The 57,396-nt window shown below is 53.7% G+C and carries 53 protein-coding genes, 2 tRNA genes and 2 pseudogenes (1 of these 57 only partly in view); 41 read left to right on the top strand and 16 right to left on the bottom strand.

Going from position 1 to position 57,396, the window contains the following annotated elements; genetic code table 11:
- The 7 genes from JMJ04_RS45925 to JMJ04_RS45955 form a co-directional block, all read left to right on the top strand.
- On the top strand, positions 1-558 hold a 558-nt coding region (locus JMJ04_RS45925; RefSeq protein WP_201377037.1), incomplete at its 5' end, for a glycogen synthase.
- 286 nt (positions 559-844) lie between these two features.
- Positions 845-2,473, top strand: coding sequence for a choice-of-anchor D domain-containing protein (locus JMJ04_RS45930; RefSeq protein WP_201377038.1), 1,629 nt, complete (start codon positions 845-847; stop codon positions 2,471-2,473).
- A gap of 273 nt (positions 2,474-2,746) precedes the next feature.
- On the top strand, positions 2,747-3,583 hold the full coding sequence (locus tag JMJ04_RS45935) for an RNA polymerase sigma factor (protein WP_236039203.1): 837 nt from the start codon (positions 2,747-2,749) through the stop codon (positions 3,581-3,583).
- Positions 3,573-4,199 (top strand): hypothetical protein, encoded by a 627-nt coding sequence (locus JMJ04_RS45940; protein WP_201377040.1) that lies wholly within the window; start codon positions 3,573-3,575, stop codon positions 4,197-4,199. The genes JMJ04_RS45935 and JMJ04_RS45940 overlap by 11 nt, the downstream gene beginning before the upstream one ends.
- 23 nt (positions 4,200-4,222) lie before the next feature.
- Positions 4,223-5,464: a nickel pincer cofactor biosynthesis protein LarC2 gene (gene larC2 / locus JMJ04_RS45945; protein WP_201377041.1), complete on the top strand. Its 1,242-nt coding sequence runs from the start codon at positions 4,223-4,225 to the stop codon at positions 5,462-5,464.
- Positions 5,465-5,527: 63 nt separating this feature from the next.
- Positions 5,528-6,085 carry a DnaJ family domain-containing protein gene (locus JMJ04_RS45950; protein ID WP_201377042.1) on the top strand — a complete coding sequence of 186 codons (558 nt, stop codon included), beginning with the start codon at positions 5,528-5,530 and terminating at the stop codon, positions 6,083-6,085.
- Positions 6,086-6,902: 817 nt separating this feature from the next.
- A protein-coding gene (locus tag JMJ04_RS45955) for an IS3 family transposase (protein WP_420799497.1) occupies positions 6,903-8,022 on the top strand; the annotation gives its coding sequence in 2 pieces (ribosomal slippage) (positions 6,903-7,177 and positions 7,176-8,022; 1,122 coding nt in all).
- A gap of 431 nt (positions 8,023-8,453) precedes the next feature.
- Here JMJ04_RS45955 and JMJ04_RS45960 read toward each other — a convergent pair.
- The 3 genes from JMJ04_RS45960 to JMJ04_RS45970 all read right to left on the bottom strand — a co-directional run bounded on the left by JMJ04_RS45960 (position 8,454) and on the right by JMJ04_RS45970 (position 11,038).
- Positions 8,454-8,732, bottom strand: coding sequence for a hypothetical protein (locus JMJ04_RS45960; protein WP_201377043.1), 279 nt, complete (start codon positions 8,730-8,732; stop codon positions 8,454-8,456).
- A gap of 102 nt (positions 8,733-8,834) precedes the next feature.
- The gene (locus tag JMJ04_RS45965) at positions 8,835-9,449 is read right to left on the bottom strand and encodes a hypothetical protein (protein WP_201377044.1); all 615 of its coding nucleotides are present in this window, start codon (positions 9,447-9,449) and stop codon (positions 8,835-8,837) included.
- A gap of 863 nt (positions 9,450-10,312) precedes the next feature.
- Positions 10,313-11,038 carry a hypothetical protein gene (locus tag JMJ04_RS45970; RefSeq protein WP_201377045.1) on the bottom strand — a complete coding sequence of 242 codons (726 nt, stop codon included), beginning with the start codon at positions 11,036-11,038 and terminating at the stop codon, positions 10,313-10,315.
- A gap of 188 nt (positions 11,039-11,226) precedes the next feature.
- Between JMJ04_RS45970 and JMJ04_RS45975 the strand changes: the two genes are divergently transcribed.
- The 5 genes and pseudogenes from JMJ04_RS45975 to JMJ04_RS45995 all read left to right on the top strand — a co-directional run bounded on the left by JMJ04_RS45975 (position 11,227) and on the right by JMJ04_RS45995 (position 14,782).
- A complete protein-coding gene (locus tag JMJ04_RS45975) occupies positions 11,227-11,442 on the top strand; it encodes a hypothetical protein (RefSeq protein ID WP_201377046.1) in 216 nt (71 codons plus the stop codon).
- A 374-nt stretch (positions 11,443-11,816) separates the two neighbouring features.
- Positions 11,817-12,233: a hypothetical protein gene (locus tag JMJ04_RS45980; protein WP_201377047.1), complete on the top strand. Its 417-nt coding sequence runs from the start codon at positions 11,817-11,819 to the stop codon at positions 12,231-12,233.
- Positions 12,223-12,585 carry a hypothetical protein gene (locus JMJ04_RS45985; RefSeq protein WP_201377048.1) on the top strand — a complete coding sequence of 121 codons (363 nt, stop codon included), beginning with the start codon at positions 12,223-12,225 and terminating at the stop codon, positions 12,583-12,585. Before JMJ04_RS45980 ends, JMJ04_RS45985 begins: the two co-directional genes overlap by 11 nt.
- Positions 12,586-13,037: 452 nt before the next feature.
- Positions 13,038-14,191, top strand: a pseudogene (locus JMJ04_RS45990) (IS3 family transposase).
- A gap of 9 nt (positions 14,192-14,200) precedes the next feature.
- Positions 14,201-14,782, top strand: a complete 582-nt coding sequence (locus JMJ04_RS45995) for a hypothetical protein (protein WP_201377049.1) — start codon at positions 14,201-14,203, stop codon at positions 14,780-14,782.
- A gap of 27 nt (positions 14,783-14,809) precedes the next feature.
- Here the strand turns inward: JMJ04_RS45995 and JMJ04_RS46000 are convergent.
- Positions 14,810-15,963: pseudogene (locus tag JMJ04_RS46000) on the bottom strand (IS3 family transposase).
- A 424-nt stretch (positions 15,964-16,387) separates the two neighbouring features.
- Here JMJ04_RS46000 and JMJ04_RS46005 point away from each other — a divergent pair.
- Both JMJ04_RS46005 and JMJ04_RS46010 read left to right on the top strand, forming a co-directional pair.
- Positions 16,388-17,176: a hypothetical protein gene (locus tag JMJ04_RS46005; RefSeq protein WP_201377050.1), complete on the top strand. Its 789-nt coding sequence runs from the start codon at positions 16,388-16,390 to the stop codon at positions 17,174-17,176.
- Between the two features lie 143 nt (positions 17,177-17,319).
- A complete protein-coding gene (locus JMJ04_RS46010) occupies positions 17,320-17,916 on the top strand; it encodes a Uma2 family endonuclease (RefSeq protein WP_201377051.1) in 597 nt (198 codons plus the stop codon).
- A gap of 83 nt (positions 17,917-17,999) precedes the next feature.
- On the opposite strand, the gene JMJ04_RS46015 is transcribed toward JMJ04_RS46010, so the two are convergent.
- On the bottom strand, positions 18,000-18,467 hold the full coding sequence (locus tag JMJ04_RS46015) for a hypothetical protein (RefSeq protein ID WP_201377052.1): 468 nt from the start codon (positions 18,465-18,467) through the stop codon (positions 18,000-18,002).
- Here JMJ04_RS46015 and JMJ04_RS46020 point away from each other — a divergent pair.
- Together JMJ04_RS46020 and JMJ04_RS46025 are read left to right on the top strand one after the other, a co-directional pair.
- Entirely contained in the window at positions 18,466-19,656 is a 1,191-nt protein-coding gene (locus JMJ04_RS46020; RefSeq protein ID WP_201377053.1) for an IS256 family transposase, read from the top strand. The two genes, JMJ04_RS46015 and JMJ04_RS46020, sit on opposite strands and share 2 nt — an antisense overlap.
- 33 nt (positions 19,657-19,689) lie before the next feature.
- Positions 19,690-20,826 carry a tyrosine-type recombinase/integrase gene (locus JMJ04_RS46025; protein ID WP_201377054.1) on the top strand — a complete coding sequence of 379 codons (1,137 nt, stop codon included), beginning with the start codon at positions 19,690-19,692 and terminating at the stop codon, positions 20,824-20,826.
- A 130-nt stretch (positions 20,827-20,956) separates the two neighbouring features.
- Here the strand turns inward: JMJ04_RS46025 and JMJ04_RS46030 are convergent.
- A tRNA-Thr gene (locus JMJ04_RS46030) sits at positions 20,957-21,029 on the bottom strand.
- A 353-nt stretch (positions 21,030-21,382) separates the two neighbouring features.
- Here JMJ04_RS46030 and JMJ04_RS46035 point away from each other — a divergent pair.
- The 6 genes from JMJ04_RS46035 (at position 21,383) to JMJ04_RS46060 (ending at position 31,680) form a co-directional block, all read left to right on the top strand.
- The gene (locus tag JMJ04_RS46035; protein ID WP_236039204.1) at positions 21,383-22,741 is read left to right on the top strand and encodes an AAA family ATPase; all 1,359 of its coding nucleotides are present in this window, start codon (positions 21,383-21,385) and stop codon (positions 22,739-22,741) included.
- 152 nt (positions 22,742-22,893) lie between these two features.
- Entirely contained in the window at positions 22,894-23,493 is a 600-nt protein-coding gene (locus JMJ04_RS46040; RefSeq protein ID WP_201377055.1) for an XTP/dITP diphosphatase, read from the top strand.
- A gap of 123 nt (positions 23,494-23,616) precedes the next feature.
- Entirely contained in the window at positions 23,617-26,652 is a 3,036-nt protein-coding gene (locus JMJ04_RS46045; protein WP_201377056.1) for an exonuclease domain-containing protein, read from the top strand.
- 247 nt (positions 26,653-26,899) lie between these two features.
- Entirely contained in the window at positions 26,900-29,026 is a 2,127-nt protein-coding gene (locus tag JMJ04_RS46050) for a molybdopterin-containing oxidoreductase family protein (protein WP_201377057.1), read from the top strand.
- A gap of 177 nt (positions 29,027-29,203) precedes the next feature.
- Positions 29,204-31,165: a GAF domain-containing sensor histidine kinase gene (locus JMJ04_RS46055; RefSeq protein ID WP_201377058.1), complete on the top strand. Its 1,962-nt coding sequence runs from the start codon at positions 29,204-29,206 to the stop codon at positions 31,163-31,165.
- 164 nt (positions 31,166-31,329) lie between these two features.
- On the top strand, positions 31,330-31,680 hold the full coding sequence (locus JMJ04_RS46060; protein WP_201377059.1) for a hypothetical protein: 351 nt from the start codon (positions 31,330-31,332) through the stop codon (positions 31,678-31,680).
- A 9-nt stretch (positions 31,681-31,689) separates the two neighbouring features.
- Here the strand turns inward: JMJ04_RS46060 and JMJ04_RS46065 are convergent, their stop codons facing one another.
- Positions 31,690-32,448: a PspA/IM30 family protein gene (locus JMJ04_RS46065; protein ID WP_201377060.1), complete on the bottom strand. Its 759-nt coding sequence runs from the start codon at positions 32,446-32,448 to the stop codon at positions 31,690-31,692.
- A 282-nt stretch (positions 32,449-32,730) separates the two neighbouring features.
- Between JMJ04_RS46065 and JMJ04_RS46070 the strand changes: the two genes are divergently transcribed.
- Positions 32,731-32,802, top strand: a tRNA-Gly gene (locus JMJ04_RS46070).
- Between the two features lie 89 nt (positions 32,803-32,891).
- Here the strand turns inward: JMJ04_RS46070 and JMJ04_RS46075 are convergent.
- Together JMJ04_RS46075 and serA are read right to left on the bottom strand one after the other, a co-directional pair.
- The gene (locus tag JMJ04_RS46075) at positions 32,892-34,232 is read right to left on the bottom strand and encodes a spinster family MFS transporter (RefSeq protein ID WP_201377061.1); all 1,341 of its coding nucleotides are present in this window, start codon (positions 34,230-34,232) and stop codon (positions 32,892-32,894) included.
- Positions 34,233-34,442: 210 nt separating this feature from the next.
- Positions 34,443-36,170, bottom strand: coding sequence for a phosphoglycerate dehydrogenase (serA, locus tag JMJ04_RS46080; protein ID WP_201377062.1), 1,728 nt, complete (start codon positions 36,168-36,170; stop codon positions 34,443-34,445).
- A 615-nt stretch (positions 36,171-36,785) separates the two neighbouring features.
- On the opposite strand from serA, the gene JMJ04_RS46085 reads away from it, so the two are divergent.
- The 8 genes from JMJ04_RS46085 to JMJ04_RS46120 all read left to right on the top strand — a co-directional run bounded on the left by JMJ04_RS46085 (position 36,786) and on the right by JMJ04_RS46120 (position 42,928).
- A complete protein-coding gene (locus JMJ04_RS46085) occupies positions 36,786-37,676 on the top strand; it encodes an ABC transporter substrate-binding protein (RefSeq protein WP_201377063.1) in 891 nt (296 codons plus the stop codon).
- 223 nt (positions 37,677-37,899) lie between these two features.
- Entirely contained in the window at positions 37,900-38,727 is an 828-nt protein-coding gene (locus JMJ04_RS46090) for an ABC transporter substrate-binding protein (RefSeq protein ID WP_201377064.1), read from the top strand.
- Positions 38,728-39,113: 386 nt separating this feature from the next.
- Entirely contained in the window at positions 39,114-40,568 is a 1,455-nt protein-coding gene (gene pyk, locus JMJ04_RS46095) for a pyruvate kinase (RefSeq protein WP_201377065.1), read from the top strand.
- A 154-nt stretch (positions 40,569-40,722) separates the two neighbouring features.
- On the top strand, positions 40,723-41,004 hold the full coding sequence (rpsP, locus tag JMJ04_RS46100; protein WP_201377066.1) for a 30S ribosomal protein S16: 282 nt from the start codon (positions 40,723-40,725) through the stop codon (positions 41,002-41,004).
- A gap of 69 nt (positions 41,005-41,073) precedes the next feature.
- A complete protein-coding gene (locus JMJ04_RS46105; protein WP_007923523.1) occupies positions 41,074-41,304 on the top strand; it encodes a KH domain-containing protein in 231 nt (76 codons plus the stop codon).
- A gap of 141 nt (positions 41,305-41,445) precedes the next feature.
- The gene (rimM, locus tag JMJ04_RS46110) at positions 41,446-42,042 is read left to right on the top strand and encodes a ribosome maturation factor RimM (RefSeq protein WP_201377067.1); all 597 of its coding nucleotides are present in this window, start codon (positions 41,446-41,448) and stop codon (positions 42,040-42,042) included.
- A 168-nt stretch (positions 42,043-42,210) separates the two neighbouring features.
- Entirely contained in the window at positions 42,211-42,432 is a 222-nt protein-coding gene (locus JMJ04_RS46115; protein ID WP_007923519.1) for a hypothetical protein, read from the top strand.
- A gap of 247 nt (positions 42,433-42,679) precedes the next feature.
- Positions 42,680-42,928, top strand: a complete 249-nt coding sequence (locus JMJ04_RS46120; protein WP_007923517.1) for a hypothetical protein — start codon at positions 42,680-42,682, stop codon at positions 42,926-42,928.
- 93 nt (positions 42,929-43,021) lie between these two features.
- Here the strand turns inward: JMJ04_RS46120 and JMJ04_RS46125 are convergent, their stop codons facing one another.
- Positions 43,022-43,972: a cobalamin-binding protein gene (locus JMJ04_RS46125; RefSeq protein ID WP_201377068.1), complete on the bottom strand. Its 951-nt coding sequence runs from the start codon at positions 43,970-43,972 to the stop codon at positions 43,022-43,024.
- Between the two features lie 397 nt (positions 43,973-44,369).
- Here JMJ04_RS46125 and dhaK point away from each other — a divergent pair, with 397 nt between their 5' ends.
- The 8 genes from dhaK (at position 44,370) to JMJ04_RS46165 (ending at position 50,724) form a co-directional block, all read left to right on the top strand.
- Entirely contained in the window at positions 44,370-45,371 is a 1,002-nt protein-coding gene (gene dhaK / locus JMJ04_RS46130) for a dihydroxyacetone kinase subunit DhaK (protein WP_201377069.1), read from the top strand.
- Between the two features lie 76 nt (positions 45,372-45,447).
- Positions 45,448-46,077, top strand: coding sequence for a dihydroxyacetone kinase subunit DhaL (gene dhaL / locus JMJ04_RS46135; protein ID WP_201377070.1), 630 nt, complete (start codon positions 45,448-45,450; stop codon positions 46,075-46,077).
- Between the two features lie 43 nt (positions 46,078-46,120).
- Complete coding sequence (gene dhaM, locus JMJ04_RS46140; RefSeq protein ID WP_201377071.1) at positions 46,121-46,525, top strand: dihydroxyacetone kinase phosphoryl donor subunit DhaM; 405 nt, start codon at positions 46,121-46,123, stop codon at positions 46,523-46,525.
- Between the two features lie 62 nt (positions 46,526-46,587).
- Positions 46,588-46,863: an HPr family phosphocarrier protein gene (locus tag JMJ04_RS46145; protein ID WP_201377072.1), complete on the top strand. Its 276-nt coding sequence runs from the start codon at positions 46,588-46,590 to the stop codon at positions 46,861-46,863.
- Positions 46,864-47,170: 307 nt separating this feature from the next.
- Complete coding sequence (locus tag JMJ04_RS46150; RefSeq protein ID WP_201377073.1) at positions 47,171-47,965, top strand: HD domain-containing protein; 795 nt, start codon at positions 47,171-47,173, stop codon at positions 47,963-47,965.
- Positions 47,966-48,048: 83 nt separating this feature from the next.
- Positions 48,049-49,143 (top strand): threonine aldolase family protein, encoded by a 1,095-nt coding sequence (locus tag JMJ04_RS46155; RefSeq protein WP_201377074.1) that lies wholly within the window; start codon positions 48,049-48,051, stop codon positions 49,141-49,143.
- Positions 49,144-49,335: 192 nt separating this feature from the next.
- The gene (locus tag JMJ04_RS46160; protein WP_201377075.1) at positions 49,336-49,713 is read left to right on the top strand and encodes an ACT domain-containing protein; all 378 of its coding nucleotides are present in this window, start codon (positions 49,336-49,338) and stop codon (positions 49,711-49,713) included.
- Between the two features lie 180 nt (positions 49,714-49,893).
- Entirely contained in the window at positions 49,894-50,724 is an 831-nt protein-coding gene (locus tag JMJ04_RS46165; RefSeq protein WP_201377076.1) for a phosphatase PAP2 family protein, read from the top strand.
- Here the strand turns inward: JMJ04_RS46165 and JMJ04_RS46170 are convergent.
- Positions 50,721-51,116 (bottom strand): helix-turn-helix domain-containing protein, encoded by a 396-nt coding sequence (locus JMJ04_RS46170; protein ID WP_007923495.1) that lies wholly within the window; start codon positions 51,114-51,116, stop codon positions 50,721-50,723. The two genes, JMJ04_RS46165 and JMJ04_RS46170, sit on opposite strands and share 4 nt — an antisense overlap.
- 204 nt (positions 51,117-51,320) lie before the next feature.
- On the opposite strand from JMJ04_RS46170, the gene JMJ04_RS46175 reads away from it, so the two are divergent.
- Both JMJ04_RS46175 and JMJ04_RS46180 read left to right on the top strand, forming a co-directional pair.
- Positions 51,321-51,599 (top strand): hypothetical protein, encoded by a 279-nt coding sequence (locus JMJ04_RS46175; RefSeq protein WP_201377077.1) that lies wholly within the window; start codon positions 51,321-51,323, stop codon positions 51,597-51,599.
- A 143-nt stretch (positions 51,600-51,742) separates the two neighbouring features.
- Entirely contained in the window at positions 51,743-52,372 is a 630-nt protein-coding gene (locus JMJ04_RS46180; protein WP_201377078.1) for an ATP-dependent Clp protease proteolytic subunit, read from the top strand.
- A 69-nt stretch (positions 52,373-52,441) separates the two neighbouring features.
- Here JMJ04_RS46180 and JMJ04_RS46185 read toward each other — a convergent pair whose 3' ends face one another.
- The 5 genes from JMJ04_RS46185 to JMJ04_RS47890 all read right to left on the bottom strand — a co-directional run.
- Positions 52,442-53,254, bottom strand: a complete 813-nt coding sequence (locus JMJ04_RS46185; protein WP_201377079.1) for a family 16 glycosylhydrolase — start codon at positions 53,252-53,254, stop codon at positions 52,442-52,444.
- A gap of 144 nt (positions 53,255-53,398) precedes the next feature.
- The gene (locus JMJ04_RS46190; RefSeq protein ID WP_201377080.1) at positions 53,399-54,406 is read right to left on the bottom strand and encodes a hypothetical protein; all 1,008 of its coding nucleotides are present in this window, start codon (positions 54,404-54,406) and stop codon (positions 53,399-53,401) included.
- A 164-nt stretch (positions 54,407-54,570) separates the two neighbouring features.
- Positions 54,571-55,440, bottom strand: coding sequence for a class I SAM-dependent methyltransferase (locus JMJ04_RS46195; RefSeq protein ID WP_201377081.1), 870 nt, complete (start codon positions 55,438-55,440; stop codon positions 54,571-54,573).
- A gap of 100 nt (positions 55,441-55,540) precedes the next feature.
- Positions 55,541-56,308: a 3-oxoacyl-[acyl-carrier-protein] reductase gene (fabG, locus tag JMJ04_RS46200; RefSeq protein ID WP_201377082.1), complete on the bottom strand. Its 768-nt coding sequence runs from the start codon at positions 56,306-56,308 to the stop codon at positions 55,541-55,543.
- Between the two features lie 213 nt (positions 56,309-56,521).
- Positions 56,522-57,396 carry the 3' portion of a pentapeptide repeat-containing protein gene (locus JMJ04_RS47890; RefSeq protein WP_236039205.1) on the bottom strand. It continues 466 nt past the right edge of the window, so only the last 875 of its 1,341 coding nucleotides appear in the window; its start codon lies beyond the right edge, outside the window; its stop codon occupies positions 56,522-56,524.

The following is a 57,396-nucleotide window of genomic DNA, read 5'->3' on the forward strand; positions in this document are numbered from 1 at the left end:
ATGATCTCGCGCCTCGCCGACCAGAAAGGTCTCGATTTGATCTCCCAGATTGTGCATCCACTGCTGGACCAGGGTATTCAGCTTGTGGTCATGGGGATAGGTGATCAGCACTATCATGAGCTCTTCCAGACCCTTGCCGCGCGCTATCCCAACCAGGTTGCGGTCTTCCTGACCTTCAATACTGAGACGGCGCAGCGCATCTATGCCGGTAGCGATATGTTCCTGATGCCCTCACGCTTCGAACCCTGCGGTCTGAACCAGATGATCGCCATGCGCTATGGTTGCGTCCCTATCGTCCGTAACGTTGGTGGCCTCGCCGATACCGTCCAGAACTACGATCCCGCTAGCGATACCGGCAATGGCTTCCTCTTTAACGACTACGACCCCTGGCAGCTCTTCGCCGCCATCATGCGCGCCCTGACCGTCTATCGCTTCAAAGATGTATGGCGTACGCTGCAAATTCGCGGTATGCAGGCGGACCACTCCTGGGGCGCCTCCGCCCGTCGCTACGTCGATATCTACCGCAACGCCCTCGCCTTCCACGACAGCGGCGAATAAGTTTCTCCAGGATACAACCAGGCTCATTGTCAGACACCTGCTCAGGACTTTCGCTCCGAGTAGGTGTCTCTCTCTTCCTTGATAAGGACATTTACACAATATCTACTTCTCTCTCTGGATAAGCACAGCCTTCTCACCTTGATAAATACACTCTCACAACCACTGTCTGCTATGCTCTGATGGAGATCCAGGCAATCGCTATTCCCTGGTGGGAGAATCACCAGGAGGTGACCTTGTGTGTTCCAGGTGAGATCGTTCACATTACCAGATTAGGAGAAAGTAGAATATGCAGCATGTTTTGCCAAGGATGACAAAGCGTGGGTTACGGCTCCTCGTACTTTCAGCGTTCCTGATGGTTACGTTTGCCTTCCTTCCACGCCCGGCGCACGCGGCGCAAACTTATTTCAGCGATGGTTTTGAGAGCGGGAATACAAGCAAATGGACGTTCAGTAACAGCGATCAAAATGGTCAGTCCACGGTACAGTCCCAGGTGACCCATACTGGATCATATGCCCTGGCCTTGACCAATACCTTTAACCCCGGACAGATCAGCTATGTCTATACCGCCCTCTCCAGCGCTCGCACGAGTGCCTATACCCGCTTCTATGTCCGCTACTCCACGTTTGACGGACTCTCCAGCGGCACCGAACTGGCGATTGGACGCAATAACAATGACCGGAGCGTCTGGGGCGTCGACTTCGACCGCGATATTCATGGCCTGGATGTCTACTTCTGGGATGGTCAAGGCAACCTGCATAGCTTTATAAGTCCTTCCAACATCTTTAAGGTCAATACCTGGTATTGTGTCGAGGTGTATGTCAACTCAGTAACTAGCGGACACGGAGAGGTCTGGGTCAATGGCTCCTCTATTGGTTCGGTTGATGCCGATCTCTCGAATGCCAATCCCTATGCGCGCCTGATGTTCTTCGACAAAATCGCGACCACTACCTATATTGACGATGTTGTGGTTGCCGATACCTATAATGGCCCGACTAACGCGGGGCCCGATGTCAACTTTGCTCCTAGCAGCGTTGACTTCAACGAACAGGGCGTCAATAGCACCGCCGCACGTACCGTAACCTTCTCAAATACCGGTGCTTCTGCGCTCGATATTAATAGTATCGGCGTCACTGGTACGAATGCTAGCGACTTCTCCCAAACAAACACCTGTGGCAGTTCGCTTGCCAGCAGCACTTCCTGTAATATCACGGTCAGCTTTACGCCGCCTGTAGCCGGTGATCGTAGCGCCTCTCTTGCTATTGCCACCAGTGCCAGCGTGACCCCCTATTCCATTCCTCTCAACGGTACGGGCGTGACGCAGGTATCCTACTTCCAGGATGACTTTGAGACCGGCAATTTCACCAAGTGGACATTTACTAATGCCGATAGCACAGGACAGGCAAGTGTACAGACGACGGTGGTGCATGGAGGTACGCACGCGGCGGCCTTTATCAATAGCGCCAATCAGTATAGCTACATTTATACAACCATGCCCTCAGGCCCGGTGACCCAGAGCTATACCCGCCTCTACTTCCGCATCAGTGATCTCTCTATCGGAACCGATATCGCGCTTGGTCGCAATAACAATGGCAACAATGCCTGGGAGATTGTCTATAACGCCAATACCAAGGCGCTTGATACCTTCATCTGGGGCAATGGAGGACAGGTCTATATCCTCTCCTCACCCGCCAATGGTATTCAAGCCGATACCTGGTATAGCGTTGAGATTGGCCTGAACCAGGCTACCAGCGGCCACGCAGAACTCTGGTTGAATGGCACCTCTGCCGGGTCAATCGATAACGACCTCTCGACGACAAATCCTTTCTCACGCTTGATGATCCTGAACTCTTCGACCAATCGCGTCTATGTTGACGATATCAACGTCAGCGCCAGCTACAACGGGCCCATCAACTAAACAGCTTTTCTCACCTTAAACCACTAATAGGAGATATGGAAGTGTGGCGTGGGCATTTTGCCCACGCCACACTTCCATATCTCCTATTTATAGGCGAGCCTGCGAGCCGAGACGAAAGCAATTGGAGAGCCTCAATGCTTAGGTCCTCCCATGATTGACAGGTGATACGCGTATGTCTATACTTGAGGGCAGAAGAAATGAGTATAGCATAGGTACGGGATGAGCTATCCTCCATTCCTATGCGCTGTGGGTGTTGGTCGGAGGTTTTGGACGGTGGAATGGACGAGTGTGGCACTTGAGGAGCGGGAGCAGGAGGCGCGGTGGGCACACAGGCGTACTCAACTCAAACAGCACTATGAGACTCTGTCCCTTGATGAGCAGGCAGACAATCAGCAGGAATATCTCTTCTGGCAACGGGTGGAAGCGGCGGAAACCCCCCTTGAAGTCCTGGTGCGCTGTGTGCGTGCCTGCCACTCACCCTCGCAAACGAGCAAACAGCGCCGCCTGATCGAGGTCATTATCAGGCGCACACAGTATGAGAACGAGGCCTGGGCGCGTGGCGTCCTTGCCCATCTCGCGCTCCACGAGGACGAGCGGCGCATGCTGAACGCCGATCTCTGCGCCGATCTGTATGAAGCCATTGTACGCGCCCTGCTCGACCCCGAGCGCCACTTCTGGGAAGAGCACTTCCACCACTGCCTGCGCTACGAACGCCAGCACATCTTCCGCGCCTTTATGATGCGCGAGGGACGCTGGCGCGATCGTGACGTCGAGCGTGGCTCGCGTATTCCACGCGCTGTCTTGCAAAGCCTGGAGCGCCCGGTCCTCCTTGATAACGGCGAGGAGGCGCAGATCGAAGTCGAAGATGCCCGCGCCGAACATATGTTGCGCTCGGTCGAGACCAGCGCCCTGCTTAGCCTGGTACAGATGCTGCCTCGCCACCTGCGCATGATCCTGCTGCTCCTCTTCTGGCAGGAGCAAACCGAGCGAGAGGTCGCATGCACCCTTGGCATTACTGACCGTACCGTGCGCAATCGTAAGCGCCAGGCCCTGGAACAACTACGTCTTTTGTTACAACAGGAGGAGGAGGTTCTAAAAGATGGAGCATGAACGCGAAGAAATTATGCGCATTACCGCGCGCTATGCGGAGGAAGCCCAGGAGGGCAGATCGCCCTCACTCTCTGCCTATCTCGCGCGCTACCCTCAGTATCGTGAGGAACTGCTCGACTTTATCAGCTACTACCAGGCCTTTGAGGCTCCTTTGCCCATGAATACCTCATTGGCCTCGCTCTCAGAGGTCTCGCGTGAAGCCCTTGAGCGCGCCTACACTTCCCAGGCTCAGTTACCTACCCAGGATGTTGCTGTGCGCAGCCTCTTCGAGAGCCGTCAGCAGCAGCCTGTCACACCGCGCCAACTCGCCGACGTACTTGAATTGAGCGAAGATATTGTTCAGTTACTGGAGCGACGTGCCTTGCTTCCGGGGAGCATTCCTGCTACTCTATCTCAGTGCCTAGCAGGCGTGCTTGGATATTCACCCGCGGCCATTGAAGCCTTCTTTGCCAGCCGTGAGCCGTCCAACACCTTCTCTCGCCCAGGCCTGAAGGTCGCCGAGCCGCGTGGCCCCTATGGCGAGAATCAGGAATCGCTCACATTTGCCCAGGCCGTTGCCGCTAGCGCGCATCTTTCATCAGAACGCAAAGCCGCCTGGCTTGAACGCCTATCGTAACCTAGCACTTTGAGGTCTCTTCTATGCAAAACCGGGTTGTGTATCTTGATTGCTATGATGGCATTACCGCCCCTTTGTTTCTTGGGGCGCTCTTTGATATCGGGCTTGACATTGAGGCCCTCAAAAAAGCTATGGCCGCGCTCCCGCTACCAGATCATACTATTACCTCGCAGAGACAGCAGGCCCCGGTTAGCGGGAGGAGCGCCACGCTTACCCTCACCACGTCAGAGACGCTCTCTCCCTGGAAACTGGCTGAAACTCCTGTACTGCTCCCACCTGGGGCGCTCAAAGAGCCTGTGCGCCAACCGATACTGGCTATGGTCCAGCACCTTGCTCAGGCTACCAGCAAGCTACGAAACATCCCTATTGAGGATGTCACCTTACCCGATATTACTCCTCTGCTCTGGCTTATCACCTTGGTGCTGGGGCTTGATATGCTCAACCTGGATGAAATCTATGCCTCTCCGCTTCCCATGTCCGCTGGCTCTCGCCAGGGACCGCATGGCCAGGAACCCTTGCTGCTTCCTGAAGTCCTGGAGATGCTGATTCGTGTTCAGGCTGTTTGGTATAGCACACCTGACAATAAACAAGTCTCTCTGGAAGGGGCAGCTTTCCTGTCCGAACTGGCCAGCTTTGAGCCAGTTAATATCCATGTAACACAAGCCGGCTATGGGTGTTCTTCAGAAAGGAGCGGCAATGTCGCCCGCTCATTGCGTCTCTGCCTTGGCAATCTATTTTTTGCACCCGAGAGGCTCTCTCTGCCTTCTCCTGTCCAAACCACTCTAGAGCAGTCCGAGGCCGAGACCGATTGGGTGACCGTGCTCGAAACCAATATCGATAATATGAGCGGTGAATTGCTGGGCGGCCTGCTCGATCACCTGCTAGAGCTGGGCGCACTTGATGTGAGTTACACTCCCATGCAGATGAAGAAGAATCGACCCGCTACGCTCATTCGCGTCATCGCCCCGCCCGAACTCGGTGAACAGCTTGCCATGAGCCTCCTGCGCGAGACCACTACACTTGGTGTGCGCTTCCAGCATATGCAGCGCCTCAAGGCCCGGCGCGAGCCGCGCACCATCCAGACCCGCTTTGGCCCCATGCTTGTAAAGGTCAAATACCTTGGCGAGCAGCTCATCAGCGCCTCTCCTGAATATGAGGAATGCGCCCGCGTCGCTCGTGAGCGCAACATTCCGCTTGCCGATGTCTACGAGGTTGCACGCAGTGAGGTACAAACGCTTATAATAGGTAATAGAAAAAAAGTATGAACGTAAAAGACTCCATTTTGTAATGGAACCTCAACAAGAACTAACGTAAGAAGAGGTACTTCTATGGATTTTGTTGATTGGCGCAAAGTGCCTGGTAGAGAGAAGAAGCAGGCCGAGCAGCTTCGAGGCAACAGCGGTCGTCTCGGGGGCCGCATGTATCGCGACTACATCGAAGAGATGATCCACGAAGCGCAGCAGCGAGGCGAATTTGATAACCTTCCAGGTGTGGGGAAGCCTCTCAATCTCGATGACAACCCCTATGCTGGAGACAAAAATCTGGCCTATCGCTTGCTCAAAAATAACAACGAGCTGCCGCCCGAAGTGGCCCTCGTCCAGGAGATTGAGAAGCAGCGTGAGCAACTGGCGAAAAAGCTTGACCCTATCACCAACCGCTATCGCGAACTACGGGCACGCCGTCTCTCGCCCAGCCGCCAGGAAAAACGTATCTTCAACGAAAGCCGGGCCAAGGTAGCCGCTGACTACGAGGAGGCCCTGCGCAAACTCAACAAGCGCATCCTCACCCTCAATATCAGCGTTCCCACCGCCATGCACCAGCCCCTCATCCAGGTTGAGAAACTCCTCAACGAGTTCAACACCACCTGCCCACCCTTCGACCTCTAATTAATGAGCTAGCTGGATAACGGGGCGGACGCGAAATCGCTCATATATCTTCACTTCGCGTCCGCCCCGCTTTATATTACGACCTTGTTTTACTGACACCATGCTAGATTCCTTGTAGCCGCTCTCTCAACCGCCCAAGCCCTTTTATAACCTCGCTCCGATTCTTCGCGCTCTTCATCCATGCTGGGAGCCTGCTTGCCAGCGTTCTATTTCGTATCTGGCCTTTAACGTAAGACTTGATGCGTTGCCTGGCTGTCACATACTGCTCCAAAAAACGTATATGCTCTTCATTAAACGCCCAGAGTACCTCTCCACAACAAGGCGTCTGTAGCCACAATGGCAGACCAAAATACCAGTCGTAAGCCCCGCCTCTGTGCTGCATTTTTCCTTGTCAAAGTGCTGTATAGCTACAATGAAGGCAGCTCAACTTCCTGGGACTCCAGCTACTTTGATAACTCCTGCGCACACCACTATCGGAGGTATCAGCGAGAAGCTCCTTTTTATCGTCAGGCATTCTCCTCACCTGCGCACATCTTTGACAACGTGGACACTGCACATAAATGAGCGCAACAAAATCCTCGATTACCTGCCCAAAATCAGTAAATGTAGGGATCATACTGCTTTTTACCTGTTGAAAGATCTGTTTCCCTGGTGCGATGACATATAGCTTGCCACCTCTGGAACATCCATATATGATCACTACGCCTCACGCCTCTTTCTTTTCACAAGTATTTGCCAGTATAATGGGGGCGGAAAACTGGACAGGGAGATGAGATAAAATAGCAGGAGGGAGAGTACATCCACAAGGAGGCAGATTGTGGCAAGTTCGCCGAAGAAGTACAATAGTGACTTTAAAGTGAAAGTGGCCTTAGAAGCCATCAAGGGACAGAAGACCCTCAACGAGATCTCATCTGAGTATGGAGTTCACACCACTCAAATTACGCAATGGAAAAAGCAAGTGCTTGATGAACTGCCACAGATCTTCGCACGCAACGGTCATGAGCGGGCCAAGAGCGAAGAAGCCTTAATCGCCAACTTGTATCAAGAAATCGGTCAGCTCAAAGTCGAGCTCGATTTCCTGAAAAAAAAATCTGGTCTTTCCCGTTGAGCAGAAGCGGCTCCTCATCGAGCCTGAGCATCCTCACTTGTCGATCGTTCGTCAATGTGAGCTGTTGGGGCTGGCCCGTTCAAGTTACTATTATGAGCCTGTCCCTGAGAGCGAGGAAGATCTTCTCTTGATGCGCTTGCTTGATGAACAGTATACCAGGACGCCTTTTTACGGGAAGCGCAAGATGGTCACTTTTCTTGCCGAGCAAGGATATCAGGTAGACCGCAAACGCGTCAGACGACTCATGCAACGAATGGGGCTAGAGACGATCTATCCCAAACCACGGCTGAGCCGACCTGGCGAACCAAGCGTACGTTATCCGTATCTCTTGAGAGGAGTGAGTATCACCAGCCAAGATCACGTCTGGAGTAGCGATATTACCTACATCCGCCTGGCCCGAGGGTTTGTCTACTTGGTGGCCATCATTGATTGGTTTAGCCGCTACGTCCTGGCCTGGGAGCTCTCAACGACGTTGGACACTGGTTTCTGTGTCGATACGCTTGATCGGGCTCTGGGGGCTGGGCAACCCAAGATTTTCAATACTGACCAGGGGGTTCAGTTTACCAGTCACGAGTTTACCACTCGTCTGCTTCGCTCAAACATTCGCATCAGCTGGGATGGGCGAGGGCGAGCCTTAGATAACGTGTTCGTAGAACGTTTGTGGCGCAGTGTGAAGTATGAGGAAGTTTACCTCAAAGACTACCAAACGGTTTCAGAGGCGAGGAGTGGACTGACTCACTACTTCCAGTTTTACAATCATGAGCGATATCACCAGTCGCTGGACTACAAAACACCTTTTGTGGTGTATCGCTCCAAACATTCGTCATGACTTTTCCATAATGCTGAGTTTACTCTCAAAATTGGCCCATTTCTGTCTAGACAAACGGTACCACCATACCAGAGATAATAGATGTTAATGATACAGGCAATGGGAAGAAGAATAATCTCTAGCGTATAGAAAAAGACTTATGAGGTAGGAGACCTATCTGTATGGTAGCAATATATATGCCTGAGAAGAAGAGAAGGTAAAATCCAAGAAATTGCAGGGTGAAGTTTTGCTCTTGTGGCTGGGGATGTTTACGTTGCTGTCATCGCCTCGTTCAGCTGCTAAGCAGAAAGAAAAACAACAGAAAGCCATCTGTGAAGATTCTTCATAGGTGGCTTTCTTCATAGCTACTATTAGTTCGTGTTGAGTTCTTTTCCCAGGTAAGTGCAGTGTGATTGATCGATAGCAACGACTATTTGCTTGAATAGAGCCTATTAGTGAGAAAGCTTTGTCGCAGTATACTGCGCCAGCTCCGCCGTGGTGTTGGCGCTATTCAGATCATGTTGATGGACGAACTGGTTTTGCTGGTTGCGCTCCTCTAGTGACATTTTTCTACGTCTCAATTTGATCAAGAAGAGGACTAGCAAGCCAAGAGCGGGTATAAGTAAGGCACAGATAAGCGCTGCATTCCCATTGCCAATTGGGATCATGCTGCCAACAATAGCGCCAACGAGGAGTCCCAGCAAAATAACCCCGGCTTCAATGTACTTCATATGCCCTCCAGAGCCTATTCGTAATCGCTCACATTTATTTTTCCTGTATATTTATGACAACGCATGAGGATAGCCAATAACAAATAGAACTGCTAATAGTGCTTATGCATCCTCATCGTCCTGGGTGAAGGGATCTAATTCTTGTCCCAGATAATAGAAGAAAGGAGGAAGGTGTTTCATTGGGACGAACTCTTTTTCATAGATTTTATACTCACCAACGGTACCAATTGCATAGAAGCTCTTCCCATCTTTGTTTGCTTCGACAGTATAGAAGCTCGTTCCTCCCTCATCATTATCAAGGGTGAATTGATCTTTTAACAAAAGGTCCTGGTAGCCATCTCTTCTGAGCCGCTCGAAAAACTCCTGCTTTGCTTCTGGGATCGATTCACTCACATAGTTTTCCTGGTGTGAGAGGGTGAATTGTATATACCATCCTGCATAGCAATAGATTAACTCCTCATGGGCGAAACTGGTCCAATTTTTCCAATCAATCGCGATAAAGCTCCATGTGATCGGTCCTGTGAAGCCGATTCCCTTTACACCATTACTCATTTCATATTGAACGAGGAAGATTTTTGTGAAACCTACACTCGGCCATTGAACCTCATTTTCATAGATGACGTGTGCTTCCGTTGGTCTCTCTCCAAATCCCATCGGGTGAGCTAACCAGTCAGCCATCTCATCTACTGCCCATTGCTGGTCTTTGTGTTCAGACATATTATATCTCCTGAAAAGCAAAATACTATTAAAAGTCTCAAACATTCAGTACTTTGTACATGGGTTATTTTCGACGCTTTTGATCAAGATAGAGGCAGAAAAATACTGCGCTGATAATGAAATCGAGGATGCTGCCACGTATAGGATTAGAACTTATGTATATGTTTGCGGCGAAGATGTTAATCATATTGATAAGTCCAAAGATGAGGAATAGGAAGGTCGAAAAGAGATACCATTTGGAAGATTTTGCCATAGAAATCACCTCATACGATGGGTTTGATGCAACTTTGAAAGTCAGCTTATCTCTTTAATGGTGGTGGTTGTTCGTCTTTTTTCTGATTGGCAATGGCGAGTATGAAATATAAAGCTAGAGGTATGTTTGTGGATACCAGTATGAAAATGAGGGGTGTAGCGAAGGAATGATTGGGAATGATATTGGTTGTCTGTGCAAGCATAAGTATGTTTATCAGCGCAAATGATGTAGCTAGACCTGTACCAATAACAGGTGGGCGTTTATACCACAACCAACGTTTTTCTTGACATTGGTGCGATTTTATGTCCCGATAGATGTAGATGCATGCAATAACTAAACAAATGATCATGAGAGATGTAAAAACTATAGCAAACTCTCTCGTTGGTGGGCTGATTTCAACAAGTAAAAGTGCTTGATTGAACATTGCAAGCCTCACACTAAATGTTTGTTTATTTAAACGTTTGATTGACTCAAGTATACAACACTTCCTGTGTTATGTGGATGTTAGAGGAGTCGGCAACGATGAAGCCATTGGGACACGCGTATACACCCAATATGTGTTTATATGACTTATGTTAGTAGCGACGTTTGCTCACAAAATAACTGTATTTCAAGGACGAGCTATATTGGCTTCTTCTTCGCGTATTTCCCACATCTCGCCTGACTCATCGGTTTGTGGGTTCTCGACACGCCTGCGCAGCGTCATACGCCTTCGCGCATCTTTAATGCTACCCATGTAATCTTCAGCTTCCAATTCATTCCAGAATGTACGTATCTCGCCAGTATAAGATGTGTAACTACTCTTATCACCAAGGGAATACTGGCCATTTACCCAATCCAACCAGAAATGGTAAATCTTCACTGGCGTCACTATTGTTCCGCTGCAATCTTCTATTCTCGCATCTTGATATGGTGGGAGCATTCTCCCCTCATCAACCATATCGGTTAATTCATACTGAGTAATGTCTTTTTCCGCAAGCAGATTGTGGATGAGCCGATGGCGGGCGGTTGGAACTTGTGTGTAGCACAATCGATAATATCCATATTCTAATTCAAGGCGATAAGATATTCCCATATTGGCAACAAGGATACGTCCTTGTTGCGAAGCCTGCACTTGTTGTTGGAGCATAGCCTCATCTTCAAGCCTAAATCCCTTGTCTGGATCTGTATTGAAAGGCTGTTTATATGAGCGGGTTAGCCAGCGTTTCTGATCAAACCAGGAAAATTGTATGGCGTGGGGGCGCAAACCACTGCTGGCGAGAAATTTCAAAACACGCACGAGGCTGGAAAATCGTGGGACGAGATTGGCTTTACTTGCTCTGTCATCAGTACTCACCCGCTTGCTTCTTAAAATGAATTGTGTAGATTATTACCGTCATGTAATGGGTTATAATAACTTGCAAGATAATTTATGCTGTTGCAAATATTGTATCATTTATGAAGCTCGATCATTAGCAGACGATGAAGCTTTCATTTGAGCAGGTACTGGATGGTATGCAGCCCTAGGTAGCATTGGGCAATTTTATGAATAACTGGTATGCCTACCACGCTGATCAACGGCCTGCGTTGATAGCCGATCCTCTTCCTGATTATGATATGACAAATCTCTATGCCCATCGATGGGCTGTTTTTTGTGCTACGTCTGTTGAATGGTTTGCTCACAAATATGGTGAGGCTTGTCCCTTCTGGGCGTTTGATGAGAAGTATACGCTGGCTGAACCCTGGTTCTTTCACCCTTAAGGAAGAGGTGAGGGAGTGGGATATTTCGACGACCCCTGATGAGTTTGCGCGTCGAACGATCTATTGCGGTGGCCGCGTCTTCGCTAACAAGTGGGAGCTGGATGAAGAGATTGCCAGGATAAAGTAGTTCCGCCAACGACTTGCCTGACTCAAAGATAAAGAAAGCCCTTTTATGTATGCTATAAAAGGGCATTTTGTTTAAGGGAAAATAGGTGGATATGCTCTATTTTATGAATAATTTGTAACCGTTTTTCTATTGTTTTAGAACATTTTCTGTAATATAATCATTTGTAGCATCTAGATATTGTGATATTCATATTTAACCTGTATAGCAAAAAATGAATGTAATTTGTAGTGTTAATGGGTGGTGGAATATGACTTTTGGGAGCGACGAGGAACACAAGGCTTACTATCGTGCATATAACAAAATCTGGTATCAGAAACATAAAAAGCGGATAATTGAAGGTCGTAATCGTCGTAGAAATGAGCTAAAGGTAAGGTTTAATCAGTACAAAACGACTCTTTGTTGTATTCGGTGTGGCGAAAATCATCCAGCTTGTCTTCATTTTCACCATCGCGACCCAGCAGAAAAAGATTTTGCTATGTGCGATATTATTGGCAGATCATATATATCAGCGAAGCGCCTGGAAAAAGAGATTGCGAAATGCGATGTGCTGTGTGGTAACTGTCATGCCATCCATCACTGGAATGAAAACCACGATTTTGACGATTGGCGAGAAGTTTTATCAAAGGATGAAGAGGGTAGAAAGGGGATGATTGATGCCATATAAAGACCCTGAGAAGCGTGCGCAACATTCAAGAGAGTATGGCAAACAATGGTACCAAAAACACAAAGATGAAGTTATCGCCAGACGGAAGAGGAAGCAACAAGAAATCATTAAATGGTACAGAGAGTATAAAAGTTCCCTTCAATGTATGTATTGTGGTGTCAGCCACCCTGCCGTACTTCAATTTCATCATCGAGACCAATCAAGCAAGAGCTTTAATATGGCAACGATGGCTATAAAACCAACCAGCCAGAAACGACTCGTCGAGGAAATTGCCAAGTGTGATGTGCTTTGTGTGAACTGCCATGCAAAACTGCACTGGGAGGAAAAACACGGAGAGAATGAGGTGGAATAAAGTTTATGGGCATAAAAAAAGAGCCGATGGCCGGAGTCGGCTCAGCTTGTTTGTCGGCATTTGTGTTTGCCCTCTTGGTGCTTAAAATCCAGGTTCTTTGTTTGCTGGTATTGGCAATTTCTTGTATAAATTGGTGGGTGTTGCTACAGTCGTTGCTACAGTTGCTACAGTCTTGCTGCTCTTTATTTCTTCTAAGCTCTTCCTTGTATTAGAATGTGTATTGGACCGTTTGATTGTTTGGATGCGCAACTGGTAGTAAAGCCAGAAGGTACGAGGTGGCTTAAATTGGGATACAATTACAGATATTACTTATATGTCCAGAGGGAAAACGTCTGGAAGATGCTGAGGTCTCTTGTAAAGCTAGCTGGACTGCACCCATTTTCCCGGACAGTGATCGAAGTCAACTTCGCGAAAATATTGTACACTGAGAAAGACGCGAAGGAGAAGAAACGATGCACAAGCGACAACACAGCCGAGAATTTAAATTGGATGTTGTCCGTCAGGTGAGTACCGGCCAGAAGCGCCCAGCCCAAGCCTGCCGCGAATATGGGCTGGCTGCAAGTGTGCTCTCTCGATGGCGCAAGGAGTATGAAGAGCGTGGAGAGTCGGCCTTTTTGTCCACCGAGTCAGGATCAACCAAGGAAGACTCACGGATAGCCGAATTAGAACGCTTTTGTGGGCAATTAGCGTTGGAGAATCAGGTGTTAAAAAAAGCCTTGCAGAGCAGAGGGTTGGGGAACGTCACGCCATGATTCTTCAGGCTCATCAAGATCACCCGGACCTCTCGGTGCAGCGGCTGTGCAAAATGTTCTCCGTGAGTCGCAGTTGGTACTATGAAGCGAAGCTCGACCAGGCAGATGAGAGCGAAACGCAGCTGCGCGATGACATTGAGCGCATCATTTTGGAGTTTCCCGGCTATGGGTATCGTCGTGTCACCCGTGCTCTGGCACGAGCAGGTTGGAAGGTCAATCATAAACGCGTCTTGCGGATCATGCGGGAAGAATCCTTGTTGTGTCATCTGAAAAAACGGTTTGTGGTAGCAACGACAGACTCGCGGCATCGGTTCCCGATCTATCCCAATGTGCTGGCCGATCAGGTCCTGACAGCACCTAATCAGGCGTGGGTAGCGGATCTCACCTACATCCGCCTGCGAGGAGCGTTTGTGTACCTGGCTTGTATCCTGGATGCCTTCTCACGCCGGTGCGTGGGGTGGTTCCTCTCGCGAGAGATGACGACACAGTTGACCCTGACCGCCTTGAGCCAAGCTATTGCCCAACGCCACCCTGCTCCTGGCTTGATCCATCACAGTGATCGTGGCGTCCAATATGCTAGTCATGATTATGTGGAGCAGTTACAGGCAATTGGAGCCCACATCAGTATGTCTGCCGTGGGCAATCCGTATGACAATGCCAAAGCCGAAAGTTTCTTTAAGACGTTAAAAATGGAGGAAGTGTATCTCAAAGAGTACGAATCGTTTGCCGATGCAGAAGCCAATTTAGAGGAGTTCATCGAGCAGGTATATAATACCAAGCGCCTGCATTCGAGCTTGGGATATCTTCCGCCTGCTGAGTTTGAGGCAGCCTATGCCTCTGTGGCCGGAAGTTGACTTCCTCGTGTGTCCGGCAAAAGGGGTTCACTCCAAGCATCTCCTGCTTTTTCTAACCATATGTTTCTGCATGTGCCAGAAGGTGATGTTATTGATGTTCCCTTTGACTCTGAATACAAAACCGACTCCTTGTTTTATAATGAGCAAATACCCGAGCTGCGCTTTGACGTAAGTTTGTGGCTGCAAGTAGATGAGGATGAACGATCGGCGTTTCGGGAGAATGAGTGGGGAGATGAGTTGTTTGTTGTAGACGAGCAGGGATATGTGACCTTCGGTTATTTATATCTCACCATAGATTTCAGACGAGAAAAACCAGGATCTCCAGTGTCATTCCGATTTGTATCGGCCACTGATGACATGAGTGATTTGATGGCTTACTCGCATTCTCTGCGGAGACTCTTTAGCACATTGTTAGTTGACGGCGGAGGTATCTGCGGCTTTCTTGATTTTGAGGGTACACGGGATGAGTCACTGCTCTGGTGGTTGAAGGGACAGAATATGGAGCGATGGATACCTGTACCAGGTGAGGGAGAGGTGAGTGAGAGCGACATGTGGTTTTGTCGAAGGTACGATGGGTTGGTAGTGGAGTGAACCCCTTTTGCCGGACACACGAGGAAGTCAACTTCTGGCCACAGAGGCATAGGCTTCCTCAAACTCAGCAGGCGGAAGATACCCCAAGCTAGAATGCAAGCGCTTGGTATTGTACACCTGCTCGATGAATTCCTGTAAATTGGCTTCTGCATCGGCAAATGACTCGTACTCTTTGAGATACACTTCCTCCATTTTTAACGTCTTAAAGAAACTTTCGGCTTTGGCATTGTCGTACGGATTCCCCACGGCCGACATACTGATGTGCGCGCCAATCGCCTGTAACTGCTCCACATAGTCGTGACTCGCATATTGGACGCCACGATCGCTGTGATGGATCAAGCCGGGAGCTGGGTGGCGTTCGGCAATGGCCTGGTTCAAGGCGGCCAGGGTCAACTGAGTCGTCATCTCCCGTGAGAGGAACCACCCCACGCACCGGCGTGAGAACGCATCCAGGATACAAGCCAGGTACACAAAAGCTCCCCGCAGGCGGATGTACGTGAGATCAGCCACCCACGCCTGATCGGGTGCCGTCAGTACCCGATCGGCTAACACATTGGGATAGACCGGGAACCTATGCCGCGAGTCGGTCGTCGCAACCACAAATCGTTTTTTCAGATGACACAACAAGGATTCTTCCCGCATGATCCGCAAGACGCGTTTATGATTGACCTTCCAACCTGCTCGTGCCAGAGCACGAGTGACGCGACGATAGCCATAGCCGGGAAACTCCAAAATGATTCGCTCAATGTGATCGCGCAGCTCCGTTTCTCTCTCATCTCCCTGTTCGAGCTTGGCTTCATAGTACCAACTGCGACTCACGGAGAACCATTCACACAGCCGTAGCACCGAGAGTTCCGGGTGGTCTTGATGAGCCTGTTGGATCATGGCGTGACGCTCCCCAACCCTCTGCTCTGCAAGGCTTTTTTTAACACCTGATTCTCCAACGCCAATTGTCCACAAAAACGCTCTAATTCGGCTACCCGTGAGGCTTCAGTGGCCGGTCCTGACTCGGTGGACAAAAAGGCCAACTCTCCGCGCTCCTGATACTCCTTGCGCCACCGCGAGAGAACACTTGCAGCCAGTCCATATTCGCGGCAGACTTGGGCTGGTCGCTTCTGGCCGGTACTCACCTGACGGACGACATCCAGTTTAAATTCTCGGCTGTGTTGTCGCTTGTGCATCGTTTCTTCTCCTTCGCGTCTTTCTCAGTGTACGATATTTTCGCGAAGTTGACTTCGATCACTGTCCGGGAAAATGGGTGCAGTCCATAGAGCGTTGGTTGCAAGAGGAGTGAGTAGAATGGTTTTGCTCTCAGTTTTGCTCTCACTTACTATCTGACAACTAATGACAGCAAAAGAAAGCCGCCTGTGAAGAGACTTTACAAGCGGCTTCGTTGGTGGAGATAGGGGAGAGTTGAACTACGCCACGGTTTATTTCTCACTGGCTCTATAGCTACTTTGAGAAGCCTGCAAAGCTATCTTATGTGGTTTTGGCTTGTTGAAGTTTGTCTAAAATTATTGCATGTTATAGGTTGTCTTTGGTGTCTCAATTGGTGTCACAGTTGGATGCTGTTATTGAGGCTGGCAGTATGATATTTTTGTCTTTGTGGCTAAAGACGCTTTTATTATGATACTATCTGTGTATTCCATAGAAATGGAGCATGTGATGGTTCAAGCGAATCAACAAGACGATGATCGTTATAAACATCTTTGTGAGCGTATTGTAGAGCGATGTCGTCTGCAGAACTGGTATGGTCCTGATTATCATAGTTATACCAGTCATAGAGGTTACTTCTATATCAATGGAAAACTACAAATGCGTGAGCCAAGTCATGATCTGGAAACACACTTTGAGTTTCCACTGGCCACTGAAGAGCAACTTCGCCTGAGTGAAGCCGTGATGGGCTTTGAACATCCTCCTCTTCTGCGAACGCTCTATCTTCAGGTTGCTAATGGTGGTTTTGGGCCAGGCAGAGGGCTGACTGGAGCCTTGGGAGGTTTCTGCTATTGGACTCGCCGAGATCCTCGCTACACCGCGATGCAGAAGGAGAGAGTAGTCGAGAAATATGGAGAAGCGTATACTGACTTATTTGACCCTATACCGTTTGATTTAGAGCAACATGAAGAGAGATATGATCACCCTAGAGAGATCAGCCTTTCTGAACGCGAGTGGCCAACCTACTTTTTACACCTCTGTGAGGACGAGGGACAGGATCATATTTATCTCCATGCAAAAAGCGGCCATCTGTATGACGCCTCGGGACCCTACGGTGGAGAACCAACATTGAGAGGCGATGAAGTATATACCCGTCTCTTTCGTATCGATGGATCATTAGAAGATTGGTTTGAGCGTTGGCTTGATGGTATCCCGCCAGTTCAATGGTACCAGAAATAAGCCAAGAGAGGTCTATCAGCATTCGTTTGATGATATGTGCTGAAATGGAGGAAATACCGGAGCAATAAAGAGCGTTCTGTTATGCAAGCGATGTGTTATGCTTATCTCTGAAACAGGTTTTTGACGAGAGAGGCAGGATCTATATGACGACAAGAGCAAAACTGTTTTCAGTGACACCTGCTGATTGGGTTCCAGGTCCAGGTCAAGGGCGGTGGACATATCAGGAATATGCAGCGATACCAGAGGATGGGCATCGTTATGAAGTGGTGAATGGAGTCTTGTATATGGCACCCTCTCCAAGCTCGAATCATCAGGATATTGTTCTCGCAATAGCGTCTTACTTGCGTTTTTATGTGAAGAACACGGGCTTAGGAAAGGCGTACGTGGCTCCTCTAGACGTGGAGTTGAGCTATGGAAATATCGTACAACCTGATGTTTTTGTGCTTCTGAACGAGCATCTTGATCAGGATATTGGTTCTCGTATTGTGGGTGCTCCTGATCTTGTGGTAGAGGTGGCCTCTCCGAGCACTGCACGTCATGATTTGAGTGAAAAGCTTCAGGCATATGCTGCAGCTGGAGTTCCTGAATATTGGGTTGTGACTCCCGATGCTCATGTGGTGGAGATGTTGGTCCTGGATCGTGGAATGTATCGCTCTTTAGGGCTTTTTATTGCTGATGATGTGTTACCTTCTCAGGTTTTGCCTGGGTTGCCTGTGACTGTGGAGCAGTTCTTTATGTAGATGTTATAAGATGGCGTTTTGAATCATAGCCTACCCTTAGAACAAAAAATACCCCTGACAGTTCTAAACTGTCAGGGGTATTTTTACTCTTTCATGCTTTCGCTTAATGCTTCTCGGTAAGCACGTATTATTGGTGCTCCAGACTCCTTTATATCAATGACAAACAACCTTGTGTCTGGCCGGGGGAACATCACTTCACTGAAGCCGAAGTGTTGTAGAAGTCTGATGCCGCTTTTTGTTGCTCCTACTGCTATCATTTTTTCTACGATCGCGCCTCTTCGTCCCAGGTCGACTACCGTGTCCATGAATCTAGAGATGAGCCGAGATCCATACTTACGTCTTAGGTTTTTGTTTAAGCTTGGCTTGATGCCTATTTCTGCTATGTAGAGTTGGACGTGGTTGCCTGTCTTGTACTCTTCTATGTCTTCTGTGGAGATTTTTACATCACCTAGGAGAAAAGAAATGTGGCAGTATTCTGAGTGGTGTGTAAAAAAAAGGTCTGGTATCCTGAACTGGAAAATGTAGTGAAACTGAACCAGGAGGATAGCCATGACCCTTTACGATCACTCTAGCGAAGACATCATCACCCGTCAAGAGGCCTTTGAGCAGCTGGTGAAAGAGCGACTCCAGTACGCCGTTCGCATCGCATTCATCAATGTGCTGGAAGAAGAAGTGACGGCCTTTATTGGAGCCAAGCCGTATGAGCGCAGCCAACACCGTCGAGATCAACGCAACGGACACTACAGCCGTCATCTGGACACCACTGTGGGAGAAATCGCCGATGTGCCCGTTCCTCGCACGCGAGGAGGGTATCACACGCAGTTGTTTGAGCGTTATCATCGCCGCCGCGACGAGCTGGATGGCGCCATGCAAGACATGTTCATCAAAGGAGTGAGCATGGCTCAAGTCGGAGAGATCATCGAGACATTAACCGGTTTGCATCCGAGTGCCTCAACCGTCTCGCGGGTGTTTCATACGCTGCAAGAGGAGTATGAGCAGTGGAAAGCCCGTCCCCTAGCTCAGCGCTATGCCTACGCCTTTGCCGATGGGACCTACTTCACCGTGATCTACCAGAGCGAAGGCTGCAAGATGCCCATCTTGGCGGTGGTGGGCATTGCCATCACCGGAGAGCGAGAAGTGCTGGCTTTTCGCGTGGGGGATCGGGAGAATCAGCAGGCGTGGGAAGATCTCATGGAGGATCTCAAAGCACGAGGAGTCAAGGAAATCGGGCTCTGGATCAGTGATGGCAACCGAGCCATGCTCAATGCCATCACCAAGCACTTCCCGACCGCACAGAGACAACGCTGTGTTCTGCACAAGATGGAGAACGTGCTCAGTTACGTTCCGAGCAAGCAGCGAGAACAGCTTGAACCTGAGCTCAAAGCCCTCTTTTCCCAAGAAAGCCGACAGCAGGCCGATCAAGCCGTGGCTGCTTTCCTTGAGAAGTACCAGAAGGTCTATCCCACCGCGGTAGAGTGCTTGCAGCGGGATCTGGAGGCTTGTCTCACCTTTTACGCCTTTCCGAAGACGCACTGGAAGACCATTCGCATCAACAATGTCAGTGAGCGGCTCTTTGGAGAAGTCAAACGTCGTTCGCACAAGATGGCTGCCGCGTTTCGCAATGAGGGGAGCTGTCTGCTGCTCTTCTATGCCGTCATTCGCGGCTTGACCTTCCACAAGCTCACGATGCCACCAGCATCGCAAGCTCAGCCAGATCTTGTCCTTTTACACAGTACTTGACATACTGCCAAGAAGGCAAATGGCGAGGGTTCTGTGTACAAACGTCAGAGTGATGGCTTGTATATTGCGAGCATCACGCTTGATGGAAAACGTAAAACCTTCGCTTTCAAGAAAAAGGCTGACGCTTATGCGAAACTGCGCGAGGTCCAGCAGAATATACAGCAAGGTACGTTTGTCGAGAGGTCGCAACAGACAATAGAGCAGTTCCTCATGCATTGGCTAGAGTATACAGTAAAGCATACATTGCGTGCTCGTTCATATGAGCGTTATGAGGAGATTGCTCGTCTTCATATTATCCCTCGCCTGGGCAATGTAAAACTACAGGATCTCAAGCCACAACATATACAGGTTCTTCAAGCAGAAAAGCTTGAAGAGGGTTTGTCTGCGTCGACTGTTGGGATCATTCATCAGGTCTTGCATAAATCTCTAGATGATGCAGTAAAGTTAGGCTTGCTCGGGAAAAACGTTTGTAACGCCGTTCCTCCTCCACGTGAAAAGCGCAAGGAAGTGAAGCCTCTCACTCCTGATCAGTCGCGTAAGCTCTTAGAAGCTGCAAAAGATCATCCACTAGAGGCGTTGTTTGTCCTGGCTCTCACTACGGGAATGCGTCGTGGGGAGCTATTTGCTTTGAAGTGGAGCGATATTGATCTTGAACATGGCGTACTCTATGTGCGGCGTACCTTGAGTCGTGTTCCTACGAAGGTGCGAGGTGAGAGCCAGGATGTTCTGGTGGAGGCTGAAACGAAAACACAGAGGAGTAGGCGTAGTATCGTCCTGACTCTCCTGGCGGTGGAGGCTTTGATAGAGCATCGTCTAAAGCAGGATGAGCAACGGCGTATTGCTGGCGATTCCTGGCAGGACAATGATTATGTGTTCTGTGCGCATGATGGCACATACCTGAGTCCTAATCATGTCTCCTCGGTGCATTTAAAGCGACTTTTAAAAGAGGCTGGCCTCCCCGATATTCGTTTCCATGATTTGAGGCATGGAGCTGCCACGTTACTTCTAAGTTTACAGGTTCATCCGAAGGTGGTGCAGGAGATACTTGGGCATAGCGACATTTCTACAACCATGAACATTTACTCTCACGTTTTGCCTTCGATGCAAGCGGATGCAATGAAGCAATTGCACTCAGCGTTTAAACAGGAAGATCTTGATAAAGGGAAGTGAATTTGTGGCAATTTTTGCCGTTGCTACAGTCGTTGCTACAGTTGGCTGTTCAGCTATAAAATTCAAAAAGCCTCGAACGGCTCTAGTAGCCATTCGGGGCTTTTGCTTTGTGTTCGCGAGCATGAAAAAAAGCCGATGGCCGGACTCGAACCGGCGACCAGCTCATTACGAATGAGCTGCTCTACCAACTGAGCTACATCGGCTTGGATGAAGTTTCTTGCGTTGCCTCATCTCTTTGACGGTTATGATTATAACTGCCTCACGCCTCCCTTGTCAAGCACTTTTTTGCAGGAATTTGAGAGGGGGCAAAAATTCCTGCGCCTCGGCTTTCCTCGCCACTCTAATCGACTTCTTCGATGCATTGCCTCGCCTCTTGACAAGCATGGCCCGTGTTGGTTAAGCTTTATACGCATGTTGTGAATTATATATGCTTTGATTTCTTCTATGTGCGGAAAAATGTGGTGGTGGTGCTCCTCGCTTTGACGCCCAGGGCGTTCCGTTGTCTGCGTAATTCTTCTCCTGTTGTCTTGCTTAAGATTCACAAAGGAGATACTCTATGTCTGCTACTTCTCCGTCGAATCAGCTCTTTGTTCGCCCCCTGATGCCCTTTACTTCCTTCTATGACCTGGTTGCTCCCTCTTTTCTGCTGCAGCCGTGGGTGATTCAGAATCTGCTGCCTGTGGGCTTGACGCTGCTCAGTGGTGATCCTCGCTGTGGGAAGACCTCGCAGGCGCAGCAGTTGATGCTTGATATCGCAACCGGTACGACGTCATTTGGGACGCATGATGCCACGCTCGATGATGCCTCGCAGCATCTGCGGCCCAGGCGGGGGAGCATTTTCTACCTCTCTCTAACCAGTTCGACGCCCCATTTGCATGAGATTCGCTCTCGCATCTATGCCTCGCGCCCAGATATACCCGCGCTGAGCAACTTGTTTGTGACCAATGCCTTTAAGCCGCTGACACCTGGCGAGGGACTGCAAGAGCTTTGTGACTGGATTCATTGCTATGCCGATTCATGTCTACTGGTGATCGATGATCTCGCCTCATTGCGCTCGCTCTTCCCTGGCAATGATCGGGAGCTGTTGGCCCTGTTGCGACGCCTGGCGGAGGAGCACCAGATCAGTATTCTCTTGCTGCACTCCTGCAAGCGCTCTTCGCCTCTGGCTGCGCAGGTCGATCATCACCTGCATCTTAAGAGCCTTCCTGTCTCGATGCTCTACACGCTTGAGGTCCATGGTAATCGGCTCTTGCCTACCTCGTACCTTTTGTATTGCCCAGCTGATCGGCTCTCCTTTCGCCTGGCGAGCCTGGAGGAAGAGCGGGCGTTGGATACGTTGAGCGCTCATAAGACGCTGACGCGCGAGCGCCTGGGCCTCCTGCACCTCTTCGATGAGTATGGCCCGATCCTGACGCCCCGGCAGGTTGCCGCTCTTCTTCAGCTTGACTATGACTGTGCACGCCAGCTCTTGAGCAAGATGGTGAAGGCTAATCTCTTGACGGCATCGGCGCGTGGCCGCTATGCCATTCACCCTTTTATTAAGCCGCTTGTGCCCTCTCTTCTCGCACACCATCCCTTCCTCCCCAAATTCGATATCGCTCACATTCCCGCCGATGAAGAGGCGGAAGTAGAAGCGGCACCCGCTACCATAGAGCCAGCCTTACAAGAGGAGAAACTGGATGCGGAGCCGACTGCTGAAATCGCGACCGCTCACGCTGCATCTGATACAACTGCTTCGACTTCCGGCGAGTCTGTCAGTCACCCTGGCCACCAGGGGCCTGAAACGCCAATCGCTCACAACCAGCCTTCTCCTCAGTGGCAGGCTTCAAGCTTAAACGGAAATGTCCCTGGCAGTCCCGGCTACCTCCCTGGTTATCAGGCGAACGCTTCACAAATGCCGCCACCCGCCATCTAACCTGACCTCGCTGACGTTCATAGGCCTCTACGGCTGACTGCACCTTTACAACTTAATTGCCTTGATGCACGATGTTTTATGCTCGACAAGCATTGGCTCTTATGATAAGATGGGACGCGATATTCATTTTTGATCTAGCTGGGAGTTCTGCTATGCGTGCCCTACTGGTGGCTACCACCAATCGTCATAAGCTAGACGAATACCGTGCGATCTTCTCAGATCTACCCTTTCAACTCCTGTCCCTCAAGGATATCCAACTGGATCTGGATGTAGAGGAGACGGGAACGACTTTCGCCGAGAACGCGACGCTCAAAGCCCTGGCCTACGCTCAAGCCTCCAATATGCTGGCCCTCGCCGATGACTCTGGCCTGGAGATTGATGCGCTCAATGGCGAACCAGGCGTGTATTCGGCGCGCTTCGCGGGCGAGCAGACCTCGTATGCGGAACGCTTCCGCATTATCCTGGAGCGCCTGCGCGATGTTCCGGCTGCGCAGCGTACGGCGCGCTTCCGCTGTGTTATTGCCCTGGCTGAGCCATCTGGCCTTTTGCGCCTGGCCGAGGGGACAATGGAGGGCTTGATCGCGGATGCCCCTCGTGGCGAGCATGGCTTTGGCTACGATCCCATTTTCCTGGTTCCAGATCTGCACAAAACAAATGCCGAGCTTTCGGCTGAGCAGAAAAACGCGCTTAGCCATCGTGGAGCGGCCGCCCGCCAGGCACGCCACCTTCTTGCAACCTGGCCCCAGGCGTGATGGGATGTGATAGACGTGATTTAAATAAAGACCCTCGCATGCGTACTGCAATTCGCCACCAGCGTGGCCCGGCGGAGGTAATTGGTTCGAATAGACGAGAGATATATGAGGAACTGCTAAATTATGGCGAAGAAGTCTGCCATCCGTATCGCGTTAGACCTGGAGACAACGGGCCTGCATGCTGAGCAAGATGCCATTCTTGAGGTGGCCGCGATCAAGTTCCAGGGGGGTGAAGTCCTGGATACTTTTGAGACCTTTATTTCACCAGGGCGTTCGATCCCCTATCGCGTGCAGCGTCTGACTGGCATCAAGCCAGAGCTGCTTGTGGGCGCCCCTCCGTTTGACGCCATCTCTCGCCAACTGCATACCTTCCTTGGCGACTATCCAATTGTCGGCCATAGTATTCCCTTTGATGTGGGCTTCCTGCGGCGCTGGGGCCTGGCGCGCTCCAATCCCATGGTCGATACCTTTGAACTGGCGACCGTGCTGTTGCCCTCCCTCTCGAGCTATAACCTGGGCCAGGTTGCGCACTCGCTGGGTATCCAGGTTCCTAGTGATCGCCATCGCGCCATGGTCGATACCGTCCTGGCGATGGAGGTCTTCCTCTCGCTCTATGAGCGCCTGCAAACCGTGGACCTGGCGCTCTTGCAGGACCTGGCTCACCTGGATGGCCCGCGCTCCTGGCCGCTGCTCCACTTCTTCCGTCATGAGCTGCGTCTGCGCCAGGAGCATGATGGCGCGTCTAATTTGAGCCGGGGCATCCTGGGTGATCGCTTCGCCGCGCAACTTGGTATGGATCCTCGTGTCCTCTCCTTCGCCATCGCGCGCAAAGACGATGCGCCTCCTCCCGCGCCAACCGCTCTTCCCGTTGCCACGACCGCTCACATTCAAGAGGCCGAGATATCGGCTGAGGCACCCTTTGGAACGTCGGTGGCTCACGAGGCGGTGTATGAGGCCTTTGAGCAGCGGAAGCCGATTGTGGTTGAGGTGACGATTGGTGATAACGATTATACGCCTGTCCTGCTCTCCGCTCTGCGCTGGCTCAATGAGCCCGAGGGGGAGACGGGCACGCCGCGCCGGCTGGTAATTGCCTGCGCGAACCAGCAGGGGGCGCGGCGCCTGGTGTCCAGGATTCTGCCCACGCTGCAAAATCGCTTAGAGAGCCAGCTCTCCGTGGCCTACCTGGCTGAGCGAGGTGGCTACCTGTGTACCCATCGCTGGTTTGGCGCGGCCCTCCGGCGCACCAGTGGCGAGCTGACCGCTGAGCAGGCGCGTGGCCTGGCAAAGCTCGGCCTCTGGGCGCAACAGACGCTCACGGGCGAGCGCGGCGAGCTGACGCTGCTGCCCCAGGAGTCTGCCGCCTGGGAGCGTATTTCGTCCGGTGTGGAGCGGCTCCCCTCGGCGGACCCGCGCGCTGGCTCGATTTACCAGCGCTGCACCTATCGTCGTAAGGGCCTCTGCTTTGTGAGCCTTGCTGAGGAGCGCGTCAAAAATGCCCGCATCGTGGTGACCACGCACGCCGGTCTTTTTGATGACCTCTCCTCTTCGCACTCGCTCCTCTCCGGGATTGAGCAACGTGTCATCCTGGATAGCGATCTTCTGGATGAGGAGAATGCGCGCTGGAGCGGCGCCGAATTTCGCCAGGAGCACCTGCTGAACCTGCTCAATACGATTGGCGCCGAGCTTCCTACTGGTCGCTATCAGGGGTTGCTGGCCCTGGCCGCGCCCTCGTTGCGCGAAAATGGTCCTGGTGGTATCTCTTCCACGCCCACTGTCGCCAAAGCCGAGCTTGACCAGCGGATGCTGAGCTGGTTCCAGACGCTGCGCCAGGCACGTGCCGCCGTCGAGCAGCTCTTTAAGAGCTTCCAGGCTTTGATTGAGGATGCCGCGCACCAGGGCAATGGGAAAGGGAAGGGCGAGGGCACGGGACGCTCAGCAGGCTCTCGGAGTCATGAACGCCTGGATCAGCCTCTGCGTTTGACCTCTCAGTCGTGCCAGATTGGAGCCTGGAACGAGGTTGAGCAGACCTGGAAGCAGGCCGCGCATCGCTTGCAGTCCGTGATTGATCTCGCGCGCCAGGCCGAGAAAATCATTCTCGCGCCCCAGAAGAACGCGCATAAGGAAAAAGGGAGCGGCGAGGATAGCTCGCTGGCCTCTGAGTTGGCCGCAGCCGCGCACCAGTTGCTGGAGCAGAAACGCCTGGCTGAGCAGGCTCTCTCCCTGGGCGAGAGTGAGTCTGTCTACTGGCTGCGTATGCCGCCGACGCCGGTCTCGCATGCTGGGCATCAGCGCCCAGGTCAGGGGCCTCAGACCCTGGGCGAACCCTTGCCTCCCATCTTGCATACTCAACTAGTACAGACTTCAGCGTTGTTGCGGCGCTTGTTGTTGCGCGAGCAGCGTGGCACGATTTTCGCGGGAACCGCGCTCTCGGTCGATGGTTCCTTCGCTTTTACACAGGGGCGCCTGGGCCTGGAGAGTGAGCAGGGCCTGACCCTCTCGATTGAGCGGCCTCATCATGAGCAGACGCTGCTCTACCTCATGGATGACGTGCCTGAACCCAATGTGCCGCAGTACCAGCGCCATCTGGATGAGACCATCATGCAGATGGCGAGCGCCCTGGAGGGGCAAACGGTCGTGCTCTTTACCTCGCATGCCGCCTTGCGTAGCTCGTATACTGCGATTAAGCCCATGCTAGAGGCGCGTGGCATCCTGGTCCTGGGGCAGGGCATCGATGGCTCGCCGCGTAACCTCTGGCAGATCTATCGCGAGCAAGAGCACGTGGTCCTGCTGGGAACGGGCAGCTTCTGGGACGCGGGCGACGATGTGACCATTTCGCCCACCTGCCTGATCGTCTCGCGCTTGCCGATGCCGGTCCTGCATGACCCTCCAATCGCCGCGCGCGCCGAACTGATCTCCGATCAATTGCATAACCTGACTGTGCCCATGGCGGCCCTGCGCGTCAGGCGCGCCCTGAATAAAATTGCCTGGCATAATGATAAACGCAATGCTGTGATCATGTTTGATAAGCGGGTCGTCTCAAAAGAGTATGGCGCGATGGTCTTGCAGAGCCTGCCGCGTTGCTCCCAGCGACGCGGCGGAGCCTCACGCGCCGCCGAAAGCGTGCTCGATTGGCTGACCGACACCGGCTCGTGGGAGTAGGCATCTCGGGAGCACATCTTTTTGGTAGGGACCCGGTTTACCGCGTCCAAATGTCATTCATGGCATGTTGGCGCCGCCGAAACCGTTTGGGACCGATGTGATGTGTGATGCAACATTATGCAATGGAATTATATGGACTGCGCCTACAGGCGATCAATCGCCTTTGGACGCGGTAAACCGGGTCCCTACCATAGGGGAAGTGTTTGGGGCCTGCTGGGAGAGTACCAGGAAAGGATATATCATATTTATGGCTTTAGATACTACTGCCCCGGTGGAGGGGCCGCGCAAACTACGTGTTGTATATGGTTCGTGCCCGCATGATTGCCCTGACTGCTGCGCCCTGGAGACGCAGGTCGATGAGAATGGGCGGGCCGTAAGCGTGCGTGGGCGCGCCGATCATCCGATTACGCGCGGCTGGCTCTGCGCCAAGGTCAATCGCTACCTGGAGCGCGTCTATCATCCCGAGCGTCTGCTCTATCCCCTGCGCCGCGTCGGGCCCAAGGGCAGCGGCAAGTTTGAGCGTATCTCCTGGGACGAGGCTATTTCTGAGATTACCAGCCGCTGGAAGCAGATTATTGCCGAGCATGGCGGCCAGTCTATTTTGCCATATAGCTATGCGGGTACCCTGGGAACCGTCCAGGGCGGAGTCACCGATGAGCGCCTCTGGAACCGCCTGGGGGCCTCTGGCCTGGAGCGAGCCATCTGTGGGCATGCCGCTGAAGAGGGCGTGCAACTGGTGGTTGGTGGGCGCCTGGCCCCCTCGCCCGAGGTCCTGGTCGAGAGCAAACTGATCCTTATCTGGGGCAGTAATCCCGCCAGTACCGCGCCTCACATCATGCCTTTCCTGCGCCAGGCGCAGAAGAATGGTGCCCAGGTGATTGTAATCGATCCCATTCGCACTCTCACGGCACGCTCGGCGGACCAGCATATTCAGCCCTATCCGGGGACCGATGCCGCCCTGGCTCTGGCGATGATGTATGTCATGGTTCACGAAGGCCTGTACGATCAGCAGTGGCTCGATGCGCATACCGTGGGCTGGGAGCAGTTCCTTGAGCGCATCCATGAGTGGACGCCAGCGCGGGCCGCCCGCGTGACCGGCCTGGCGGAAGAGCTAATCGTGGACCTGGCGCGCCGCTACGCCACGACGAAGCCCGCCATGCTGCGCCTGACTGATGGCATTAACCGCCACACCAATGGTGGGCAGACCGTGCGTACCCTGACCTGTCTCCCTGCTGTGGCTGGACACTATGGCGAGCGCGCTGGCGGTCTGATGTATAGTACCAGCGATTGGCTCAAGTGGGATAAGCAGGCGCGGGGACACGCGCATGAGACCAGTTGTCCCCCCGAGCCGCGAGTGCTGAATATGAACCGCCTGGGCGCAATCCTCACGGGCGAGGCCGATCCCCCTGTGTACTCACTCTTCGTCTATAATGCCAATCCCGTGGCGTCGACGCCTAACGTAGGCAAGATTGTTGAGGGCCTAATGCGCGATGACCTCTTTACGGTCGTACATGAGCTCTTCGAGACCGATACCGCGCGCTATGCCGATATTATCCTGCCCGCGACCAGCCAGCTTGAGCAGCGCGACCTGCATAAGCCTTATGGTCACCTGACACTCCAGTATAATGAGCCGGCGATTGAGCCGCTGGGCGAGGCGCGTAGCAACTGGGATGTTATGCGCGCCCTGGCGAAGGGCATGGGATATGACGAACCCTGGCTCCAGGCCGACGTAGACGAGATTATTGAAGAGCTGCTGGAGGCCTCGCGCCCTCAGAACACCAGCTTACAAGGCATTACCCTGGAGCGCCTGAAGGCGGAGGGCGCGATCCCCTTGACGCTCTCCGAGGAGGAGCAGGTGCCATTCGCCGATGGTGTCTTCCACACCCCGTCCGGAAAGGTTGAGTTCTACTCGGAGCAGGCCCTTGCCAAAGGTTATGATCCTCTGCCGGGCTGGGTCCCCGAGGTGGAGTCGCATGTCCAGGAGCGCGAGATTGTGCCAGTGGATGAGCGCCTGCCCCTGCTCTGCCCGGCAGCGCACCACTTCCTTAGCTCGTCGTTCGGCAATGTCGGGATACTCAAGGAGAAAGAGCGCTTCCCACGCCTCTGGATTCACCCCGTGGACGCGCAGAAGCGGGGCATTCGTAGCGGTCAGCTTGTGCGTGTCAGCAATGAGCGTGGCTGGTGCCGGCTGGTCGCGGATGTCTCTGAGGAAGTGCGCGAGGGCGTCCTGGCTACGACGACCGTCTGGTGGCCTATGTTTAGTCCCGACCAGCGCAACGTGAACTGGACGACCTCTGATCGCCTCGCCGATTTTAATGGCGGTAGTACCTTCTATACCAATCTAGTACTGGTAGAACCGTCTGTCGAGCCATAGGCTGATTTCTGTATGTTATAATCCATTGGGGAAGCTATTTTAGCTCAATACAAAAAAAGTGCCTGGAAGCTATCACGCAAGATGGCTTCCAGGCCGGTCCCTACCGCAGGCAGTGGGTTTTCGCGTTTTCCTGCAGAGTCATAAATTGGGCGCCTATGGAGGATGAATCCAGGCATTATGCATATGCACGTACAGGGAGATCTTGCTAACGTCTATCGCGCTGTTCTGCGTTCCATCTCTGAGATCTGGACCTCGCTTCAGCAGAATCCAGATGTAGATGGGCTGCTTCAGCAAATCGCGGATGCAACCTGCCAGGCTCTGGGCTTTCGCTATAGCGCGCTCTATTTAGAGGACGAGCATCACAATTTTTATGTACGTGCCACCTCGTCGAGTGTTCCAGCTGAACATACTGCCTATCTGCGCCAGCATCCCATGCCCGCGTACGTCGCCTCCCTTCTCACTCAGCCCGCTCTTCGGTGCCGCAACTCCTATTTTATTCCTGGCGAGGCCGATATCTGGCAAGATGAAAGTGTGGCCGCGCATTTTGTCATCGTGCAGGAAGGGGAACCTGTGATGACGACGCTGAGCTATGAAGAACGGGGTGTAGGGGAGGATATGTCGCAATGGCGACCCAATGATCTCTTGCTGGTCCCCCTGTGCAAAGGGGACGGTAGCATTATCGGTTTCCTGACGCCCGATTCTCCCCTCGATGGGCAACGTCCCTCGCCCGAGACGGTGGATGTGCTGGAGGTCTTCGCCAGCCAGGCCACGGGCGTAATTGAATGGGCACATCTCTATGAAGAGGCCCAGCATAGTAGTCAGGAACGGGCGGCCCTGATCGAGATTGGGCGTGCGCTCTCAGCTCCTGAGGCCTTACGCGATCTCAGCACGGTCTACCAGGTGCTCTATGCGCAATTATGTCGTGTGATGCCTGTAGATGGTTTTTTTGTCACGCGCTGCGATTTCGCTAGAGATAAAATGTATGCCGATTACATCATCGATGAGGATATATCCTATCCCTCTCCAGAGCCCCAGTCCCCTATTTCACCCTGGATAGGCTATATGCTTACAGAGCACCTGACCTATTGCTTCTTAACCGCTCAGGAGCATGAAGATTTTGTGCTACAACATACCGATCGCACTAAGGTTATTTTGTTTGGGAGCAAGCGCCGCAGTGAGTCACTGATCTTTGTCCCTGTCCACTATGGGGATGAGGCAATAGGTATGCTCTCGGTGCAGTCCTATCAACCCCATGTTTATACCCAGCGTCATGTGCAGATGATCAAGGAGATCGCTGTCCAGGCGGGAATCGCCATGATGAACGCTCGTCGCTATAGCGAACTGGGGCAGGCCATGCGCCAGGCCCAGGAGTCCGAGCAGCTGAAAAACCAGTTTCTGATGACGGCCTCCCATGAATTACGCACCCCGCTGACAGCCATTCAAGGCTATCTCGAATTGCTCAGCACGCACGGTGCCCACCTGGATGAGGAGCGCAAACAGCGCTTCATTGACAATGCGCGCCGGGCTTGCGATGAGTTGATCCTCCTGTTAGGCAATGTCATGGATACCAGCCGTATTGACCAGGAGTGGGTCTCGGTCAAACGTGATGTCGTGGCTATCTCGCCCGCGGTGGCGCAGATTCTGGAGATCCTCGATCCCACCATTACCCGTGAGCAGCGCCATATCGAGCTTGACCTGGCGGATGACCTCTCCGTCTGGGCGGATGACCTGCGCCTGCGCCAGGTATTGATGAATCTGGTGGGTAACGCGCTGAAATATACGCCACCTGCCACGCAGATCGCTATTGGCGCGCAGCGCCTCTCCTGCAACGAGACACTTCGGCGTATTAAGGAGGCCCAACCTGGAGGTGTAAATATGTTGACGGGGGAACGCTTTGTGCTTATCTGGGTGCGTGACTGGGGGCCTGGCATCAGCCAGAAGGAGCAGGAGAAGCTCTTCGCCAAGTTCTCGCGCCTCTCAACTGAAGCCACGCAGGCGCAGCGGGGCGCAGGCTGGGGCCTCTACCTCTGTCGCAAACTCGTCGAGGCCATGAATGGCTCTATCTGGGTCGAAAGCCAGGGCATCTCTGGCGAAGGCAGCACCTTCCTCATCGCCCTCCCCGAGACCGAAGGGCAATAGTTGTGTGTCTGTGGTGGGAGCTGACTCCATCAGCTCCCACCACAGATACACAAACTCTACAGCTGGGCGGAATAGGTAGGCCGTCGCCCATTATTTGACGCGCTTTGAGGTCTATGCTACCATATTCCTAGCTGACTTTAGAGTTTGCGGGAGGAGAATTCATCATGAACTTATATGAACAATTGCAAGTTGTTCATGAGCGGCTAGAGGGAATTGGCGCGCATGACGATAGCATGGACCTGGTGGAGAAGTTGTTAAAGCGTGCTGAGCCTACGAAGCATGAGAAAACTAGCGTGGCACAGGTTCAGGTAGTGCGTCACATGCTGCGTATGCCAGAGGTGATCGACAACTACAATATCTATAACGATTTGCAGGAACTGTTGAGCGAGCGTGAGGAGAGCGATATCGCAGCCCGTGAAGACGCCGCCCCGGCAGCCTATGTCGACACATCGCACCGTCCCAAACCCAAGTCGTTCTACAAGGCGCAGAAAGATAAAGCCAAGAAGAAGGGCTAGCCTCATCTATCATTCGGGAAAAGAGGTTGGCCCTTCAATTTGTTTTGGCTGCGTATATCGGCCGCCGAGTTGTAGCTGTTCCTTCATGGCCTGCAATTGAAGTTCTACGTTCTGTTGCATGTCGATACGCTGCAACTCGCGGTCAAGCGCATCTCCGGCTCCCAGAGAGCGCTGTTCCCCTATGACTCCTTGCTCAAGCAGCTCTTCGAGCGCGTTAGCCCGCGCCTGCATGGTGAGAATTTTCTCCTGGGCGCGCCGCATAGCGAGGTGAATCTCTCCCATCTCACCAGATATGCCCCCAAGCGATTCCCGCAGTTTTACCTGTGCCTGCGCGGCATGATACTGAACTTTAGCCATTTCCTTCTGGGTGCGGAAGACCTCGATCCGCGTGGCGACATCCTGTTCCATCTGGAGCAGGCGCTCCTCCTGCTCGCGTAGTTGGGCGATCTGGCGCTCATAGTTGTGTAGTTGCGGCACAAATAGCTCTTTGCGTTGCAGAGCCTGGCGCGCCAGGTCTTCGCGTCCCAGGCGCAGAGCCTGCCCTGCCTGACTGGTGAGCTTATCGACATTATTGAGAAGCTGCGTTTGTTGCAGTTCTAGTTGCTTGCGATTGGTCGCGATATCGGCAATAGCCCGGCGCAATTGTTGTATCTGCTCAACCTGTTTGGTATACGCATAATCCAGCACTGCCCCAGGCTCCTCCGCCTTCTCTAGCGCAGCCCTGGTGCGAATACGGAAGAGCAACGCGAGACGAGAGAATAGGCCCATAAATCTTCCTCCAGGTGTATTTGAAATACACTATCTTTTATACGCGCTACCGTGGCGTTCTGTTGCGTTATTACTCTTGACCTTTCGCGCCTGCGCGCTTAGAGGGTAAAGGGATGGGCAATATGGCATGGGCGAATGCCCATGCCATATTGCCCATCCCTTTACCCTCAGACGAACTTGCGAGCCGGAATTGAGAGGAGTGGAAGACGTTTGAGAAAGGCGATAAAAGGATTGACAATCTTTTGAAGATGGGTTATACTAGGCCATGTAAGCGATAAGCAAGCGAGAGTAACTCAGTGGTAGAGTGTCACTTTCCCAAAGTGATGGTCGCGGGTTCGAATCCCGTCTCTCGCTCTTTTTTATGCCCAAAAAGCCCGGCGCTACTGGCGTACGCGCCTACTTCCGGAAGTAGGCGCGTACGCCAGTAGCGCCGGGCTTTTGTATTACACTCGTGCGCGGCGCATGCGTTGTTGCATGGCTTCCATATCTCCAGCGACCGTTTTTAGCCCGAGGAGGCAGATGAGGCCAGCGATAAAGAGGCAGGTGGGCGCGGTGATGAGCAGGGCGGTACCCAGCGAGGTGTGGTCGGCGAGAATGCCGATGATGATGGGCGAGGCCGCGTCCCCCAGCAGGTGCGCCAGTAGCAAGAGCAGCCCGGTGGCGGTGGCGCGCTTATCAGGCTCGATGATATCCTGAATCACGGCGTTAATCGGGCCGAGACAGAGGCTGAGCGTGATAATGGCCAGCGTAAAGAAGGCCACAAAGGGATAGATGTTGTGGAAGGTGAGCGCGATCAGGGTCAGGGGCGCGCCCAGGAGAAACGAGATGGTCGAGATGATGAGGCGTCCCTGCGGCCTGCGCTTCTGCAAGCTATCACCAAGCCAGCCGCCAATGATGGTGCCGATAATGCTGCCAGTGGCGAGGGTGAGGCCGGAGACGAGGCCAGCCTGGGCCTCTGTGAGCTTAAAATCGCGCACAATATAGGTCGTAATCCAACCGGTCGCGGCCCCTACAATGAAGAAGCTGGCGATGAAGGAGCCGAGCAAGATCCAGTAGGTGCGGATGCGTGCGATCTGTTTGAAGGTCTGCCAGACATTCGTGCCCAGACTATGACCCACTATTTCGCCCTCTGAAGCATCCTCGCCTGCCTCATCCTCGACGCGATCATAGGCGCCACGCTCTGGTTCCACTGCGCGCCAGATGAGGAAGGCGGCGATCAGACCAGGGATGCCCACGAAGAAGAAGGCCCAGCGCCAGCCCAGGGTAACAGCGATAATGCCGCCCGCGATCTGGCCAATAGCGGTTCCCACCACGTTGCCGATAGACCAGAGCGAGAGCATGCGTCCGCGCACAGATTTGGGGAAGTAGTCGCCGATCATCGAGAGGGAGGCTGGCGCGTAGCCTGCCTCGCCAACGCCCAGCACCGAACGGGTCAGCAGGAGCTGAATGAAGTTATGCGTAAATCCTGCCAGTGCGGTCGCAACACTCCAGATACCGACGCAGGCCGCGACAATATTTTTGCGCACCCCTTTATCGGCCCAGATGCCTAGTGGGAATGTTGCCAGGCCATAGATGAGTAGAAACGAGGAGATAATAAACCCGAGCTCGGTATCGCTCAGGTGAAACTCGGGCTGAATTTTCGTTTGTACGGCTCCCAGGATAGAGCGGTCGGCATAGTTGAGGATATTGATAACCAGGAGTACGATAAAGGCAAAGCGTGCCTGTCTGCGTGTGATCGGTTTGACGTTTGGTAGTGGATATGTTCGCGGCTTTGTCGTCGTCATAAGTGCAGCAATCAACCTTTCCCCAGATATTTTTAAGCCTCATCAATTGTCACAGGTAATCTAGCTGATAGTAGCATTGATCCAGGTCTCTGTCTACCATACGTACTAAACTCTGCTGGGTTGTAGAGAGGTGCTACAGTGGGAGAAAGGGTATAAAAGCGGGCAGGTGGGAAATGAGGCAAAGCCTCATTTCCCACCTGCCCGCTTTTATTATAAATTGACGACGGTGACGCCGAAGATGTCGCCGGTCTCGCTGAGTTCGCGCAGCGCCCAGTCTGGAATGGCATCGTCGACCGAGATGACCATCAGGGCAGTATCGGTGGTGTTGCCGGAGACGCGGGTGCGGGGCTTGCGCTCCACAGGGCCGACACCCATGTGGCGGATATTGACCTGGGCCTTGCCAAGGAGAGTTCCGGCGCGGCCAATCATGCCTGGCTGGTCGAGGTTGCGGCAGAAGAGGATATAGCCCTCAGGTACAAACTCGGTCCAGTAGCGGCCAACGCGCACGATGCGAGGCTCGTCATAGATGACTGCGCCGCTGATGACATCGAAGTGCTCATCCTCGATGCCGGGCTTGCCGATAAACGAGGATGAGTTGCCATTGGGCGAGAGCACGCGTAGCGTGACCTGGTTGGCGAACTCGGCTGGCGTCGTGGACTTCTGCTCGGTGATCTCCAGGCCCCGTTCTTTGGCGAGCAGCTGGGCGTTAATCATATTGACGTGCGCCTCAGAGACGGACTCGAGCAGGCCCTTGATCAGCGCGGCCTGCAGTGGACGTAGATCATAGCTCGCGATATCGCCATTATAGGTGATCTCGATCTTGCTCAGTGGTCCGGGCTGCAACTGGGTGTAGAGCCGTCCCATCTTTTCGAGCAGGGTCATATATGGCTCAAGCACCTTCAGCGTCTCCGGCAGGATCAGCGGTGCGTTGACCGCGGCCCGGGGGAAGCCGCCATTGAGGACCGAGACGACCTGCTCCGCGACATCGGTGGCCACGCCAACCTGGGCCTCTTCGGTGGAGGCGCCCAGGTGAGGGGTCGCGATCACGCGGTCATGAGCCAGGAGTTGCAGCAGGGTCTCGTCATCGCGGATAGGTTCCTGGCTGAAGACATCGAGTGCCGCGCCTGCCAGGCGCCCCTCGTTGAGGGCGTTGAGTAGGGCTTTCTCGTTGATCAGGCCACCACGAGCGCAGTTGATGAGGCGCGCCCCCGACTTCATGAGCTGAAGCTCATGCTCGCTGATTAATCCACGTGTACCCTGGGGGCCGCTGGTGAGCGAGGTATGCAGCGTCAGGAAGTCCGCGCGGGTCAAGACTTCTTCAAAGGTTGCCATCTCGACCCCGTTTTTACGTGCCTGCTCGGGGGAGACGAAGGGATCATAGGCCACGACCTGCATCTCCAGACCCAGGGCGCGGCGCGCGACCGCCATACCAACTTTACCAAGGCCAATCACACCCAGAACCCTGTTGCGGACCTCGATGCCCATGAAGCGGCTCCTGTCCCATTTCCCTCCTTTGATGCTGGCATTGGCAGCGGGAACGTGGCGGGCCAGGGACATCAGCATGGCGATGGTATGCTCCGCCGCAGCCATGATATTGCCCGTGGGGGAGTTGACCACGATGATGCCCAGGCGGGTGGCGGCATTGGTGTCGATGTTGTCCACACCAACGCCCGCGCGCCCGACGATCTTGAGGTTGGTGCCCGCTGAAAGCACATCGGCGGTGACCTGGGTCTCGCTGCGCACGATCAGAGCGTGATAATCGCCGATGACCTCGGCGAGCTGCTCTGGTGTCAGGCCACGGCGCTCGTCGACCTGTGCCTCAGGCATCTGCTCTTTTAAGAGATCGATACCTTCGCGCGCGATTTTATCGGTAATTAAAATACGAATAGTCTGGGGGGAGTTATCTGCCTGGCTTGTTGGTTCGTGTACCTGTGTCATGCTGTTTTTTTCTCCTCGTTGCCACATATCCCTGGAGGCTAGCCTCCCGAAAGGTACGCTCCCAGGGGACGAAAGGCCTGTGTGAGACGTGATTTGTGCAAATAGCCAAGGTTAAGTTATTGATATCAGTGTTCGTCCTCGAACGCTGTTTGTATCTTCATTGAAGGCGTGATGCGCCAATGCGTGCCATGGATCTGTGCCATGTAATGCTTGCGCGGCGGGCAAGCATTAGCCGGGAAAGCCCCCTGCGGTAGGGACCAGCTTTAGCGCGTCTGAAGGCGATGAATCGCCTGTGGGCGCAACCCAAAATGTTGCATGACACATTGTCGCGCCATGGATCGCCTATTACCCACACAAGGGTTTGGCTAGCGTCGCACTGCTATAAAATGGCGTTCGGACGCGCTAAAGCTGGCCCTTACCGAGGGGAGTGTATTTCCCAATTTTTTAGCAAAGGTGGGCAATGATTGTCTATCTGCCGTGTGTTATCTCTACCTTCAGGATATAGCATGGGGTGCAGCATGTCAAACTCTTTTTGGGGGAGAAGCTGTGAGATAAATAGGGGATGATTGTGCGTATGTATAGTTAGTAACGGAATCAGTTAAGAGGAGGTCTCGTATGTTTTTTATCTTCTCCAAGCGAGGGAAGCGCATGTCATGGCAGGTGCTTGGCATCAGTTGTATGCTTGGTTTGATGATGGTTTTGGCTGCCTGTGGTAGTAGTGGCACGGCCACGGGTAGTAATAGCGGTGGTGATGTAAAGGCCACAGTGGCCGCGCCAAAGGACTTGATCACTGGCGGAACGTTGACGGTTGGCAGCGACACGACATACCCACCCCAGGAGTATGTTGACACGGCCAGCGGCCAGGCGACTGGCTTTGATGTTGACCTGATTACTGAGATGGGCAAGCGGATGGGCCTGAAGGTCGATGTTAAGAAGGCGAACTTTGATACGATCATCGACGATCTTAGCTCCAAACGTTACGATGTCGTGATATCTGCGGTGACGATTAATCCAGATCGCCAGAAGAAGGCGCAGTTCATTCCCTATTTTAACGCGGGTCAGTCGCTCCTGGTGCAGAAGGGAAATCCCGATCATATTAGCAGCGTCAAGGATCTGTGTGGCAAGAAGGTTGGTGTGCAGACAAATACTGTTGAGTTTGATGCCCTGACCGCTGCCAAAAAGGACTGCACAGCGGCGGGCAAGCCGACGATTACGCTGACAGTGCTGGACGCGCAGACCGACGTTATCCAGTTGCTGGCCGACAAGCGCGTCGACGCGACCTATCAGGACTCGCCCGTAACGGACTACTATCTGAAGTTGAACCCGGGTCAGTTTGAGATTGGTGGTGCCATTACCGACCAGGCCCCCGAAGGCATTGTGGTGCGCAAAGACGACACCGAGATGTTTAACGCCCTCAAAGCAGCGTACGATGCGGTCAAGAAGGACGGCACGTACGATAAGCTCTTCGACAAGTGGCAGTTGAACTCCGCCCAGAAGGTAAATTAAGAGTACAAAGAAACAAGAATGGGGGCTTGCCAGCGGCAAGCCCCCATTCTTGTTTCTTTGTACTCTTTTAATAGCAGGAACGGGCCTGTGCTTTTGCGAGTGGGCAAAATATGTTACACTGTATCCGTCTTTATCGATTGATTCTAGGTTTGGAGGCTTTGGGTTAATGCATTTGTATGGGTCCCTGGTTTCTCGGAGAGGTAAGACACCTCTGGTGTTAATTATGTGTCTGCTTCTTAGTTGCGCGTTCTTCGTTGCGGCATGTGGTGGAAGTAGTGATAGTGTCACTTCAAGCTCGGTGAAGCCGTCAGTGACGCCACCCGCTGATTTAATTAGCAAGGGGACGTTGACGGTAGGTACAAACTCGACATATCCGCCCCAGGAGTACAAGGATGTGACAACGGGGAAGGATGTTGGCTTTGATATGGACCTGATCACTGAGATGGCCAAACGCATGGGCTTGCAGGTGGCTGTGAAACAGGGAAACTTCGATACCATCATTGATGACCTGACTTCCAAGCGTTACGACGTTGTCATCTCGGGTGTGACCATTAATGCACCGCGTGAGCAGAAGGCTGATTTTATTCCTTATTTCAATGCCGGGCAGTCATTGCTGGTGCGCAAGGGAAATCCCGAGAAGATTCAGAGTCCTAAGGACCTGTGTGGCAAGGGCGTTGGTGTGCAGAACACAACTGTCGAGCAGGATAGCTTGACGCAGGCCAATAAAGCCTGTCTTGCAGCAGGAAAGCCAGCTATTAAAGTAACGGCGCTTGATAGCCAGAATGATGTGGTGCAGTTGCTGGTGGATGGGCGTGTATCGGCGACCTACCAGGACTCGCCCGTGACAGACTATTATATGAAACTCAATCCAGGACAATTCCAGATAGGTGGTTCCATTACCGATCAGGCTATAGAAGGTATCGCCACACGTAAAGGCGATCAGGAGATGGGGAAAGCCCTTAAGGCCGCCTATGACGCGGTGAAACGCGATGGAACCTACGATAAACTCTTTGAAAAATGGGGCTTAAACGCGCAGCAGGAAGTGCGCTAGATGCGCTTGCAATGGTCACCTGGCGCCGCTAGGAACTGCTTCGTTTAAGGCTCCACCTGGCCTCCCCTACCGCGTAAGGGAGGACCAGGCTTTCTTTCGTATGAGTAGAAAAAATGCCTGGTTGGTCGAATGGTAAGATAGAGTGGGAACGCGGGCTCCTGGTTAGGGCGAGTGATGTGCAATGAGGCACACGATGTACATGGTGTACATACAGCACAATGAGTAAAAGAGACCCATCTGCGAGTGGAGTGTACGCAGAGGAACACCGTGAAAAACCAAAGAGCAAAGATCTTATTCCGAAACCCAACGTCACTTGCGTGCCTAGCGCTCCCCCCATTCGGGGACAAGTGCGCTCAGGGTTTTCGGATAAGAAGTAAGAGGACTGTATGAGACGGACGAAAATCGTGTGTACTATTGGGCCCGCGACGCGCAGCGAAGAGCAGCTAGAGCGCTTGATGCGGGCAGGCATGAATGTAGCGCGCTTAAACTTTTCGCATGGAACGCATGAAGAGCACGCCAAAGTGGTAGCAAGCATTCGCGCTATTTCGAGTCGACTACATCGGCCCATTGCGATCTTGCAGGACCTCCAGGGGCCAAAAATCCGTATCGGCACGCTTCAGGAGCATCGACCAGTGATGCTGGTGAATGGCTCCACCATTACGCTGACCACGCGCCCGCTTGAAGGCACCGCCGAGCTGGTCTCGACCACCTACAAGCAGTTGCCTGAGGACGTGAAGGTAGGAGACCGCATCTTGCTGGATGACGGCCTGTTGGAACTGCGTGTCCTGGACCATAACGAGACCGACGTTAAGTGCCTGGTAGTGCATGGTGGCCTGCTTAAAGAGCACAAGGGCATCAATTTGCCTGAGGTCGCGGTCAGCGTTCCCTCGCTCTCCGACAAGGACCGGGATGACCTGCGTTTTGGCATTGAGCAGGGCGTTGATTATGTCGCGCTGAGTTTTGTGCGTAAGCCAGAGGATATTCGCGAGGCCAAGGAGTATATCAAGCAGATTCAGGCTGACCTGGGCGTAAAGGAGCGTGATTGCTACGTGCCGATCATCGCGAAGCTGGAGAAGCCCGAGGCCATTGAGCGGCTCGACGAGATCTTACAAGAGACCGATGCCGTCATGGTGGCGCGTGGTGATCTGGGCGTCGAGATGGCCCCCGAGAAGGTACCGTTGATCCAGAAGCGAATCATCGCCAAGTGCAATGAACTCTGTCTACCCGTGATTACCGCGACCCAGATGCTGGAATCAATGATTAATAATCCGCGCCCAACGCGTGCCGAAGCCAGCGACGTTGCCAACGCCATCCTCGATGGAACCGATGCCGTCATGTTGAGCGCCGAGACGGCCTCGGGAAGTTATCCCATTGAGGCGGTAGAGATGATGGTGCGTATCGCCGTCGAGACCGAGAATGGGTATCGCGCGAGCATTCAGTCAACGATGCAGCAACGCCTGACGCAGGAGCAGGCAGTCAGTCATGCCGCCCGCGCTTTGAGTGAGCAGACGAGTGTCAAAGCGATTGTAGTATTTACGCGCTCGGGAAGTTCGGCGCATCTTATCTCTAAGGACCGACCACGCACGCCAATCATCGCCTATACACCCTCGGAGCATGTCTATCGGCGCCTGGCACTCTGGTGGGGAGTCTGGCCGCAGAATCTTCCCATGGAGGGCACGACCGAGCGGGTTATCGCCGACGTCGATTGCCACTTACAGGAGGAGAATTTGATCGCGCGTGACGAGCACATCGTTATCATGGGTGGAATGCCCGTGGCGAGCCGCGCGCGGACCAACTTTGTCAAGCTGCATTGCGTGGGCGAGGGGCCACAAGAGCGTTGACATTTTGAGTGGCGCGTGCTATCCTAGTTGGGCCGAAGTTCATGTGGCCCTGTCGGGTGTTAGAGGTGCCGTGTTGTTGCGCGCCGCACCAGGGAACGCGGCGCAGGTAGAAAATACAGCCCCTTTAGTGGGCGAGAGGTGAGAATTTTAAAGCATGAGTGTTAAGATCCGTCTCAAACGTACGGGCATGAAGAAGGCCCCAAGCTATCGTGTAGTGGTTGCTGACTCGCGCTCACCCCGCGATGGTCGCATCATCGAGAATATTGGCTGGTACAATCCTCGTGTTGAGCCTTCCGCTATCAACATCAACGAGGAGAGGGCGCTGGGCTGGTTGAAGAATGGTGCTCAGCCAACCGAGTCGGTTGAGTCGCTGCTGAAGCGCTCTGGTATCCTGGCTCGCTTTGAGGCTGAGAAGTCTTCTACAAGCGCTGAGTAGTATCGATTAGGTTGTGCGGTCCGTTGTGAAGCATCGTGACCAGGTAGCGAGTGAGCAGAGGTAGAATGTATGCGTAAACTGATTGAGTACATCGCTCAGTCGCTGGTAGACGATCCTTCCGCGGTTGAGGTGCGCGAGGTGCGCAATGATCGCAGCGCGCTGGCTCTGGAGTTGCACGTTGCCCAGGATGATTTTGGCAAGGTGATTGGACGCCAGGGGCGTGTTGCGAAGGCTATGCGCACACTGCTGCGCGCCGGTGGGACGCGCGAAGGACGGCATACATCGTTAGAAATTCTCTAGGCACCTACCCGCCGGAGAGCGCGATGGATGCAAGAGCCATCTTGTATGCCTATCCATGATTGTGGTACGCCAGCACATATGTTGGTAGCAATGGGTGGATGGTAGGTATGACCGAGAGGCGATTCGCAAAGGGCGAAACTTATGCCAATGCAAAACAAGACAGAATGGGCTACTATCGGCAAAATAGTGGCCCTTTTTGGTGTGCGCGGTGAACTCAAAGTGTTGCCGCTGACGGATATCCCTGACCGCTTTACATCCCTGAAGGCGGTACACGTGAGCACCGATGGCCACACCTTTAAACGCTGTACTATTACGAGCGTGCGCCCGTATAAGGGCGAGATGCTGTTAGTCAAGCTAGAGGGGATTACCAGCGCGAACGATGCCGAGGCCTTGCGTGATCAGAGCCTCTGGATTCCCGAAAGTGAGCTGGCGCAGTTGCCTCCAGACTCGTACTATCAGCATGACATTCTAGGACTCAAGGTCTATACCCTGAGCAACCAGGAAGTGGGACAGATCGTCGACCTCTTTCCCACGGGTGGAAATGATGTGTATGTCGTGCGGACACCTGAGCGCAAAGAGGTGATGATCCCAGCGATCAAAACGGTTGTGCGCCAGATAGATGTGTTGCGTGGAGTTATGTACATCGATCCGCTTCCGGGGCTGCTCGACGACGAGGCCGTGCTGGACAATTCAAACGAAGAGGACGAAGAGGGGCAAGACGAATTTGGGGTAGAATAGTAACAAAAAGGCCTGAAATTGCCCCCAATATGGCTGTGCATAATGGCGTAGGTGTGGTATTATGTAGGAGGAGATGAAACTCTCCAGGCGTCTGATCCGTAGTATAAACGAGACCTATTGCGCGGCTCGAAGCGAGTTGAGCATCAAGTTTCTGTAGGGAGGTGTCTCGTGTCTGACCAGATCCCAACTCTTGCTGATTTATGTGCGGCGATCTCTGATGGTGTTATTGCCTCGTGTGTCGATGAGAACTCGATGTATCAGGTGAATGCGTTGGAATTGCGTAGATACGTTGCCAAGCGCGACCTGGAACCCACATTTGCTCGTCTGCTCGCATCTCTTCCTGACCCCGGTAACTACGTCTCCCCTACCATAAGCATTATCGGCCAATAAGGCCGTTTTTTTTGTCTTCTGGAAAGCCCTGCCAAAGAGGATAGAAGAGTTGCACGCGTGGTAGGTTAGGACTATAATATGATCCACAGCATTGGACCCTTTCCTGTTAGGAGGGGGTTCGGCGGGATCGCTCGACAAGCCAGGTGCGCCTCCCTGGTTTCAAGAATGTGTGTCACACCACGGCCTGTTAGCGCTATTGAGAGCAGGCTCAGAGGCGAGCTATTCCTACTCGAAGGAAAGGTATTGCATGGAGCAACTCGATACAGATCTAGATTATAGCGTAAGCAAAGCGCGTTCGGATGCGAAGAAGCGTTTTAATACGCTCTACCTCCTCCCTATTTTGGGCGTGCTTGTGATCGCCTTCCTCATATTGGCGGTGATCTTCCAATTGTCAATCGATACAATTGTTAGCTCGTTCATGTCATTCTTCATTGTCCTCTTCTTTATCGTAGCTGGTTTGATGTTCTGGGCCATGCGTCCAGAGACAAGCCGCTAAGAGCACAAAGAGCGTATAAGGTAGAAGAATACAGAAAACAGCGGCGTGGTGCCTGCCACTGGCAGGCACCACGCCGCTGTTTTCTGTATTCTTCTAGAGGAGTATGGAGGCGGATGGGTCGACTGAGAGAGGGAGGCGTTGTTGCCAGATGGCGTGCGCGAGCAGTTCGGCGGACTCGACGAGGCGCGGACCGGAGCGATTGAGATAGTAGTTGCCATCAATGAGAGAGACGCGTCCCTCGCGTACCGCGCGCAAGGTGGACCAGATGGGATGTTTCTGGAGGAGTGGAAGGTCCTGTCGCGTGCGCTCGATAGTAAAGCCACAGGGCGCGAGGATGAGGACGTCAGGATCAAGGTCGCTCAGTTGTTCCCAGGTGAGCCAGGGAGCGTGCCGACCGGTTTCGCCACAGATGTTCTCACCGCCTGCGTAGTCGATGAGTTGCGGCGTCCAGTTGCCAGAACCCATGAGTGGGTCCAGCCACTCCAGAACGGCCACGCGAGGCCTGGGGCCTGACGCAACGAGAGACATGGTTTGGGCCTGTAACTGTTGAAGGCGCTGTTGATAGCCCTGGATACACTCCTGGGCCTGCTGTTCTCTATTGAGGGCTTTGCCGACGCGCAGCATGTCTTCCCAAACGTCCTGGAGGCGGTAGGGGGCCAGTGAGACTATGCGCGGACGCAGTCCAGTGGTTTGCTCTAAGGCCTGGACCACGTCTTGCTCACTGACGGCGCAGACCTCGCACTGGGTCTGGGTAAAGATGATATCTGGCTGGAGGCGTTGCAGTAGTTCGGTATCGATGGTGTAGATACTCAGGGCCTTGAGCGCGTTCTCCTGAGCATCATCTCGGGCGTGGGCGAGCTGTTTGATCTGCGTGTCGATCTGCTTGCTGGACGTGTTGGTATCGATGACTGGACGGCTCAGCAAGGGCAGACGCTGGACCTCTGGTGGGTAGTCGCACTCATGGGAACGCCCAACGAGCTGGCCCAGGCATCCCAGGACGGCAATCATCTCGGTTGCGCTTGCCAGAAGCGAGATAATACGCATGGCTTGTTATCCTTCTGGTTTTGTTAGAGCTCTATGGTTCGATGATAAGTATAGCATAGGGAGTGGGTGACGTATATTGAGGTACAATGTGTTGTGTTGAGCTTTTTTTTAGGTGATGTCCCGGAAATGTCATTGACGCAATTCCTGTGCTATACTTAGATTACTTGAGCGAAATATGTGTGCTGATGTGGGGTTGATGGCGAAGTGGGAAGGGGTGATACTGGCAGGGAAGTCGGAGTGCGTTAAGGGGGATGGGGAAGTGAGGCTTAGATAGCTGGATGGGCAGCTATGATACAGGTTTGATACGCGAGTACTTCGAAACTCGATGCTCCATTGTCGAGGGACGAGTGATGTTCCATGGTGGAATTGTTTAGGAGACTAAAGGAGGCGGACTCGCATGAAAAAGCTCATCAACAGGCCAGAGGATGTGGTTAAAGAGGCGCTTGCAGGTATGGAAGCTCTGCACGCAGAATTGATTCGTGTCGACTACGAGAGCCAGGTAATCGTGCGTGCCGATGCTCCGGTCCAGGGAAAAGTGGGAATTATTTCGGGTGGTGGGAGTGGACATGAGCCGATGCATGGCGGCTTTGTAGGGTGTGGGATGTTGGACGCGGCCTGTCCCGGCGAGATTTTTACCTCGCCTGTCCCTGACCAGATGCTGGCTGCGACGCGGGCCGTGAACGGTGGCGCAGGTGTATTTTACATTATTAAGAACTATACAGGCGACGTACTGAACTTTGAGATGGCGGCGGAACTGGCGGCGGCCGAAGATATCGAAATTGCCTCTGTGGTCACGAATGATGACGTTGCGGTCCAGGATAGCCTCTATACCGCTGGCAGGCGTGGTGTGGGCGTCACCGTGTTGCTGGAGAAAATTGTGGGTGGCCTGGCGGAGACTGGTGCCTCTCTAGAGGCGGTCGCCGAGATGGCGCAGCGCGTCAATGCCAATGGGCGTAGTATGGGCATGGCCCTGACCTCCTGTACCGTGCCAGCCATAGGAAGGCCAACCTTCGACCTGGATGAGAACGAGATGGAGATCGGCATTGGCATTCATGGCGAGCCTGGGTGCAGGCGTGTGCCCCTGGCTTCGGCCGCGGAAGTGACCGAGATGCTGGTCAACCCGATTCTAGAAGATTTGGAACTCAAGGCAGGTGAGCGGGTGATCGCCTTTGTAAATGGGATGGGGGGGACGCCGCAGATCGAACTCTATGTGATGGCAAACGAACTGGCAAAGATCCTGCGTGGAAAGAACATTACTATCGCGCGTTCCCTGGTGGGGAGCTATATCACCTCGCTAGAGATGGCTGGCTGCTCGATTACACTCCTGCGTACGGACGATGAAATATTGAAGTACTGGGACGCACCTGTTCATACTCCTGCGTTGCGCTGGGGCATCTAGCGTTGTCGATAAGGGTACGCCTGTAGTAGCTTCTATGCTGGCAGTTTACAGACGTACTTACGTAGGGAGAGAATGTATGCCGATAACGAGCGAAAAGCTTATTGCCTGGTTGCAGCGGGTAGGGCAGGTATTGCATGAACAGCGAGAATATCTGACGCAGCTAGATGCCGCCATTGGGGATGCTGATCATGGCATCAATATGGACCGGGGCTTTCGGGCTGTAGTTGAGAAATTGCCTGCCCTGGCGAGTGCTGATAGCGGCACCATCCTGAAGACGGTGGGGACCACGCTTGTCTCCACCGTTGGGGGCGCCAGTGGCCCGCTCTATGGCACCGCATTTTTGCGCGCGGGTATCGCGATGGCGGGTAAGCAAGAATTGCAGGAGGCGGACGTAGTCGCGCTACTCGCCGCGATGGTTGAGGGTATCCAGGCGCGAGGCAAGGCCCGACGGGGGGAGAAAACCATGTTAGATGCGCTACTTCCCGCCCTGGAGGCCGCGCGCAAGGCCGAGGGTGAGGGGTTGGAGATGCTTCAAGTGTTGCAAGCGTGTAGTAGCGCAGCGGAAGCGGGTATGAAGAGCACGATTCCTCTGCTGGCGACGAAGGGGCGGGCCAGTTATCTTGGTGCGCGCAGTATTGGTCACCAGGACCCTGGGGCGACATCGAGTACCTTGATGCTACAAGCGCTCGTGGAGACCTATCGATGATGAGAGACCTTACGTACATGCAGAAAGAACGAGGAGCTAAGCCATGGGAGTCGGGTTAGTCATCGTGTCACATAGCGCACGGCTGGCGGAAGGCGTTGTTGAACTGGCTAGCCAGATGGCGCAAGGCAAGGTCTCCATCATCGCGGCGGGTGGCGGGCCGGATGGTTCGTTGGGAACGTCGGTGGAGAAAATTCTGGCCGCGTTGCACACGGTCGAGGGGCGTGATGGTGTCCTGGTCCTGCTTGATTTGGGGAGCGCGGCCATGTCGGTTGAGATGGCTGTAGAGACCTATCGCGCTGAACAGAAGGAGCGGCGGGTGATTGTGAGTTCAGGCGCGCTGGTCGAGGGAGCCGTGGTCGCCGCGGTCGAGTCCTCGATTGGCAATACCCTGGATGCAGTGGCAGCCGCCGCAGCTGAGGCGCATACTCTGCCGAAGGTCCATCCTTAAGCTCGTGGGCGTTCTCCATGTTGTACCTCTCTGTCTAGATTCGCATAGGGAAGGCATCGTCTATGGCAGTGTTAGAAACAACACTCAAAATCACCAATAAAGTTGGCCTTCATGCCCGCCCTGCGCGTCTGCTGGTTCAGACGGCGGCCAGTTTTCGAGCGCACATCTCGCTCCAGGTTGGGGAGAAGGTCGCCAACGCCAAGAGTATCCTGGCCGTCTTGAAGCTAGGGGTGCCGCAGGGGACTGAGATCCTGGTACGAGCCGAAGGCGACGATGCCGAGCCCGCACTCGTGGCTATCGCCGCCCTTGCCAGGCGTAATTTTGATGAAGACGCGTGATCTTATTAGGGCGTATGTGGGCTACGTAGCACTGTGCGCCAACATTTTTTCTGTGCCAGACAAGATGCGATAAATTTGCTTATACTACTTATCCGAAAACCCGAGCGCGAAGCGCTAGTACTTTGTCAAAGTTGATTGGAAAGGTGGGGAGTGCAGAGGGGCGTCAGCCCCTCTGCGTCTCTCCCCTTGCCGCCGCAGGCGGCGTGAAACCTTTCGGATGAAGATTGGCACAGCACTTGTCACGAGAGTGACGTTGGATTTCGGAATAAGAGCGTAGTCAAAGGTGAAACAAGCAAGGAGGCCCATCTTGAAGAGATTGGATTATGCCCCAGGTCTGGACCAGTGGCGGGATGTCTTGTTCAGAACATTGCCGGATTGTACTGCGCAGATAGAGTGCTTTTTCGCGGATCGTGAGTTTGGCTTTCAGCATGCCTGGGAGGTGCTCGACAAAGTGAGCCGCCTGGCGACACAGATTGAGCATCGAGATGGGCGCCTCCTGCATCACGAGGTGATAGAGCACCTGGCACTCTTCCATGATATCGGTAGGTTCTTTCAAGGGACACATGTAGTAGAGCCTATCGTCCTGGCGCAGCAGGTGTACACGCGCTTCGCCCGAGAGCAGGCTGTACGACCTGATAGTGCACGGGCGGTGCTTGATGGAATTGTGAGCACATCATTCTTGAACTACCGCTTGCATCCCTCTAGCCATCCTCCACGTACCCTGGAGGCCGATATCGTGCGTGCAATCGTGATCATGTTGAATACAAGAGGCGCGCGAGTTGACTACCACTATGCATGCAGCCGCGCCCAGCGCGATGCCCCCTTTTTTGACCCCTCACTTACCCAGGAACAGCGCGCTCGCTTCTCCTTAGAGCACTTTTCGGGCGACCATCTCAATGTCTTGCTCTCGCTGCTAGCCATGCGCCCCGGTGATTTCTCGCATCCTGTGCTGCAAGAGGCGTATCGCAGGTGGAGAGGGCCTGTAAAAGAAGAGGTCGTCGCGCACATTCTTGACCTTGCCCGGCGCGTAGGTGAGAGCGAGGAGCATATGAAGAGCATACAGCAAACCATTACCTGGTATCGCAACACATTCGCATGTTAACATATGGGTGGGGGATGAGGTGTGGATGTTGAGTAGTTTTCTACATGGAAAAAGTGTTGTAAAAAGGATGGTGGTATTTCTCTATGCCCATAACTGAACAGGATAAAGAGCGTATTTTGTCCCAGTGTAAGCGCTTTCTAGCCATGCATTATCCCAGATCTCCGCGCGAGGTCTTGCATGATCTGACGGAATTTGCCGATCCAGAGGCGAAGGCGGATCGGTACGGTGGCGGTGAACTGATTACTTCGTTTGAGGAGGAGATTGCCCATTTACTGGGAAAAGAGGCCGCGGTCTTTATGCCCAGCGGGACCATGTGTCAGCCCATCGCGCTGCGTATCTGGTGTGAGCGCAAGGGGCGCAAGCGCGTGGCGTATCATCCTACCTGTCACCTGGAGATTCATGAGCACGATGCCTACCAGCGCTTGCATGGCCTGGAGCGAGTTTTGCTGGGTGCTGAGCAGCATCTCTTCACCCTGGAAGACCTCAAAAGTGTGCCTGAGGCTCTGGGAGCCCTACTCATCGAGTTGCCACAGCGCGAGATTGGTGGACAGCTTCCTTCCTGGGAGGAACTGGTGGAGATCACGTCCTGGGCGCGTGAGCGTGGGATCGCCACACACCTGGATGGGGCGCGTCTCTGGGAGTGCAAGCCCTTCTATCAGCGTGAGTATGCCGAGATTGCGGGCCTGTTCGATAGCGTGTATGTCTCATTCTACAAGGTCCTGGATGGGATCGCGGGCGCGGTACTGGCGGGACCCGCCGATGTCATCGCCGAGGCGCGCATCTGGCAACGGCGGCAGGGAGGCAACCTGATCAGCCTCTATCCTTATGTGCTCTCGGCGCGGCAAGGGATGCAGAAGCACCTCGGGCGCATCGACGAGTATTGCGCGAAGGCGCGCGAGATCGCCGCCGCGCTCTCGGATCTGCCCCAGATAGAGATCCTGCCCAATCCTCCGCAGACCAACATGCTGCACCTCTTCCTGCGTGGCGACCGTGAGCGGCTGGTAGACGCTGCCTGGCGCGTCGCTGAGGAGACACAGACCGTTCTCTTCCGCATGCTGACTCCCACGCTCGTCCCACAGTATAGTAAATTTGAACTCTCCATTGGCTCCGCCAGCCTGGAGATTCCCACGGAAGAGATTGTCCCCCTCTTCCGGCGCGTCTTCGAACTGGCCGAATAAGGCGCAGCCGCAGTAGCCGCGTACGCAAGTAGCGCCCACTACTTGCGTACGCGGCTACTGGTTGTTTGTGCTGGTGCATCCTGGTGGCGTACAATTTCGTGTGTAGATCAGACGTTAGCCCTGGTCGGGCACCCAGGGCGGGCACGAAAAAATTATTGTGCGTTATGCCATACCCTGAAGGGATCAGGAACGATGCAACTGGTAATTCTCGCTATTCCGCTAAGCGTTTGCCGGCTCGATCCGCAGCAGGAGATACCTGCCTGGGCATTGAGCCGACGCGAATTTCTAGCGATAACATATACGCGTGAAGAACTCTCGATTGTCTGTGTCTCTGAAGCCGTGCCAGAGGAGGTCCAGGTAGAGCATGGCTGGCGGGCCTTGCAGGTTAAGGGTCCACTGGACTTCTCGCTGACGGGCATCCTGGCGGGCCTGGCAACCCCGTTATCGGGCGCGGGCATCTCGATCTTTGCCATCTCAACCTATGATACTGACTACCTGCTTGTGAAAGAGGTGCACCTGGACCGGGCGCGGAGGGTGCTGGAGGCGCTGGGATATACCTTTCCGAATTGAATTCCTATAGCCATGAAGTGTGATCTTGCTACGTGCCACGTGTGTTCTGCTTGTATCCATTGATGTAGATCGATCCGTATGTGTAGTGTGACATGGTAGCGTGGGGTAATAGGGCTTGATGATGCTATCGTGCTCACTAGAACATCTGAGAGGCGTTTCGCCGCAGGGAGGATTGAAGCTATGAGTGCAACGGAGCGCACAAGTGGACCGTTTCAGGTAGCGCAAACACGAGCAACGGAGAGCACGCGACACGAGCAGGCACGTGCTCACTGGAAGATAGAGTTAGCATTATGGGTGGTGGGCGTCATCATCTTTCTGCTCACCTGTATAGGCATGCATATGCATCCCCGTCCCTTCTCTTTTGATCTTTCGATCATGCAGACCATTCAGAGTTGGCACCTGGGAAGTGTGCTCGATGCCATTGTACGCTTGCCTAGCGTTCTGGATGATCCCCTCTGGTCAATCGTACTTTTAAGTAGCTGGCTGATCTTCTTATTAGTGGGAGCGATCTGGGCCTGGTTTACGCATCGACGAGCGCTGACCTGGCTACAAAATGCGCTCTTCCTGGTCGCGATTGTCGCCAGCGGGTCGGGGATAAATACGCTTCTGGACATCCTGGTCGGGCGTCCGCGTCCCCTGGCGAAGATGTACCCAATTCATAACTATGAGGCTATTGTTCCCTTCCCCTCTTATCCCTCGGGCCATGTCTCACATGATGTGATCTACTATGGCTTCTTGTTGTACCTCAGCCAGACCGAGCCTGTGCGCCGCTGGAAGTATTATCGCTGGCTCCTACCCTTGCAGATTCTCGCAGTGATCGAGATGCTGCTAATTAGCTACTCACGCATTTTGATGGGTGGGCACTGGCCAACGGATGTCCTGGGTGGGTACTTTGTGGGCGTGCTCTGGCTCGGCCTCTTCATTTTCCTGTATCGCTGGGCGACGCCCTTGCAGGAGAAGTGGCAGCAGCGCCTCGATCAGAAGCGGCGCGCGCGCCATCAACATGCTTAGTTCAGATTCAGGTGCTTGTTGAGGAGAAAGGCGCTAAAGTCCGCAACACTCTCGATTGCGCCTTCGTCGAGCATATTCACCATGCGTTTGACTACGGTCCGACGACTCTGACCGGGAGCCCCAGGGAGAAAGCCAATAACACTGGTAACCTGGGGTTCGCGTTCGCTACGGATCTCTTCCGCGACCATCTCCAACAATTCCGCGACATCCAGCTCCAGAGCGCCCGCCAGGCTTTCTAGCACCTTGGCCGAGGGATATTTCTGTCCCCGCTCGATCTCTCCCACATAAATTTCGGAGAGGCCAGCCTTCTCGCCTAGTTCTTTGATGGTCATATTATGATCCTGGCGTTCGCGACGGATCACGCGACCCAGCAGTTCTTGTAAATCGGCCATATTTGCTTCCTTCCTATGCTCAGAGCATTGCCTATGCTGTAGCTATGCTGACAGCATAGTTTTTCTCTATGAGTATACGCTAATGGCGTGCTATATTCAAGGCAACAGATAAAACCATTGTTATTGTGTGTGGTGTAACTGGGGCGAATGCCCCAGTTACACCACACACAATAACAATGTTGAAATGAGTAAAGGAGCAATAAGATGCATATGCCAAGGATTGGTATGGGTTACCTGGCGGGGAAGATGGAGAAGCCGGAGTCGCAGTCAGGCTCGGTCTTTATTCCTATGGTGTATGAGCAAGCCCAGGCCGCGCGGTGGGAGTATAAGATTCTCACAGTTGATCCAGCCGAGGAGGCTCTGCCTGACGAGGTTCGCCTGAGCGAACTGGGAGCAGAAGGCTGGGTTATGGCCGGTCTTCTTGATGAACGGTCAACAGGAAAAGGCAAAAAGATTCACTACTACTTTCTGCGTCAGGCCTAGAGACAATCGTCTGTAGGGGCCATGCTGGCATGGCCTTGCCGCGAGCGGGAATCGTTCCGGCTGGCGGGAGAAGTCCAAGCTTGCTTGGACCCTACAATATACGCTCAAAGATATCACAACGTATGATAAAAGGAGAGAAACACATGTCGAGTTTACTGGTTCCTACTGTACTGGAGAATACGCCACGCGGGGAGCGCGCCTATGACCTCTTCTCGCGCCTCTTGCGTGACCGCATTATCGTCGTCAATGGACCGATTGATGATGCGATGTCGGGGCTGGTGGTAGCGCAGTTGCTCTACCTGGCGGCCGAGGATAGCAAGCGTGAAATCAACATGTATATCAACTCGCCAGGCGGCTCGATTAACGCGGGCCTGGGTATCTATGACACGATGCGGGTCCTGCCCTGTCCCATCTCGACCACCTGCGTGGGCTATGCGGCCAGCTTTGGCACTATTCTGCTGCTCGCGGGCGAGAAGGGGCGGCGTTTCTCGATGCCGCATGCGCGCATCCACCTGCACCAGCCCTTGATCTCGGGAAGCCTGAGCGGGCAGGCCTCGGATATTGATATTCACGCGCGCGAGATCCTGCACCTGCGCAGCGAGATAAACGACATTATTCAGGAGCATAGCGGGCAGACGCTGGAGCGCATCCAGAAGGATACCAATCGTGATTTCTATATGAGTGCCGTCGAGGCCAAGGAATACGGCATCATCGACGATATCCTGACTTACGCCGAGAAGAAACTGCCGGAGGAGGAGCCCAAAAACAAGTAGGTAGTGTATTGCAAGAAGAACAGCGAGGGCGCATTTGCGCCCTCGCTGTTCTTCTTGCAATACACTCTATTAAAAGCGCTCAATGTGGATAGAATCAATCTCAAACCACTCATCTTCACAGGCGACCGTGCCAAAGCGCAGGATGCCGCGCGGGGTCGCGATGGCGTACTGGTTATCGAGCCAGGCGACAAAGCCGAGGGGGCGGGTGGGAGGATTGGGCGCGCGCAAGACAGGCTCGCCATCGACCCAGAACAGAGCGGCCTCTGGCGTCCATTCAATGACATAGGTATGCCAGGTCGTCATTGGCACTGTGAGCAGCTGCTCCTGGGCGCCACTGAGGCGTTGGAGCCAGCGGCCAGCGGGACGCGTATTGCCGGTGGTCAAGCCCCACCCGGTCGCCAGGGCCGTGGGGAGGGTCGCGAAAAAGGAGCCTGGACGCATGCTATGGATGACCTGGGCCTTCCAGCCCCAGCCGGGAATGCCTGGTACCAGGGCCATATTCGAGGGGGGCGAGGCATAGAAGAACCAGACGGCCTCTGGCAGCATCAGGATATCTCCTCGGACCGAAAAGGGATAGTTCCAGAAGCCAAAGCCTGCTGTCCCGCGCAGAAGGTGTGGACCGCGGCTGGTCGAGGCTGGAGTCGCGGCGGGATGTGATGAGCGGGCGCGTACCTCCATGCGCAGGGGCGGGTGCCAGGGGAAATCACTGCGTGCCAGCGTGCCATAGTCATCTATCTGGGCGTCGGCATAGGTGCCCTGCGCGACAGCGGGAATAGCCATGCGTAGGACCGAATCCTCAAGTGTGAGGACGCCGGCTCCCAGGCAGGTTTGCGTCCAGCGTGAGTGGAGAGTCTGCGTGGTTTGTATAAAATCATCGATCACAGTCGCCACCATCTCCTATGGTCTGCTATGAGCTTAACGCGAGTGTCTATTTCCAGTGTAGTCTCTTCGCGAAAGAGCGTCAAGAAGAAAAAGAGTGTGCAAGGTGTGGTGAGCATTCGCCCACCACACCTTGCACACTCTTTTTTAACCATCGCCGGGGAAGGTATGTTCAATAGCATAGTGCAGCAGTTGTTCTTCTAATTGGGCGCGTACATGTTGCTCGGCCTCGTTCTTATTGGCGGGCTGGTTGCGGCTGGAGGCCTCCATCATCATCCGGCGGGTCAGGTCATTGAAGTGGGCGAAGAGGGGCTTCTGTGCTTTCTGTGGTGGCATAACGTGTAGCGCAATCTGGGCAGGCTCGTAGAACTCTTCAGGTGGGAAGAGCATGGCTGTCAGGTCGGCATATTTTTGTAGCAGGGTGAGACGATTTTGCGCGTTGAAATAGTTGTATTGCGTGCTCGCGGCTGAGAGGACGCCCGCGATACGTCCGGCGTAGAGGATGGGAAAGATGGCGCAGCTTTTCTCGTATTCGGAGTAGGCGACGGGGACGAGCGTATTTTCCGCCGTAAGATCGTTCACGACCTTGTAGTGAAAGACGGTCACGACATGGCCGGCCAGGGATTCGGCGCCCAGGAACATCCCATCGTGTTCCAGGTTCTCCTTCCAGGGAGGCGTACCGATGCCCTCACTCTCATAGAGGCTGCGTACCTGCTGAGAGGGGCCAGCTGGGGGCATGCAGCGAGCAATCCACAGGCTCATGCCCAGGCGGTTAGGATCGAGCTGAGTCAGAGCATTTTGCAGGATCTGGTTACAGAGCGTCCAATAGTACAGGTTCTCGGCCACGGAGGCGCGAGTTTTAAAGAGTTCGATATAGAACTCAGGAGGGATGTTGAGGGGTGTATCATCTTCGATGGGATTGGTAAATTCGCTCATGCCTTTCTCATCGCGCAGTAAAGAGAGAATTTGCTCGCGATATTGGGGATAGAGATTGAGGAATTGATAGAGCTTGTTGGCGCGAGGAAAGGTTTCGCCGCTGAGCCAGCGCGAAAGTGTAATGGATTTGACATTCAGTGTGACGAGGATGTGCTGTCTCTCACTGGGGTCCTGAGTAATTTCTGCTAGAATATCACGCCAGGTTTGTTTCTCTTGCATTTTTTGACCCTATACTTTACATAAAAAGGGCATGCATCATTCTGGCTATAATAGCAGTTTGCAGGCAGAAAGTCAATTTTTCTGATGTTGTGATTGTTGTGGGGATGTGGTCTAAAAAGGCTGCAGACCTTTCCAGACCACATCCCCATTCTCCATAACTCAACCTATTTTTTGATGCCAACCATTTGGAGCCAGTTACGCGGCACCTCTTGTAGCCCCAACTCCTCTCCGGCCTGGTAGACAGCGACTTCAAGCGCACGTGCACCGTAGGCCAGGGGAACTCCGGGAAGGGCGCCATCGATGAAGAGCCAGTACTGACCAAGATCGCGCCAGGCGTCGAGCGAAATAATGGCGGTATCCTGCACCATATCTAGTTTGCCGAAGCCACTCTCCTGGTAGATCTGGACATAGTCGTCGCTCGTTACCCATTGCATGGCCGCGGCCTTGGCCTCGCGTGAGAGGCGCACGTCGGGATGTTCCTGGCGGAGCCAGGCCACGGCGCGGCGAGTCCAGAGGCGATAGAAGCGCTCAGTACCGGGCACATAGGTGCCAGTATAGAACGCGCTATTACAGGCGAAGATGCCCTGGGGAGCGAGAATAGAGGCGACTTGCTTGAATGCAGAGAGTTTATCGGTAAGCAGGTGGATGGCATTGCAGAAGAATGCAGCGTTGGCATTTTGAATTAGCTTGGGGAGATCTTCAGATTCGCCTTGAATAAATTTTACATCAGCGGGTAGACCCATCTGATCTACACCTTTTTGAGCTCTGCGCAGCGCCTCGGCTGAAGGATCGACGCCGATCAGGCGCAACTGCGACAGCTTGCCCTGGCGTTCCATCTCTTCAATGATCAGGCGTGAGACCGCGCCTGTGCCACAGGCCATGTCCACGATGGTCACTGGCGCGCCTGTATCCTGTTGGGACAGGTGTGCCAGTGCCTGGCGTACGAGTCCGCGGTTCACCTCTGTATAAAAGGGGTGTGCTGCGAAAGGCTCGAAGGTAAATTTATTTGTCTCCTCGGTTTCAATTAAGCCCATGAGTATAGCCTCCTTAAAAAACACCAAAAAGGACTGGTTGCTTTATTAAGAAGTTTAGAGTGCTCCCGAGGTGAAAAAGTTTCAGCTTTTAGCGAATGTATTAGATATGCATTGCCATACCGCCATCGACGTTGAGAATCTGGCCCGTGATGAAGCTGGCATCAGGCGAGCAGAGGAAGGCGATTGCCGCGGCAATCTCGTCCGGTGTGCCGAAGCGTCCGAGAGGCGTGGTATCGATCATGAATTTCCGTTGGGCCTCGGTGAGTGTCGAGGTCAGTTCGGTGGGAACGAAGCCCGGGGCGACCACGTTGGCTGTAATATTGCGGCTGGCCATCTCGCGGGCGGTACTGAGTGTAAGGGCAATGATACCAGCCTTGGAGGAACTATAGTTGGCCTGGCCCGCGTTGCCCAGCAGGCCTGAGATGGAGGCGACATTGACGATACGCCCCCAGCGTGCCTTCATCATGGAGCGTAGCACGGCCCTGGTGCAGAGGAAGGTTGAACGCAGGTTGCTATTGATGACATGCTCAAAGTCGGCGGGCGACATCTGAAGGATCAGTTTATCGCGGGTGGTGCCGGCGTTATTCACGAGGATCGTCACAGGACCCAGGGCCTCAGTCGCTTCAGCGAAGAGGCGGGTTACGTCTTCTTCCTGGCTAACATTGGCCTGGATGGCGACGCAGCGACGCCCTAACTCCTCTATACTAGCTTTCGTTTCAGCTGCTGTGCTGGCATTGCTGCGATAGTTCACGATAATGTCGGCACCGGCCTGGGCGAGGCGTAACGCGGTAGCGCGGCCAATACCCTGGCCGCTGCCCGTAACGAGCGCGATTTTTCCGCTGAGGGGGAGTGCTTGTTCGTTTGCCATACTGCTTCTATTCCTCTTTAAAAAAGTGTTGCTATTCGCCATTCACTGCTGTATGCCAGAAGTGGGACGTAACGTTAGCAAGTGTACCACATTTCGTCTATGCATGTGCTTCTCAGGGGTGGGGTCGCAGAAGAGAATAGCAAAAAAAGTGGGGTGAGGCAAGGCCCAGCGCGTATATGCATATACACGTCAGGCCTTGCCTTTTGTGCACGACTAATGTTCGGTGGATTCCTGATTGTCGTTGGTGAGGCGGGAGCCGTGGGCGACAACTTCCTTGGTTTCTGGCTCTGGCTCGGTTTCAGGCAACGCGGCGGCTTGTAGATCCAGCAGGCTGCTGCCGGAGAGGTGAGGTGAGAGCGCTGAAGGCTCGCCTGCCGGGACATAGGAATCGCTGCCCTCTGTCTCTGGTAAAGAGTCTGGAAGCAGAGCGTAGCCGCGTGAGGACTGGCTCAAGAATGAATTATCGGGTGCAGACGCTGTCTCTGGTTGGGCCTGTGCTTCTGCTGGCTGAGTCGAGTCGGTCTCCTGATGCAGTTCCTCGGCTGGCTGTTCAGGTGGGAGAACAGGTGTTGCCGCATCGATGTAGGCCAGCCACTCTGAGGCATCCATGCCTGGGGCGTTGTCTTGCAGGCTCTCTTGCTCTGGTGTGGCCTCTGGGGCAGGCTTCGCGGCAGGCATGGGGGTGATTGGTGGCGTTACCACCGGAATGATCTCGGTCCTATGAGGCATGGACGCCTTCTTGCTGATGGCGCGCATATTGGTCAGGGTGGCGCCGCTATCTCTGAGCTGCTCTTCCTGGGTGGTATTGATGAGATCGCTCAGTGTGCTATCATCATGGATGGCGGTGCGAAGCTGTTCCACGGTGAGGTTGCGAGCGTTGAGCAGGTTGGCGCCGATCAGGTTGGTTTTATAGAGATCGGCGGCCAGAAAGTTAACGCCGTTTAGATTGGCGCCGCGCAGGTCGGTATGAGTCAGATTGGCGCCGGAGAGATCGGACTCCTGGAGATCGGCCTCTTTCAGGTTCGCCCAGGAGAAGTCGGCCATAAAGCACTTGGTGGTGCGCAAGATAGTTTGACTGAGATTAGCGT

Origin of the sequence: Ktedonobacter robiniae (assembly GCF_016587375.1) — a bacterium.
In the GTDB taxonomy this organism is placed as follows: Bacteria; Chloroflexota; Ktedonobacteria; order Ktedonobacterales; family Ktedonobacteraceae; genus Ktedonobacter; species Ktedonobacter robiniae.

Excerpts from the sequence above, each read along its gene's own strand:
- JMJ04_RS46155 (WP_201377074.1), top strand. The coding sequence starts at position 48,049 with ATGCCCATAACTGAACAGGATAAAGAGCGTATTTTGTCCCAGTGTAAG.
- JMJ04_RS46125 (WP_201377068.1), bottom strand. The coding sequence starts at position 43,972 with ATGCGTATTATCTCGCTTCTGGCAAGCGCAACCGAGATGATTGCCGTC.
- rpsP (WP_201377066.1), top strand. The coding sequence starts at position 40,723 with ATGAGTGTTAAGATCCGTCTCAAACGTACGGGCATGAAGAAGGCCCCA.
- JMJ04_RS45930 (WP_201377038.1), top strand. The coding sequence starts at position 845 with ATGCAGCATGTTTTGCCAAGGATGACAAAGCGTGGGTTACGGCTCCTC.
- JMJ04_RS46145 (WP_201377072.1), top strand. The coding sequence starts at position 46,588 with ATGGCAGTGTTAGAAACAACACTCAAAATCACCAATAAAGTTGGCCTT.
- serA (WP_201377062.1), bottom strand. The coding sequence starts at position 36,170 with ATGACACAGGTACACGAACCAACAAGCCAGGCAGATAACTCCCCCCAG.
- JMJ04_RS46055 (WP_201377058.1), top strand. The coding sequence starts at position 29,204 with ATGCATATGCACGTACAGGGAGATCTTGCTAACGTCTATCGCGCTGTT.
- JMJ04_RS45975 (WP_201377046.1), top strand. The coding sequence starts at position 11,227 with ATGAATAACTGGTATGCCTACCACGCTGATCAACGGCCTGCGTTGATA.
- JMJ04_RS46090 (WP_201377064.1), top strand. The coding sequence starts at position 37,900 with ATGTGTCTGCTTCTTAGTTGCGCGTTCTTCGTTGCGGCATGTGGTGGA.
- JMJ04_RS46075 (WP_201377061.1), bottom strand. The coding sequence starts at position 34,232 with ATGACGACGACAAAGCCGCGAACATATCCACTACCAAACGTCAAACCG.
- JMJ04_RS46065 (WP_201377060.1), bottom strand. The coding sequence starts at position 32,448 with ATGGGCCTATTCTCTCGTCTCGCGTTGCTCTTCCGTATTCGCACCAGG.
- JMJ04_RS46060 (WP_201377059.1), top strand. The coding sequence starts at position 31,330 with ATGAACTTATATGAACAATTGCAAGTTGTTCATGAGCGGCTAGAGGGA.
- JMJ04_RS45980 (WP_201377047.1), top strand. The coding sequence starts at position 11,817 with ATGACTTTTGGGAGCGACGAGGAACACAAGGCTTACTATCGTGCATAT.
- larC2 (WP_201377041.1), top strand. The coding sequence starts at position 4,223 with ATGCAAAACCGGGTTGTGTATCTTGATTGCTATGATGGCATTACCGCC.
- JMJ04_RS46120 (WP_007923517.1), top strand. The coding sequence starts at position 42,680 with ATGGAGCAACTCGATACAGATCTAGATTATAGCGTAAGCAAAGCGCGT.
- JMJ04_RS46180 (WP_201377078.1), top strand. The coding sequence starts at position 51,743 with ATGTCGAGTTTACTGGTTCCTACTGTACTGGAGAATACGCCACGCGGG.
- JMJ04_RS46160 (WP_201377075.1), top strand. The coding sequence starts at position 49,336 with ATGCAACTGGTAATTCTCGCTATTCCGCTAAGCGTTTGCCGGCTCGAT.
- JMJ04_RS46165 (WP_201377076.1), top strand. The coding sequence starts at position 49,894 with ATGAGTGCAACGGAGCGCACAAGTGGACCGTTTCAGGTAGCGCAAACA.
- JMJ04_RS46035 (WP_236039204.1), top strand. The coding sequence starts at position 21,383 with ATGTCTGCTACTTCTCCGTCGAATCAGCTCTTTGTTCGCCCCCTGATG.
- JMJ04_RS46105 (WP_007923523.1), top strand. The coding sequence starts at position 41,074 with ATGCGTAAACTGATTGAGTACATCGCTCAGTCGCTGGTAGACGATCCT.
- JMJ04_RS45965 (WP_201377044.1), bottom strand. The coding sequence starts at position 9,449 with ATGTCTGAACACAAAGACCAGCAATGGGCAGTAGATGAGATGGCTGAC.
- JMJ04_RS45960 (WP_201377043.1), bottom strand. The coding sequence starts at position 8,732 with ATGAAGTACATTGAAGCCGGGGTTATTTTGCTGGGACTCCTCGTTGGC.
- dhaL (WP_201377070.1), top strand. The coding sequence starts at position 45,448 with ATGCCGATAACGAGCGAAAAGCTTATTGCCTGGTTGCAGCGGGTAGGG.
- JMJ04_RS46170 (WP_007923495.1), bottom strand. The coding sequence starts at position 51,116 with ATGGCCGATTTACAAGAACTGCTGGGTCGCGTGATCCGTCGCGAACGC.
- dhaK (WP_201377069.1), top strand. The coding sequence starts at position 44,370 with ATGAAAAAGCTCATCAACAGGCCAGAGGATGTGGTTAAAGAGGCGCTT.
- JMJ04_RS46010 (WP_201377051.1), top strand. The coding sequence starts at position 17,320 with ATGACGACAAGAGCAAAACTGTTTTCAGTGACACCTGCTGATTGGGTT.
- JMJ04_RS46040 (WP_201377055.1), top strand. The coding sequence starts at position 22,894 with ATGCGTGCCCTACTGGTGGCTACCACCAATCGTCATAAGCTAGACGAA.
- dhaM (WP_201377071.1), top strand. The coding sequence starts at position 46,121 with ATGGGAGTCGGGTTAGTCATCGTGTCACATAGCGCACGGCTGGCGGAA.
- fabG (WP_201377082.1), bottom strand. The coding sequence starts at position 56,308 with ATGGCAAACGAACAAGCACTCCCCCTCAGCGGAAAAATCGCGCTCGTT.
- JMJ04_RS46195 (WP_201377081.1), bottom strand. The coding sequence starts at position 55,440 with ATGGGCTTAATTGAAACCGAGGAGACAAATAAATTTACCTTCGAGCCT.
- JMJ04_RS46015 (WP_201377052.1), bottom strand. The coding sequence starts at position 18,467 with ATGGCTATCCTCCTGGTTCAGTTTCACTACATTTTCCAGTTCAGGATA.
- JMJ04_RS45940 (WP_201377040.1), top strand. The coding sequence starts at position 3,573 with ATGGAGCATGAACGCGAAGAAATTATGCGCATTACCGCGCGCTATGCG.
- JMJ04_RS46045 (WP_201377056.1), top strand. The coding sequence starts at position 23,617 with ATGGCGAAGAAGTCTGCCATCCGTATCGCGTTAGACCTGGAGACAACG.
- pyk (WP_201377065.1), top strand. The coding sequence starts at position 39,114 with ATGAGACGGACGAAAATCGTGTGTACTATTGGGCCCGCGACGCGCAGC.
- JMJ04_RS46050 (WP_201377057.1), top strand. The coding sequence starts at position 26,900 with ATGGCTTTAGATACTACTGCCCCGGTGGAGGGGCCGCGCAAACTACGT.
- JMJ04_RS46020 (WP_201377053.1), top strand. The coding sequence starts at position 18,466 with ATGACCCTTTACGATCACTCTAGCGAAGACATCATCACCCGTCAAGAG.
- JMJ04_RS46085 (WP_201377063.1), top strand. The coding sequence starts at position 36,786 with ATGTTTTTTATCTTCTCCAAGCGAGGGAAGCGCATGTCATGGCAGGTG.
- JMJ04_RS45985 (WP_201377048.1), top strand. The coding sequence starts at position 12,223 with ATGCCATATAAAGACCCTGAGAAGCGTGCGCAACATTCAAGAGAGTAT.
- JMJ04_RS45950 (WP_201377042.1), top strand. The coding sequence starts at position 5,528 with ATGGATTTTGTTGATTGGCGCAAAGTGCCTGGTAGAGAGAAGAAGCAG.
- JMJ04_RS46175 (WP_201377077.1), top strand. The coding sequence starts at position 51,321 with ATGCATATGCCAAGGATTGGTATGGGTTACCTGGCGGGGAAGATGGAG.
- rimM (WP_201377067.1), top strand. The coding sequence starts at position 41,446 with ATGCCAATGCAAAACAAGACAGAATGGGCTACTATCGGCAAAATAGTG.
- JMJ04_RS46190 (WP_201377080.1), bottom strand. The coding sequence starts at position 54,406 with ATGCAAGAGAAACAAACCTGGCGTGATATTCTAGCAGAAATTACTCAG.